Origin of the sequence: Levilactobacillus andaensis (genome assembly GCF_016861695.1) — a bacterium.
Taxonomy (GTDB): domain Bacteria; phylum Bacillota; class Bacilli; order Lactobacillales; family Lactobacillaceae; genus Levilactobacillus; species Levilactobacillus andaensis.
On record NZ_BOLP01000009.1, the window covers coordinates 1 to 57,671 of the forward strand.

The window sequence follows — 57,671 nt, forward strand, 5'->3', positions numbered from 1 at the left end:
AAACCGAAACCGAAACCGAAACCGAAACCGAAACCGAAACCGAAACCGAAACCGAAACCGAAACCGAAACCGAAACCGAAACCAGAACCGAAACCAGAACCAACACCAACACCAACACCAACACCACATCCATTACCGAAACCAGATACAAAACCAAACTTGAATGGAACACATAATTTGGAGAACAGACCAAATAAAGCGCCAGCTCCTCATGCAGAAAGTAACCAGACTGCAACGGTGCCGGTTATAGCTCCAGCACAAAATAAGCCAACAGCGCTCCAATTGTCACAACCAGATACAGATGATGAAGATAACTCAGCACTGACTAGCGAAGCATCACTAAAACAGAAAGGAAAGCGTCACGGGAAGCAGAGACGACATCTAGCTGATACTAAGCCAACGAAGAATTCCCAAGCACAGTCCAACACTGATAAGACGTTACCGCAGACTAATGAATATCACTCGTCAGCACAAGTTGTGGGTTTAGGCTTACTACTTAGTTTGGTTACTGGCTGGCTCTATCGACGATTTATCCGTTAAACGTTTCCCCAACTGTGATAGACTGGTAAATAGACAATTTATTTACTAGTAGGGGGACTTACGGATGAAACAGAAACAACCAACACAACACGACCTAACCCGACTAAACGCCATTGCTTTTGGCAGTTTAGTCGGGTTATTAGCTGGAGCAGTCGTGAGTGTGTTTCGCTTGGCCATTGAGCGCCTCCTAATCTTGGTTCAGGGGTGTTACGGGTGGCTCGGCCAACACCCACTGTGGCTCATTCCTTGGGCAATTTTGATGCTGGTTCTGGCGGTTATCATTGGCCGATTTACCAAGCAGACACCAATGATCAAAGGGTCTGGGATTCCCCAGATCGAAGGGCAACTAGCCGGTGAGCTGGACTATGCCTGGTGGCCAGCCCTGTGGAAAAAGTTTGTCAGTGGGATTCTAGGCATTGGTTCTGGGCTTTTTCTAGGACGTGAAGGGCCTTCCATTCAACTCGGAGGGACCGTCGCCCAAGGGGTTGCAGAACGGCTGAATTTCACGGGCTCTCGTCGACGATTGATGATTGCCGGCGGGGCCGCCGCTGGATTGTCGGCGGCCTTCAATGCGCCGATTGCTTCGACACTGTTTATTTTGGAAGAAGTCTACCACAGTTTCTCCACGTTAGTATGGTTGACGGCGCTAACCAGTGCGGTCGTCGCTAATTTCGTGTCGAATGAAGTTTTCGGTCTTACGCCAGTCTTACACATCAATTTCCAACAAGCCTTGCCGTTGAAATATTACGGTTTGCTGCTTATTCTGGGAATTGGCTTGGGGCTATTGGGCTTTGGCTATCAGTGGGCAACGTTACATAGCGGCGATTGGTATGCTAAACTAAAGGTGTTGCCGCAATGGTTAAATGGCGTTGTGCCATTTCTACTGGTCATTCCAATCGGCCTATTATGGCCAGAAACATTGGGTGGCGGGAATCAGATGATCGTTGGGTTCGCTCAACACACACCATTGCTGATTCCGCTGATTGGTTACTTTATTCTCCGCTTCTGTTTTTCGACAGTTAGCTATGGGTCAGGGTTACCTGGTGGGATCTTCCTACCGATTCTGACGCTGGGAGCTTTGCTGGGTGCAATTGGTGCTCGGAGCTTCGTTGAACTAGGGTGGCTGCCAAAGATGTTTGTGGCCAACTTCATGATCTACGCGATGGCGGGCTATTTTGCCGGGATTTCCAAGGCGCCATTTACAGCGATTCTATTAATCACGGAAATGGTCGGGACGTTGCAGCACTTGATGCCACTGGCAGTTGTGTCGATCGTGGCGTACATCACCGTTGATATTCTGGGTGGCGCGCCGATTTATGAAGCTATGTTGGAGCGGATGGTCAAACCAGCCGTTTCCAGTTCACAGGGACCAACGGATCGACTGGAATATCCGGTTGAGGAAAGTTCTGAAATTGCCGGTGAACAGGTTCGGGATTTATCCTGGCCAGTGGGCTCACTGCTCGTCAGTGTCCGCCGGGGTGAACGTGAGGTTATTCCCCACGGGGACACCATTCTCAGAACGGGTGATACGTTAATAATTTTCACGTATCAGCAGAATCGCGCTTACGTGCGTCAGCAGTTAGACCGGATTCGGCGAAACGATGTGCATCAGAATATCCCGAATTAAGCAAGCTCGGGACTGGTAAAAACGGGCTGACTATGATAAATTAGGAAGAGTATAGTTAGACCTATTAGACCTATTTGAATAGGTAGGAGGCAAATTTGTGTATAATTTTTTAATGACGTGTATTTTAATTGTCGCCGTGCTCATCATTATCGCGGTAATGATGCAGCCCGCTAAGACCAACGACGCGTTGTCCGCTTTATCTGGTGGTGCGGACGACCTGTTTGCGAAGGCAAAGCCCCGCGGTTTTGAAGCATTCATGCAAAAGGTCACGGTTGTCTTGGGTGCACTTTTCTTTGGACTGGCAATGGCTTTAGTATATCTATCTTCACACTAGAGAAGTGGCCTCCTGTTCGTTTGTTACAGGGGGCTTTTTTACAGACTATCTAAAAATTGCGGAAAGTGGTGGTTTGATATGATTCGAAAACCAACCCCGCTCTTTTTCGAGCAGGGGCCCCGAGCAGTTATTCTGCTCCATGCCTATTCGGGTAGTTCTAACGATATGCGCTTATTGGCGCGACGGTTAGAGAGCGAGCATTACACCGTGCTGGCACCGATTTTTACTGGCCACGCAACGGGAGACCCTGCAGATATTCTGAAAGAAGGATCACCACAACGCTGGTGGCAAGATACGCAAGATGCCATCGCGTTCTTACAGCAACGTGGCTATCAACAGATTGCCATCTTTGGCCTGTCTTTGGGTGGCTTATTTGCCACTCGGGCCTTGCAAACGGATGCTGATCTGTTAGGTGGGGGGACGATTGCGTCTCCGGTGATCTTTAAGGGACAGACTAATGTTCCCAGTGCCTTCATTGAGATGGCACGCGCAACTTATCAGGCCCAACACCTGGCTGGTGAAGAGCTCGCGCAACGCTTGGTTTGGTTGCAGGCACATCTTGATGCCCAGTTAACCGCTATTCAAGCCTTTGCGGATACCACAGCGACTCACTTAGACAGAATCAAGCAGCCCGTCTTTATCGCACAAGGGGATGCCGATCAAATGATCGACCCGCGGTCCGGTAAGTGGTTGGCGGATGCTTATCCAACTAATCAAATTGATTTCCATGAGTATGCGGGAGCGGGCCACGTTCTAACCGTGAATGCGGCTCACCATGCTCTGGAAACAGATATTTTAACTTTTTTACACACAATCTTTTAAAAATAACGAGGAATCGATAGTGCAAGATAATACATTAAGAACCGATTTAACAGCGTTCTTCCGAGCACACTCGGACCAGAACTACACAGTAGAAGATATTTCAGATGCGCTGCATTACCACGGCTCAGCTGCTTTTAAACTGATCGTACAAGAGCTAGCACAACTGGAACGGGATGGTCTGGTACAAGTTACCGACCACGGTCATTTTCAATTGGATCCTAGCCAACGGACGTTGACCGGGATTTTCCATGGTAACGACAAGGGCTTCGGCTTCGTTGCTTACGATGAAAACAAGATTGAACCAGACGCTTATATTGCGCCTGATAATACATTGCGGGCTTTAAACGGCGATACGGTTAAGATCGAAATCGTTCGTGCCGGTGACCCTCGCAGTGGTAAGGGTCCCGAAGGTAAAGTCACGGAAATCGTGGAACACCATTACGAACAAGTCGTTGGTGAATTCTTCCAGACCGATGATGACGCGGGCTACTTAGGCCAAGTTCGTTTGACCGACAAGAAGATCATGAAGTACAAGTTCTACGTGACTAACGTTGGCTTGAACCCGACACCGGGTGAAGTGGTGACCGCAGAAATTACGGAATACCCAAGTCCTGAACATCCAGATGCGATGGTTGGGATTGCTAAACAAGTCATTGGTAGCGTGGACGATCCTGGTATCGACATCTTACAGATTGTCTACCAACACAACATTCCGTCAGAATTCCCTGAAGAAGTCATGCAGGCTGCTGACGAAATTCCAGATCACGTCTTGCCAGAAGAAATGGCCGGCCGTGAAGACATCACTAAGCAAGATTTGGTCACCATTGATGGCGAGTCTTCAAAAGACTTGGATGATGCCGTTACCGTTTGGAAATTGCCTAATGGGAACTACCATTTAGGGGTCCACATTGCGGACGTGTCACATTACGTTCAAGAAGATTCTATTTTGGACAAGGAAGCTTACAAGCGGGGGACCAGTGTCTACCTGACAGACCGGGTTATTCCAATGTTGCCACGGCGTTTATCCAACGGAATCTGTTCGTTAAATGAAGGCGAACTCCGGTTGTGCATGAGCTGTGACATGGAAATCAATCCAGAAGGTCACGTTGTGAAGCACCGGATTCACCCATCCGTTATGCGTTCTAAGGCGCGGATGACCTACACGGCCGTTAACCAAATCCTGGAATCCCATGACCAATTGACGATGGACCGTTACAAGGACCTCGTCCCAATGTTTGAACAAATGGGCGAATTACACAAGATCTTACTGAAGCAACGGAAGCATCGTGGGGCCATTGACTTTGATGACCGCGAAGCTGAAATCATTGTGGATGACAAGGGTCACGCCATTGACGTTAAGCTGCGGACTCGTGGCTTGGCTGAACGGATGATCGAATCCTTCATGTTAGCTGCCAACGAAACGGTTGCGGAACATTACTTCCGTGCCAAAGTGCCGTTCCTTTACCGGGTCCACGAAACGCCAGATGGTGACCGTGTCCGGAGCTTCTTCGAATTCTTAACGGCCTTCGGGATCAACGTTAAGGGTGACCCGAACCACTTGCGTCCTAAGATGCTACAAGGTGTCTTAAAGCAAGTTGCTGGGAAGCCAGAAGAAGCCATGGTTTCTGTGATGATGTTACGGAGCTTGAAACAAGCCCGTTACGCCGATCAATCCTTAGGTCACTTTGGGTTGGGTGCGGAATTCTACACCCACTTTACGTCGCCAATCCGTCGTTACCCAGATACCATGGTTCACCGGATGATTCACTACTACGAAGACCATGGCATCAACGACGCCAGCAAGGAAAAGTTTGCTCCTATCTTGGAAGAGATCGGTGTGCACACGTCCGAAGCTGAACGACGGGCCATTGACGCAGAACGTGATACCAACGACATGAAGATGGCTGAATACATGGCTGACCACGTCGGCGAAGAATTTGATGCCGTCGTTAGTTCCGTCATGAAGTTTGGGATGTTCGTCGAATTACCAAACACCATCGAAGGCTTGATTCACATCAGCCGGATGCAAGATGACTACTACGAATACGTTGAAAAGTACCTGGCCTTAGTCGGTCGCAACACGCGGCGGACTTACCGGATCGGTCAACCAATTCGGGTTAAGGTCATTCACGTTGATAAGGAACAGAGCGAAATTGACTTTGAATTGTTAAATCCAGAGGCAGCGCCAACGAGTGACTTATTACCACACCGTGAGCACCGTTCTCGCGGTGGCAATTTCCACGGCCGGAGCAACAACAGCAATGGTCGCGGCAACGGCAACAATCAACACAGCGGCGGTAACCGTAATGGAAACCACCGTAACGGGAATCAACGACCATCGAACCAACAAGGCGGTAATGGCAGCAATCACCAACGGAATAACTCCAATGGTAATGGTGGTCAACACCGTAACAACTCACAAGGTGGTCGTCACTAAGCGAGGTGACAGAACTTGGCCAAGAAAAAGTCCAAGAAAACACCAGATAATGTTTTAGCTCAAAATCGAAAGGCTCGTCATGAGTATACGGTGACGGATACGATTGAGGCGGGACTCGTTTTGACGGGGACCGAGATCAAGTCGATGCGGGAACGGCGAATCAATTTGCAAGATGGTTTTGCGCAGATTCGGAACAACGAGGCTTGGTTAATGAACGTGCACATCAGTGAGTACGTTCAAGGGAACCGCTTCAATCACGACCCACTACGTAATCGGAAGCTCCTGTTACACAAGAAGGAGATTCGGCGCTTAGGCCTTGCTACGAAGGACAAAGGGGTCACCCTAGTCCCACTGAAGGTTTACCTGAAGCATGGCTTTGCCAAGGTACTGATTGGCGTTGCGCAAGGGAAACGTGAGTTTGACAAGCGAGAAACCATTAAACGGCGGGAACAAGACCGTCAGATTGCTCGGGTCATGAAACGTTACTGATAATGAGTAAGCGGAACCGGCTGTTTTTCGGCACGGCTTCGGCAATATAGAGTTGAACACATGAAAGGCCTGGGGATTGTCCCAGGCCTTTCGTCTAGAATGGATTATTCGGGAGGTTAACAGGTTATGGGCACAACTCCAGTTAAGATTCACGTCGCCGATTTACACAAGGCCTTCGCTGGTAACGAAGTCTTGAAAGGCATCACGTTAGACGTTTATGCGCAAGAAGTCCTGTGCATGATTGGGCCCTCAGGTTCCGGCAAGAGTACCTTTCTACGCTGCCTGAACGGTTTGGAAGACATCACGAGTGGGACGGTAGAAGTTGACGGCCAGCGGATTGGTGATCCGCACGTCAATCTAAATCAGATTCGGGAAAATATTGGGATGGTCTTTCAGCACTTTAACTTATTTCCCCATCTATCGGTTTTGAAAAACATCACGTTGGGACCAACTCAATTAAAAGGAGTGAGTGCTACCGTGGCTAACGACCAGGCGAAGAAACTTCTCGCACAGGTTGGTTTGGAGGATAAGGCGACGGCCATGCCGAATTCACTATCCGGTGGGCAGCAACAGCGCGTGGCGATTGCGCGCGCCTTAGCGATGGACCCGGAAATCATGTTGTTCGACGAGCCCACTTCCGCGCTCGACCCCGAGATGGTGGGGGATGTGCTTCACGTCATGCAGCAGTTGGCAGAAAATGGCATGACCATGGTGGTCGTCACCCATGAGATGGGGTTTGCTAAAAATGTTGCCGATCAGGTCGTCTTCATGGACGATGGCATTATTCAGGAGTCTGGCACGCCGACCGATGTCTTTGAGCATCCGCAGAATGCCCGGACCCGCGAGTTTTTGGATAAGGTCCTGAACATTTAAGTGATTTGTTGACGTTTCGACCAAATATGTTCGGAGCGCAAAAAAGGGTCTGAAACTTTTGTCTCAGACCCTCTTTTGGCGTGGTTCGTCGATATTAGAAAGATTAGATTCAGGCACAGGGTGAAAGTTAGTTGTCTGGTTAAACTTTTAATTCAAAAATATTGCAAGAGTTATTCATTTAATTTGTTAACGAAACGTGGTATTATTTGATAAAGAGTTGATACATAAGACTCAACCCAGCCACAGAATAGAGAAAAACGACCCGAGACAATGTCCCGGGTCGTTTTGTATTAAATTCATTTATTTTTAGTGGTGAAGGGAACGGCGCCAGACGGCAGTGTGCCGGGATTAAGTGCCCGACTCCGTAGCGGATTAAAAGCGTGTTCCTGGTGCTTGGCCCACCGATCAAGAATGGCTGCCAAACAGATGATCAGTGCCTCGTGATCAGGCTGATCAATGGTGAGTTCCACCGTGGCCCCGCCAGATGCACGGACTTGGTCAATTGTGGCAATGGTGTCCTTCCCATGCGTAATGCGAAAGTGACCGCTGTTAAGATTGCCCAAGATGACCCAGTTGAGACCACGAACAAACAACACCTCGCGAATCACCCCGAAAGTCTTGTTGACGCGACCCACTGTTTGCCGATGGTATAGCAGACGAAACTTGGGCAATAGTCCCAACGTTTCTTGTTTGACTTCGGCTTCTAGTTCCCCCGCAATTGTGTAGACGGACAGCACGTCCGCGCGCATTCCCCATTTACCAACTAGAAGGTAGCACGACTGGTTATCCGCATCCCGGATAACCGTAGTTGCCCGCGCGGAAAGGGCAGCCTGATTCAGGTACAATTTACGCATGGGGCACCTCCTTAATTTGGTCAGTAAAACCAGTTGACCCCATTTTAACATGTTTTACGAGGAGACGTTCGATAATATCATTTCGGCTGGCGTTATGATAGAATAAAAGGCGAGGTGTTGGGAATGAAACCGTTTATTCATAATGACTGGTGGCCGGTACTTGAGCCCGAATTTGAGCAAAGCTACTACCAAGAGCTTCGTCAATTCTTAGTGGAAGAGTATCAGCACTACCGAATTGATCCGGACATGTACCATATTTTTACCGCGTTCGATTGGACGCCGTTTAGTCAGGTCAAAGTGGTGATTTTGGGCCAAGACCCGTACCACAATCCGGGACAAGCACATGGGTGCAGCTTTTCTGTTATGCCAGGAACGCCGATTCCACCGTCGTTGCAGAATATTTATAAGGAACTCGAGAGTGATCTCGGAATCAAGCCAGTTAACCATGGCTATTTGGAAAAGTGGGCGAAGCAGGGCGTGCTCCTGTTGAACTCTGTGTTGACCGTTCGTGACGGCAAGGCCTTTTCACATCAAGGTCACGGCTGGGAACGGTTAACGGATGCTGCCATTGCAAAATTATCCGAACGGCCCGAACCCGTTGTCTTCATTTTATGGGGCAGTGCGGCGCGGTCCAAGATCAAGTTGATCGATACGCAGACCAACATCGTTTTACAGTCGCCCCATCCGAGCCCACTGTCCGCTTATCGCGGCTTCTTTGGCTCCAAACCATTTTCAAAGACCAACATCGCACTCACATCATTAGGGGAAACCCCCATCGATTGGCAACTGCCAGAACACGTTACCGTTGATGATGGGCCAACCACCGCATCCAACCAGGCATAGAAGAGAATTGATTCGTGGGATATTTTATGGAGGTCATCATCTATGGAACTTTTCGATAGTCTTAAGCAAAAAATTACTGGTAAAAACAAAACCATCGTTTTCCCTGAAGGGGAGGACCCACGGGTTCTGGGCGCCGCAAGTCGGTTAGCCGCTGATGGTTTGATCAAGGTTATTGTTTTGGGTAAGCAAAGTGATGTTGAAACGACGGCAACGAACCACGCCATTGATTTGACACCAATCACACTGATCGACCCAGCCAACATTCCTGCTGACCAGCACAAAGAAATGCTGGATGCCTTAGTGGCCCGGCGTAAAGGGAAGAACACCCCTGAACAAGCCGAAAAAATGCTGGAAGATCCTAACTATATTGGGACGATGATGGTCTACATGGGCCAAGCTGACGGGATGGTTTCTGGTGCGGTTCACGCGACCGGGGACACGGTTCGTCCTGCCTTACAAATTATTAAGACAAAAGAAGGCGTTCGCCGAATCAGTGGGGCGTTCATCATGCAAAAGGGTGACGAACGTTACGTCTTCGCTGATTGCGCCATCAACATTGAACTCGATGCTGCTGGAATGGCCGAAGTTGCCATTGAAAGTGCCCAAACGGCGAAAGTCTTTGACATCGATCCTAAGGTCGCCCTGTTAAGCTTCTCCACTAAGGGCTCTGCCAAGGGCGACATGGTCACCAAGGTTCAAGAAGCCACGAAGATTGCCCATGAAACGGCCCCTGATTTGGCTGTGGATGGTGAATTACAATTCGATGCTGCCTTTGTTGCTAGTGTTGCTGCCCAAAAGGCACCGGATTCCAAGGTCGCTGGTCACGCCAACGTCTTTGTCTTCCCTGAACTCCAATCTGGGAACATTGGCTACAAGATTGCTCAACGCTTCGGTGGCTTTGAAGCCATCGGCCCAATCTTGCAAGGCCTGAACAAGCCAGTTTCTGACTTATCTCGTGGCTGCAACGAAGAGGACGTTTACAAGGTCGCTATCATTACGGCTGCTCAATCTGTTAAATAAAATGAGTTACTAAATTTAATCACATCAAATGAGTACCCGGATTGCTATTTATCAGCAGTCCGGGTATTATTTGTGAGGTTGAAATTAAGGCCCGTCGTGTTAGTATTTGAATTGGAGAGTTACCAATGACGGGAATACAGACTCGGTCGCAACGGATTAGTGAGCACTGTTGCGTAAATTATTTTGTTCGTTAAAGGGGTTAGTCGAATGTTTGAAGTCACAGTCACGACGCCAGAGGCCACCATGGCTTTGGGTCAGGAGTTAGCACCATGGTTACAGCCGCGCGATGTTATTTTACTGGACGGTGATCTTGGCGCTGGCAAAACAACTTTTACCAAAGGATTAGCAGCTGGATTAGGCATCAAGCGCAACGTGAAGAGTCCAACGTTCACCATCATCCGTGAATATCAGGGTGGCCGGATTCCGTTATACCACATGGACGTTTACCGGTTGGAAGAAGGCGGCGGGGATGAATTGGGCCTCGACGAATATTTCAACGGTGACGGGGTCAACGTCATCGAGTGGTCGACCTTCATCGCTGACGAATTGCCAGCGGACTACTTGCGGGTGGTCTTCAAACGCGACGATGACGCCGGCGAGAATCAACGAACGTTGCGGTTTGAGCCCGTGGGAGAACGGTTTAGTCAACTGGTTCAACACCTGGAGGACGCACAAGCATGAGTGAAGAAGTCAGCATTCGGCTACCAGGAGCGGCCGATGCCAAGAAATTATTGGCGCTACTAGCGCAATTACAACAAGAGAGTGATACGTTTAGTTTGGTCGATGCCGACGATCCAATCAGTGCTGCCCAAGAGGCCGACCAGCTCGACCAGATTCGGCAGAGTCCGCGGCATTTATTGTTGGTGGCCAGTCTGGATAGGCAACTGCTAGGGGTCTGCTCAATTTCGCCAACACCCCAAGGTAACGTGGGTGAACTCGGCATTGCCGTGGAAAAGAAGTACTGGCGCATGGGCATCGGTACCGCTTTGGTCGACGAAGCCCTGTACTGGGCAGAAACGGCGAGTGAGCTGGAAGCCGTGGGATTGATTGTTCAAACGCGTAACGTGGCGGCGATGAAACTCTACCAGAAGATGGGTTTCGAGCGGACTAGTACGCCGCCAGAAATGGTGACTGACGATGATGGTGAGCAGGTCACGGCCGTGGAGATGGTTTATCCGTTGGCGAAAAAATGATGGCGTCTGAACGGTGTGTCGGTAACTAGATAAATTGAAGTGGGGGTGTAACTGTACAATTGGTTACACTCCCTTTTGTATCGTTAGAATGAGTTGACTCTGCTAGAGAAAACAAGACACCTGGTATTAGGGAGCGTATTGAATGAGTCGGTCATATGATATAATTTGTGAGCAGAGTAGCGACCGGCACAGAACTCAATATATTATCCGTTTTGGCAATTGAAACGCGATATGTAGAAAAATTAGAGAATCTTTAAGGGGGAAAGATGAAATGGGGAAAAGGGTGCTGAGATATTTGGTGTTCTTGCTCTATGGGATAGTTGTAATGGCAATTCTACTTGCTTGGAATACTAAGAACGGTTGGAGGGTTCCTATAACCCCATATACAGTGTGGATATTCTTTAGCTGGTTAGTATGTTATCCATGGTTAAGGGGTAAATTAGGATACTTGTTTGTTAAGAATGATAGGGGAAAGGCATCAAATGGGATGACGGCATCTCCATGGCAATACTCAATCGGGAGCACTCGAAGTATTGGTGAAATTTTTAGTCTTGCTTACGTTTTGTGTGAGCATCTGTTGATAAGCCTTTTACTAATCCTGTTCGGCCCGCTTGTCACGTGCGCATTATTTTTAATCACGTTGTTCAAAAAAAGAAGGTCATAACTAGTCGACTGGGCGTTGTCCGATACCAGTCACCACCAACGATTTTTCCACAAGCTTTCCTTTTTAATGATGAAAGCGTTATCCTTAGACTATGATGTCATCAAGAATCAGCGACGATGAGGAGGAATTTGGATATGTATCAGGCGAACGAACACCGCTATGATCAAATGGTTTATAACCGAGTTGGGGATAGTGGGTTAAAGCTTTCGGCCATCAGTCTTGGACTTTGGAATAATTTTGGGAGTGTGGACGCGTACGACAATCAAAAGGCCATCATTCATCAGGCTTTTGATCTGGGGATTACGTCTTATGATCTGGCCAATAACTATGGACCAGAACCTGGGAGTGCCGAGGAAAACTTCGGTCGCATCATGGCAACTGACATGCACGCCTATCGTGATGAAATGGTGATCACCAGCAAGGCCGGCTATGTCATGTGGCCCGGACCTTATGGCGACTGGGGCTCGCGGAAAAGTATCATTGCCAGTGCCGACCAGAGTTTGAAACGAACAGGGTTAGACTACTTTGACATCTTCTACAGTCATCGGGCTGACCCAGCGACTAATCCCGAGGAAACGGCCCTGGCGTTGGACCAACTGGTTCGTTCAGGAAAAGCCCTCTACGTAGGGATTTCCAACTACGACGGGGCCCAGACGCAGGCTATTGCCAACATTTTCAAGGAATTACATACCCCATTTATCATTCACCAACCGCGCTACAACCTGCTGAATCGGGAAATCGAAAACGACGTGCTGCCAGTCTTACTGCGGGAGCACAAGTCGGCGATTAGTTTCAGCTCGTTGTGCCAAGGCCTGCTGACAACGAAATACTTGAACGGCATTCCTCAAGACTCACGGGCAAACAAGACGACGATTCCGTTCTTACATCCGGCCCAGGTGGAGCAGACCTTGCAAACGATTCGATCGTTAAATGAAGTCGCCAAGCAACGTAACCAGAGCCTAGCCCAAATGGCGTTGGCCTGGAATCTCAGACAACCGGCAATCGCCAGTGTCCTGATTGGTGCTAGCCGCCCAGAACAAGTTGTCGACAACGTTGCGGCGCTGAAAAACCTGGACTTCACAACGGACGAACTGAACCAGATCGACCAAATTTTGGCACAACAGGCACCAATTGATTGGGATAAGAAGTAGAGTTCATTTGCGTTGAACAGCTTGGACTAAATAAAAAGATTGGTACTATCTGAATTGTCAGACGGTACCAATCTTTTTCGCTTAACGCATTGTTAAATTTAAATACAATCCTAGCCGAAGGAAGCCAGGGACGTAGCCAGCTGTGTCGACGGTGTTAGCCGGGGTTCTTTCCCGGGTTACAGCGTGGGACGACCTTGAAGACACGCGAGTTTTGCGGGGCTTCAAGTCGAGGTGGAAGCCAAAGGCTGGAACCGACCCCATAGCAGGCGCAGTCCCTGGAAGCCGCAGGCGGTCAATTTACAACTAACTCGTCAGCAATACTAAGCATTCACCGTCACAAACGATTTCAGCGGTTGCGTCCCGAAATGGTTGGCCTCGTACAGCAGAATGTTGGCGCAAGCGAGGCTGTCGTCGAGCGCATTGTGATGATGGTGCAGGTCGATGTTGAGTTCATCACAAACAGTATTCAACTTGTGATTGGGAAACTCAGGGAAGAACTTGCGGCTAGTTTTCACGGTGTCTAGCGTGAGGTAGCGCGCAGTCGGTAGGTTGTAGTGTTCCAACGTGCTCCGCAAGACCCCATTGTCAAATGGCGCATTGTGGGCAATCACGAGCCGGTCGCGTTGGAAGAACGGCGCAATGTGTTGCCAAACTTCGGGGAAAGCCGGCGCGTTAGCCACATCAGCTTCGTGGATACCGTGGATCTGGACGTTTCGCCAGAAAAAATCGGTATCTGGCTTGATCAGGGTGTAAAATTCATCGACGACTTGACTATTGCGGACGATGGTCAGGGCCAGGGAACAAGCACTGTATCGCTTGCCACTAGCCGTTTCAAAGTCCATGGCAACAAAATTCACAAAGACATCTTCCTCTCTTAATCGGTTAAACGGTGAGTCCGTCGACGTCCAGTTCTACTGGACAGTGGTCGGACCCCATGATTTGGTCTAAAATTTCTGCTTTCTTGAGTTGTGGGTCCAAACGTTGACTGGTGATAAAGTAGTCGATTCGCCACCCGGCGTTATTGTCGCGGGCATGGAAACGATAGCTCCACCAGGAATACCGGTCGGTGGCGTCGGGGTTGAAATAGCGGAAGGTATCCGTGTAACCGGCCGCCAACAACGCCGTCATTTTTTCCCGTTCGTCGTCCGTAAAACCAGCGTTCTTGTGATTGGTTTTCGGATTGCGCAGGTCGATCTCCGTGTGGGCCACGTTCAGGTCACCACAGAAGATAACGGGTTTCTTGGCATCAAGCTTCTTCACGAACGCCAGGAAGGCTTGTTCCCAACCCATCCGAAAGTCGAGACGTTTCAGTCCACTACCGGAGTTTGGTGTATAACAGGTCAGTACGTAGAAGTCGGGATATTCCAACGTAATCGTCCGGCCCTCGTGGTCAAAATCAGGCGCGTCGATGCCGTAAAGGACGTTCAACGGCTTGTGCTTGGTAAAGAGCGCCGTCCCAGAATAGCCCTTGCGTTCGGCGTAGTTCCAATACTGATAGTAACCCGGCAGGTCGAGATCAATCTGGCCTTCCTGCAACTTGGTTTCCTGAATCCCAAAGAAATCGGCATCCAAGTCCTGAAAAGTTTCGACGAAATTCTTCTTCACAATTGCCCGTAGGCCGTTTACATTCCACGAAATAAATTTCATTTTCGGCACCTCCACTAACTCATTTTAGTATACCAGAAAAAGCGATTGGTAACGTCTCGGAGTGCCTACGGGGCCTCGCTGTCAGAATCAAGAGATTTTACTGAAAATGAAGCGTTCGCCGTCGGTCTGACTAGTTTTCATGGTAAAATAGGTCTATTGACGATTAATTCCGTTGGACCAGTCACTGGCAAAACGGAACGTAAATCTTTGCGAAACGAGAGGATAATCACGATGATGGAAGATATAGCAACGGTATTTCCTGCGGTAAAAATTTTGCGTAATGAGCCCTTGGCCCACTACACGTACACGAAGACCGGGGGACCTGCCGACTATTTAGCCTTTCCAACGAACGTTCAGGAGACCAAGTCCTTGTTGGCTTACGCGAAACAAGAGGATCTGCCCGTGACGGTGGTGGGGAACGCCAGCAACTTAATCGTTCGTGACGGCGGTATCCGTGGCTTGGTGATGATTCTGACCGAAATGAACCAGATTACCAGTACGGGTGAAACGGTCACCGCGGAGGCCGGGGCGTTGTTGATCAAGACGACGCAAGTGGCCCAAAGCCATTCACTGAGTGGCTTGGAATTTGCTGCTGGGATTCCCGGTAGCGTGGGTGGTGCACTCTTCATGAATGCCGGGGCATATGGCGGCGAAATCAGTGAGGTCGCGTTGTCGGCGGAAGTTTTGACGCCAGCAGGTGAAATTCGGACGTTGACGAAGAAAGAGCTCGACTTCGGTTACCGCCACAGCTCCATTCAGGATTATCACGACATTGTTTTGTCGGCAACCTTTGCCTTAACGACTGGGGATGGCGAGGCCATTCAAGCTAAAATGGATGACCTGAACGCCCGGCGAGCTGCTAAACAGCCGCTGGAGTTGCCTTCTTGTGGGAGTGTCTTTAAGCGTCCCGCAGGTCATTATACCGGCCAACTGATTCAAGAGGCTGGTTTGCAAGGCCTCAAGTGGGGGGGCGCGCAAGTCTCCACGAAACATGCCGGGTTCATCGTGAATATCGACCATGCGACAGCCACGGATTATTTGGAATTGATTCACCATATTCAGGAAGTTATTTTAAAAGAAGATAACGTTCAGTTAGAGACGGAAGTCCGCATCATTGGCGAGAAGCCAACGACTGAAAAATAGAAAAAGGGGGAACCATATGTGCCTATAGTTGAAGCAGTGATCCTGTTGATCGTGTTAGTTCTGTTCTCTAATATTATCAGTCACTACCTCACGTTTATTCCAGTCAGCTTGATTCAAATTGCCTTGGGTCTTATTATCGCCTTAGTCTGGCACTTTGAAGTGCCACTAGAGACTGATTGGTTCTTGCTCTTGTTCATTGCGCCATTGCTATATAATGATGGCCGGCGTTTTCCCCGGCGGGAGCTCTGGCGATTGCGGGGGCCGATTTTTGCCAACGCCATCTGGCTAGTTTTCCTAACCACGATTTTAGGGGGCTTCTTGATCTACGAGTTGATCCCGAAGATGCCATTAACCGTGGCGTTTGCGTTGGCGGCCATTTTATCACCGACCGACCCGGTGGCGGTGCAATCAATTTCGAAGCAAGCCAAGTTACCGGAAAGCTTGTTACATTTGGTCAGTGGCGAAAGTTTGATCAACGATGCCAGTGGACTGATTGCCTTTAAATACGCCATCGCAGCCACGGTCACGGGCGCCTTCTCAATGGGAACGGCGGTCGGCGACTTCTTCTACATCAGTATCGTCGGGTTTTTATCCGGGCTGATCATTATGACGGCCATTCAATTATTGATGGACATTTTGCGCCGGCAGGGTATCGATGACGTGATCTTCAACACGGTCTTACAGATTGCCACGCCATTTGTGGTCTACCTGGTGACCGAAGAGATCACTCATGCGTCTGGCGTTATCGCTGTAGTGACGGCTGGGGTGCTCTATCATGCCCGGGAAAACCGGATCGTAGAGGATTCACCGGAATTAAAATTAGTCACAGAAAAAGTTTGGGACATTATTATCTATTCACTGAACGGAATTGTGTTCGTGATTCTTGGAATCGAGCTTCCCGTGGCGACGTCACAGGTCATCAAGGGTGGCCAGTTTAATACTTGGGAAGCGCTGTTCTTTGCCCTGATTACTTGGGTGATCATCGTGGTGATTCGGACGGTTTGGACCTACGGGTACGTGCTGTACGAACGCTTAAATAACCGCTCACGGAAGGAACAACCGGGCATTCGGATGTCGATTCTGTCCGGGCTGTCTGGTGTCCGGGGGGCCGTGACCATGGCCGGGGTGCTCTCCGTGCCAATGACCGTAGCGTCCGGCGCCGGCTTCCCAACGCGTGCGCTGATGCTCTTCGTTGCCTCCGGGGTCATCATCATCAGTTTGGTGGCCGCCACGATTACCTTGCCGTTGATCTCAACGTCCGGGCAACCGCTACAGACGCGGGCCAGTGCGAGCGATGAGGGGGCCAATGATATTGATTTAGATGCCGATGGGGAGGAGATTCCAGCCGAACCGGTGCGTCAGATCAGTGAGGACGAGGCCCGTGCCTACATCATGCGCCTAGCCATCTCTAAAATTGAGGAGCAACGACGGCCGAACAATCAACGGGCGGCGTATGATTTAATTTTAGACTACCAATTTATCATTCGACGCTTGGAAATGAACTATCGGGCTGACACGGCCATGCAGAAGGTTTTGGACGATGAAATTCGTTTGCGCCAGGTCACACTAGCCGGTGAACGGGAGTCGTTGAAAGAGCTACGCCAAGCAGAAAAGATTACGCAGACCAGCTATGTCGGGGCCCTGCGGCGAATTGAAAACATGGAGAGTCGGCTGACGCAGGTCGCTGGTCATACCATGCCCAGTGTATTGAAGTATTGGCGTGTCTTCTTCAAGCACATGTTCCGGAATGCCGCTTACTGGTTGCATTCGGAAAATACGGAGCGGTTGCACGCCGAAAACAATTTGGTCGAACGGGAAACGGCGAAGGCGGCCATCAAGTCGCTGTCGCAGTACCTCGCCAGTTCCGACGTGGACGAGACGCAGTTTGATAACCAAGCGGTTTACCATTTGCTGGTTCAGTACCGGAACCGTATCGAACGGGCCAAGGCCGAAACGGCACCGACCCACGAGGAAGAGTATCAACACCAGATCAACAAGTTGCGGGTGCGGGCACTCGGGGCCGAACGGACGGGAATTCAAACCCTGCTCGAGGCGGGCAACATTACCTGGAACATGGCGTCCCATCTCCGCCAATACGTCAACTACTCCGAAAACGTTCTTGTCATGTCCTTGAACAACGAGGAAGGCTAAGACTGTGTAGTTTGGACGCGCTCCGGCTGCCAGGGATTCCGCCTGCTGTGGGGACGCTTCAGCCGAAGGGCGGGCTTCTCGCTCGATTTGAAGCCACGTCAAAATCACGTGTCTTCAAATCGCCCATGGCCTAGGCTGGCAAAGGACGCCAGCCAACGCCATTATCACGGCTGGCTACATCCCTGGCCTCCTCCGGCTCTGACTGATGTTTCCACATTAGCAGTTGTTAAGTTTTCATTAGCAGTTGTTAAGTTTTCATTAGCAGTTGTTAAGTTTTCCAGTGTGTTTCGGAAGTGGCTGACAATTTCGTTGGTGTTGGCTGGAATTATCGTAGTGGATGAGTTAGGTAAACTATAAATTAAAAAGGCTCCACAGAGTGCTTAAACTGCAGTCTGTGGAGCCTTTTTGAATTGATTCGTTTTAAAAGGAATGAGATAGTCGCGTAACGGATGGAGAAGTTGGTGATGCGTAATTGATTGTGCTGATTAGAAGCTAACGTGAAGATGATGACAGATATATGGTCAACTTGTGTTACTGGTTAGCTGTTAGGAGGCTCTTCATATTGCTGTAAACAAAAAGAGCCCAAACGTTTCACAACCAAGAAGGGTGAAGTGTTCTAGCTCATTCAGGATTTAACGGTTAATTTTAGGTGGTGGAAAATACTAGCCGTAGGAGGCCAGGGATGTAGCCGGCCGTGACGACGATGTTAGTCAGGGTTCTTTCCTGGCTTACATCGTGGGCGACTTTGGAGACGCGGTGATTCTGCGCGGCTTCAAATCGAGTCGGAGGACCGCCCCTCAGTCCGGAGCGTCCCCACAGCAGGCGGAATCCCTGGCAGCCGGAGTGCGACCAAGTCTAGCCAATGTAACAAATTTAATTTTCAATCATCAACCGTCTGCCGGCTGTTGGTCATGATGAGGTAGAGGACCCAGTAGCAGAAAAGCTGGATAAACGTCATCAACCCCACGAAAATCCACATGTTCGGCGTCCACATGTCCATCAGCGGCCGAATAAATTGCTCGGGGTTCAGGAACAAGTAGACGGTGTGAATCCGCAAGAAGCGGCCGATGTAGAGGCCCACCGACGTTAAGAAGGTCAGTACGACAACAACCAGTAACCGGACCACGGCATTGCCTTTACCCAATCTGAGGCTGATACACTCACTGACATAGTTAAGGCTCCAGAAGCCTAAGAACGAACAGCTAATGGCACTAACGATCATGTAGGTAAAGTAGATCCACAGGTGTGGCGTGACCCGCAACAGACCGCTGACAGCATAGGGCTGCAGGAGCGACAGGTGGAACAGATCTGTCAGTAGGTAAGGCGCATTGGGATAGAACAACAACCAGACCAGCACAATCGGCCAAAAGAGCCACGCCCGCGGTCGCTGCCGACCAATGTGGAAGCTCAGTTCAATGGGGATGTACCCCAAGAAGGTGTTGAGGACTAAGAACGAGAACGGATCCTTTGCGCGAAAAAAGAGAAAAATGAGCCACGCGACAAAGAAAATCCGAATCTCCCATCGGGCACGCCGATTCATAAGCCATCACCAATCCTTTCGCCAAGTTTCTACTTCCATTCTACAGCGAAATTGCTGTCAGTAAACGGAATATGACTTCTATGGTAACAGATTATTTTCCTGAAAATAACTCGCCGATTATACTTTAAGGAATCCGTAAGTTTTAGACGCAGTTTCCAGCGACTTTCCACGACTTGTTGGGATTCAAGGCGAAATGTTGAGGCCGCCGTGCTATAATAAAATTTGAATTCGATTTGGAGGGAAAGTCATGAACCTAGATTGGGGAAAACTCCTTACGTTAGGGAATTTAGTCAACCTACTCGACATCTTGGTCGTTTGGTTCGTTATTTACGAGCTGATTGTGATGCTACGCGGAACCAAGGCAATTCAGCTCTTCCGTGGCGTGGTCCTGATCTTGATCGTCAAGTTCATTAGTACTTACGTGGGGTTGAATACGGTATCGTGGTTGGTCGACTTGGTCATCAACTGGGGTGTTATCGCGATCATCATTGTCTTTCAACCGGAAATTCGGCGGGGACTGGAGCACTTAGGTCGCGGGTCGATTTTTGTGCGGGTTCGTCACGAGAACGAAGCAGCCACCAAGATGATCGAAGGTTTGGATAAAGCCATTCAGTACATGTCTAAACGGCGAATTGGGGCGTTAATGACCATTCAACGGGACACGGGACTGGAAGACTATATCGAGACCGGTATTAAGCTAGACGCCGAGTTGACCGGTGAATTGTTGATCAACATTTTTATCCCGAACACGCCGCTGCATGATGGGGCGGTCATCATTCGGGACAATCGCATTGCCGTTGCGGCGGCGTACCTTCCCTTGTCTGAGAGTAATCTGATTCCAAAGGAACTGGGAACGCGGCACAGAGCGGCGGTCGGTATTTCTGAGGTGACGGATGCGTTGACCATCGTCATTTCAGAGGAAACCGGTGAAGTGTCGATCACGAAGAACAATGAGTTGATTCGGGGATTGACGCAGGCCGATTACCTGAAGTTTTTGCGTAATGAATTGGTTAATGAGGAATCCACTAATGATGGGAACTTCTTAGTTAAGGCGCTCGATTGGTTCGATGAGCGCTTCCGAGGGGGGCGGCGCTAATGAAAAATGAGCGTTACACCACGTGGCTGTACCGAATCTTAGCCTTGATCCTGGCGGTACTGTTGTTTTTCTACGTCAACAGCACCAAGTCCAGTTCAAGCAATTCGCAGTCGACCAATTCGACCAACAACACGTCGTTGACGGCGACCAAGACGATGACGGTCTCGGTACCTTTGCAGTTGAACGTGAACAGTAATAAGTACTTTGTGACCGGATACCCGCAGAAGGTCAAAGTGACCTTGCGAGGACCCTTGGCGTTAGTCACAACGACTGCCAACACCCAGAATTTCAAGGTCTACGCGGCGTTGAGTAATCTAGGCGTGGGGAAACATAAGGTGACCCTACATCAGGAGGGCTTGAACCACGAGATCGAGTCGACCATTTCGCCGGCAAAAATCTCCGTGGACATTGAGCCACGGCGGACCGTTTCTTTCCCAGTGAAGGTGCAGTACGCGAGTCGCAATATTGCGGCCGGCTATACCGCGGGTAAGGCTACGACCGACACCACGACCGTTAAGGCCACGGGTGCGGCCAATGAAATTGCGCGCGTGAAGCAGGTCGTTGCCCAATTGACGGTGCCACAGAACACCAAGAAGACCATCAACAGTCAAGCCGTCATTGAGGCACTTGATAGTAGTGGCAAGACGGTCAATGTCATCTTGACGCCATCCACCACGACGGTCAATTTGCCGGTAACGTCCGATGGTCAGAGTAAAAAAGTCAGCTTGAACTTAAATGCGCAAAATGGCTCGTCCGGAACGACGTACAAACTAACTAGTAACGTGAATAAGGTCACGGCCTATGGGAGCACAGCGGAGCTTAAGGCGCTGAATCAAGCGACCGTAGATGTCGACGTCAGTGATGTCAAGAAGACGGCGACGAAGACGGTGACCCTCGATGCTAGCGATAACAACGTCACAGCCTTTGATCCGACGACGGTTAAGGTCACGGTCAAGGCTGTCTCGAAATAACGAAAAACAAAGTTGAGAAATGAGGAATTTTACGATGAAGTATTTTGGAACCGATGGTGTGCGTGGGGTTGCTAACCAAGATTTAACGCCCGAATTAGCTTTTAAAGTTGGCCGTTTTGGCGGGTACGTTTTGACCCAACACGCGGACAGTCAAAATGTCCACCCCCAGGTCTTAGTTGCCCGGGACACCCGGATCTCTGGTCAGTTGTTGGAAAATGCGTTGGTTGCCGGGTTACTGTCCGTCGGGATCGAAGTCTTGCGGTTAGGCGTCATCTCTACGCCAGCCGTTGCTTACTTGGTGCGGACGCAGGGTGCCGCTGCCGGGGTCATGATCACGGCTTCTCACAACCCCGTTGAATATAACGGAATCAAGTACTTTGGGAGCGACGGCTACAAGCTGTCCGATGACATGGAAGAAGAGATCGAAGCCCTCTTGGACGGCGAAAAGGATGAATTACCACGGCCAACCACGGATGGTTTAGGCACGGTCGAAGACTACTCAGAAGGTAGCCAAAAGTACATTCAATTCCTGGAACAAACCATTGCGGATGACTTGGAAGGCTTACACATTGCCGTCGACTCCGCTAACGGGGCTACGAGTAGCTTGGTTTCACGCTTGTACGCTGACCTGAACCTGGACTTCGATACGATTGCCACGACGCCTAACGGCTTGAACATCAACGCCGAAGTCGGCTCAACGCATCCAGAACAACTCCAAAAATTTGTTTTGGAAAAGGGCGCGCAAATTGGGTTGGCCTTTGACGGTGATGGTGACCGGTGTATCGCGGTTGACGAGGCCGGGAACATTGTTGATGGCGACAAGATCATGTACATCTGTGGGAAGTACATGGCTGAACACGGTCGCCTGAAGAAGGATACGATCGTCACGACGGTCATGAGTAACCTGGGGATGTACAAGGCCATGGCTGCTCACGAACTGAAGTCAGTGAAGACCAAGGTCGGGGATCGTTACGTGGTCGAAGAAATGCTCAAGTCCGGTTACAATCTGGGTGGCGAACAGTCCGGTCACATCGTCTTCCTGGACTTCAATACGACCGGTGACGGCCTGTTGACCAGCCTACAGTTGCTGCACATCATGAAGGTCACCGGCAAAAAATTGTCCGAATTGGCCGCTGACGTGACGACTTATCCGCAAAAGTTGGTCAACATCAAGGTTGCCGATAAGCAAGCCGCTTTGGAAAATCCTCAAGTGCAAGCAATGATCGCCACCGTTGAAAAAGAAATGAACGGCGATGGGCGGGTCTTAGTGCGGCCTTCCGGGACCGAACCACTCCTGCGGGTCATGGCGGAAGCTCCAACCGAAGAAATCGTTGCGGGCTACGTTGACCGAATCGCAGACGTTGTGCGGGCCGAAGTTGGCGTGGAATAAATTTCAAACTGTAATTCTGAAGAATCTGGATTGAAAGACCCAGATTCTTTTTTTTACAGAAAAGATTTTGGAATGAAATAATTACTGAATGCTTTCTTTTCATGGCATGATGATGTGGCCGCCTAACCTTTGCCAGTCAAGGAATTAGCCGCACATCATCATGCTGAAAAATGGTTATGAAAATAATCATAGACCATTATGGATTTTTATAATTGACAACCCTGCTCAAACGCTGTAAAGTATAGTCATTCAGAAATGTTTTTCAGTTGGTTTCAGTCTATACCAATTCTGAAGAAAACTGATACATTTTCAATCATAAAACTATCCGACCCTTTCGGTAATCCGAAACTGGTGTCGAGCAAAGGAAGAAAAATTATGTGTGGAATTGTTGGAGTTACGGGTAATGACAATGCCGTTAAGATTTTAGTTGACGGTCTTCAAAAGTTGGAATACCGCGGCTACGATTCAGCCGGAATTTACGTTAACGACCAGAAGGGGCAAGACTACTTAGTAAAGACTAAGGGTCGGATCGCTGAGTTACGGTCAAAGATCACACCAGAAGTTCACGGGTCAACCGGGATCGGTCATACGCGTTGGGCTACTCATGGTGTGGTTAGCGTGGACAACGCGCACCCACATTTCTCTAACGACGACCGGTTCTACCTGGTCCACAACGGGGTCATCGACAACTTCCAAGAACTGAAGGCCAAGTACTTAAGTGATGTGCCTTTCAGAAGCCAAACCGATACTGAAGTCGTCGTTCAATTGATCGACAAGTTTGCTATCGAAGACAACTTGGACGCTAAGCAAGCCTTCCTGAAGACATTGAGTCTCTTAAAGGGGTCTTCTTACGCCTTTCTGATGATGGACCGCGAACAACCAGATACGTTATTCGTTGCGAAGAGCAAGAGCCCACTGTTGATCGGTGTTGGTGACGGCTTTAACGTGGTCTGCTCCGATGCTTTGGCAATGCTGCGCGAAACACATGACTTCCTGGAACTGATGGATGGCGAAGTGGTGACCATCACGCCAGACAAGGTGGCCATCCAAGACGCCGATGGTAATGCCGTAGAACGGAAGCCATTCCACGTTGACATGAACGCTGACGAAACCGATAAAGGGACTTACCCATTCTACATGTTGAAAGAGGTTGACGAACAACCTAACGTGATGCGCAAGTTGGCCCAAACCTACTTGTCAGAACACGGCGAACCTCAATTTGACAGCAAGCTGATCGATGCCATGCGTGCGGCTGACCGGCTGTACATTGTGGGTGCTGGTACTAGTTACCACGCTGGCTTGGTTGGGAAGCGGCTCTTTGAAAAATTAGCTCACATCCCAACGGAAGTTCACGTGTCTTCCGAATTTGCCTACGAACAACCAATGCTGTCCGAGAAGCCATTCTTTATCTTCTTGACGCAGTCTGGTGAAACGGCCGACAGTCGTGAAGTGCTGGTTAACGTCAACGATGCTGGCTACCCAAGCCTGACCATCACCAACGTGCAGAACTCCACGTTGTCTCGTGAAGCAGACTTCACGTTGCTGTTGCATGCCGGTCCTGAAATCGCCGTGGCTTCAACCAAGGCTTACACCGCGCAAATTGCGTTGGAAGCTATCTTGGCCAAGGCCTTGGGTGAAAAGACGGGCCAAATCGTTGCCCAAGACTTCAATATCCGTCAACAACTTGGTTTGGTTGCTACGGGGATGCAAGCCATCGTTGACGAAAAGGACAAGTTGGAAAAGATTTCCAATGACTACCTGATGGATACGAGCCGGGCCTTCTACATTGGCCGGGGTCTCGACCACGCCGTTTCTTTGGAAGCTGCCTTGAAGTTAAAGGAAATCTCTTACATCCAATGTGAAGGATTCGCTTCTGGTGAGTTGAAGCACGGGACGATTGCCTTGATCGAAAAGGGGACGCCGGTTATCGGTTTCATCACCCAGGCCAAGACTGCTGGATTGACGCGGAGCAACTTACAAGAAACGATTGCCCGTGGCGCTAAGACCATGACCATCGTACGTGAGGGCTTAGCCATGGACGGCGACGACTTGATCTTACCTGACGTTGACGAAATGTTGATGCCATTGTTGAGCGTTGTGCCAGCCCAGTTATTGGCTTACTACACCAGCTTGAACAAGGGCTTGGATGTTGACAAGCCACGGAATTTGGCTAAGAGTGTTACCGTTGAATAATTAAAGCTTGTTTCTGGAGAGCGACTACTTGCTGTGGTCGCTCTTTTTGTATTCAAACGCGGGTGAGGGTAGGGACTAGTCGCACTATGGCAGAATTGAGTATGTTATAGCGGCCAGAGAAGGGCCCATTCAGGTGTCCTTTACTTGCGAAAATCAGGTTTTCGTTGTATAGTACACTCAAATGTAAAATGAAAACGTAGGTGAAAACAATGAAGTACACGAAGCGGGTCGATTCCCATAAAAATCAGAAACAAAAGGACGCGACGTTTGAAAAGTTCCGGAAACAGCAAAATGAGTTAAGCGCCAATCGACGGGGTATTCGGCGGAAGTAGGACGACATCGGCAGACGGTGACGTCCTTTTTTGTACGGTCAGTGGGGGTTAGACAATTGTCGGGCGAATTGTTTTTTCGAGATGTAAATGACAAGGTGGCGGGTCAGATTTAAGTGACATGAAAAAAGTTTTGGAACGGTGTCTTTCATAAATAAATAAAAATTGAAATAACAACTAGTTGTTTCAATAATTAGGCGGCTTAATTATATTTTTCAGGATTAAACGTCATATTCCAAGCTGATTTAGATGACTTGAGCAAAATGCTTGCAAAACTGGTCTAGAGCATTTATAATTGGACTATACCATTAAGAGAGGGAGACTGAATGATATGAAACAATTGACGAATATGAATGTACAGGTTGTTAGTGACAAGCAAGCAGGGGGCCAAGCCGGCTTCAAGGTATTTGAGCAGGCATTAGCCCACGGTGCCAAGGTTCTGGGATTAGCGACGGGGAGCACACCGGTAACCATTTATGAACAATTGGTGGCCAGCGACCTGGACTTCAGTCAATTAACCTCAGTTAACCTAGACGAATACGTGGGGTTGAACGCCGACCATCCACAGAGCTACCATTACTTTATGCAACAACACTTGTTCAACGCTAAGCCATTTGCCAACTCCTATGTACCAGATGGGACGAACGTCGATGCCGCAGCGGAAACGAAGCGTTACGACGCCATTATTAAAGACAATCCAATTGATTTACAGTTATTAGGCCTGGGTCAAAACGGCCACATCGGGTTCAACGAACCGGGGACCGATCCTAAATCAACGACACACAAGGTGGCTTTGACTGACTCGACCATCGCCGCCAACGCCCGTTTCTTCGACAATGCCGATGAAGTCCCACGTTTCGCTTATTCCATGGGTGTGGGGTCTATTCTGCAGGCAAAACAAATTTTGATCGTTGCTTACGGTGAAGCCAAGGCTGCGGCCGTTGCTGCCATGATCCAAGGCCCAGTCACGCCAGATGTGCCAGCCAGCTATTTGCAGACTCATCCGAACGTGACGGTCATTCTTGACGAGGCCGCTGCTAGCCAATTAGACTAGCTTGAAAAATTAAACAAGTTTCTGCATAAAATTTTCTTTCTCCGAGTTGCCGTGGTATGGTATTCTTGTCCTGAAAGCGATTTTAAGGGGGAACTTGTAAGATGAAACGAACGAAATGGTGGCTTGCGGCTGTGCTCATGTTGGGGGCAGTCACAGGTGGCATCAGTATCACGGACAGCCATGCGGCAACGACGAATCCCCAGGCCTTTATTTCGCAATTAAAGAGTCCGGTACAGACGGTCGCCAACCAGTATAAGCTGTACCCGTCAGTCATGATGGCTCAGGCGGCGTTAGAGAGTGGTTGGGGGACCAGTGCACTAACGACCCAGGCGAACAATTACTTTGGGATCAAAGGCAGTTACAACGGCCAATCTGTGACCATGCAGACGGCGGAGTATGATGCGAACGGGCAGTTGTATTACACCAATGCCAGTTTCCGGAAATACCCGAACGCCAAGGCTTCAATGACGGATAATGCCACGCTCCTGCGCAATGGGACGAGTTATAACCCAGCTATTTATAGTGGGACCTGGCGAGAAAATGCGGCGACGTATGCGGATGCGGCCAATGCCCTAACCAATACGTACGCGACATCGCCAGTCTATGGCAGTAGTCTGATTTCGTTGATCCAACAATACAATTTAAATAGTTTAGATGGCAACTCAAGCAGTTCAAGTAGTTCAAGCTCCAGTTCAAGTGCCAGCAGCAGTTCGTCTAGCAGTTCAAGCACGACGAAGCCCGTGGTTTACGACACCGCGAAGTATTATGGCGGTGACGGTGGGCAAACGGGACGGCTCGGCAGTAAGTATGCGAGCTATCGCCTGTACAACCACATTAAGGGGACCCGGGCTAGCGTGAAGAAGACGGCTTGGACGAAGGTCAGTGCGACAATTGACAAGCCAGTCTACTTGGATATGCGGGGCGTCAAGCAGTCCGCAACGACGGGGAAGAAGACCACGTGGTACCGCATTCGATTCAGTAAGAGTGCGACCGCGAAGAAGTACTGGGTCTACGGAAACGCCTTGACCTTGCCCACGGTGAAATATAAAAAGGGTGCGGCAACGGTCAAAGTGGATAGCGAGTCCAGTGGGTACTATTACGATCACGTGTACAATTCACCATACTTGGCGAAAGCCGTGGGGCAACTCAATCAGTTGACCGCCAAGAGTTATGCAGCCGACAACCAAGCAACGCGGACGCAAGATGGTATTAAGAGTACCTGGTACCGCATCAAGGTTGGTACGAAAAAGTACTGGGTCGCGGCTGGCGAACCGGCTGTGAGTCCTCAGTACGATGCCGTCGCATATTCGGCGGCTACCGGTACGAAGAAGCTTAGCAGTAAATTTAGCAAATATACTTTATATAACCACGTCAAAAAGACCCATTTCGACCAGCAGACCTTTAATTGGCCTGCCGGAAGCAAACAGGGGACCAAGGTGACCGTAACCTTACGCGGCATCAAGACGGCGTATAAGACGACCTGGTATCGCATCCAGTTCAGTGGTAATAAAACCAATTACTGGGTCGATGCCCGGGCACTTAGTTAGGAAAGCTTATTTTTAACGGACGTTGCATTTCTCATTGGAGGAGTGCGACGTTCTTTTTTTCTGGGGATGATGGCGACTGAGAAATTTGTTGGGGTGTTGACCTATAATGATAGTTTTTGGAACTAGGTAGGTTGTTTTATCCACTAGTTTTCGGTTTACACAGTAGTCTGGTATAGTAGTGGCGTTCTGACAGAATTGATGTAAGATTGAGCGAACTTTTAGAGACTATCTAAGAGTCGGCCAGAGCTGATTTGGCAGCGTACAATCAGAGCCGGAGGAGGCCAGGGATGCAGCCAGCCGTGGTAATATTGGGAGATGGCCGTTGGCTAGCTCCCAATATGGGCGACTTTTAAGACGCACGTCCACGCGGCTTAAAAGCGAGCGAGAAGACTGGTGGTTTTCCAGTCTGAAGCGTCCCCACAGCAGGCGGAATCCCTGGCAGCCGTAGTGCGTCAATTTTACCCGAACCGGTCTTTCAGCACTGCGGTCTAAAGAAAAAACTAAGCTCGACTAGAAAATTCCCACTAGCCCGATTTTTTTGGTATAATACAACAGACTAAGCCCGGTTCGCTGACGGGCCGTATAGGTAACTTTAATAATTGAGTTAGGAAGTTTAATTCATGGATAATTCTTACAAAATCAAGGTTCAAAACGTCACGAAGGAATATGACCTGTACAAGAGCCAAGCTGAAAAGCTCCGGGCCTTCTTTTCGTTACGGAATTCTAAGGTGCCACATTTCTGGTCACTGATGGGAATCTCGTTGGAAGTTAAGCCTGGGGAAACGCTAGGTTTAATCGGGGTCAACGGTTCTGGTAAGTCAACGCTGTCTAACATCATTTCCGGAATCATTCCCCAAACAACTGGGGTGGTCGACGTTAAGGGGGATACCTCAATCATCGCCATTGGTGCTGGTTTGCGGGGAAATCTGACCGGACTGGAAAACATTCGGTTGAAGGCCTTGATGCAGGGACTAACCAATTCAGAGATCGATGGGTTAATGGACGACATCGTTTCCTTTGCGGACATTGGTGACTTCTTGTACCAACCCGTTAAGAGCTACTCGTCCGGGATGAAGTCACGGTTGGGTTTCTCCATCGCCGTGCACGTCAATCCAGATATCCTGATCATCGATGAAGCGTTGTCCGTTGGGGATGACACCTTCTACCAAAAGTGTGTGGACAAGATTTCTGAATTCAAGGATGAAGGCAAGACCATCGTCTTCGTCAGTCACTCCTTGAAGCAAGTCGAAATTCTGTGTGACCGGGTTGCCTGGATTCATTATGGCACTCTGAAGGAAATCGGCTTGACCAGTGACGTGGTTAAACACTATCGTGAATTCACGAAGTGGTTCAAGTTGCAGACTAAGAAGGAAAAGAAGCACTTCCAACGTCAAATGAAGACGAACCAGAAGTCATTTGATATCGATGCCTACCAGAAGCAGGTTATAGCTGAGCGTCAAGCAGCGGAACCTGACGATGGAAACGTTGCGGCTGAGGTCAAGAAGGATTTCTATGGCTCAGTTATCAGTGAAAAGATGAGTTGGAGTAACCGCATCCTGACGCTGGCCGTGGGGGTTGTGTTCGTTCTGTCGTGTTTGGTCAACGTTTCGGGACGCTCATTGAGCGAGGTGCTTCAACATCCAAGTAGCCTGATTCAACCGGAAACGGTCTTACATGACAACAATGCCACCACTAACGTAAAATAAATTAGAGAATAATGATAAAACGGATAGATTTTTATCATGTGACGTGGTATCTTTAAGTTACCATTTATTTACCCCTTTATTTGATTTCCCAATGAATTGAATAGAGGTTTTATCTCTCATTTGGTGAAGACTAAATGGCGGGGCCGGGAAGGGTGATTTCCCGGTCTCTTTTTGTTTGGAAAAACATGGTCTAAATGGAACCGGGAGGGGATCTTTCATGCGCAGAATAAAAAGTAAAATTCTTTTTTAGTCCATCGTTTCCCCCGTCTGGTGGTGACTGAACCTAGGTAGGAGTAAGGGGTAAGTGGTTAGCAACCAAACTGATAATCCTAAGTAACAGTCAAAAATAGTAACTATTTTCAGAAACCTATTGACAGCGCTTACAAAAATGGGTATATTATTACCTGTAAGGTATTAATAATTACCTTCTAATCAATTCTCTTTCTCTCTTATGCCGACCACTGCCATTCCCTGGTAGTGGTTTTGTTTTGCCCAAAATCACGGTATACTAGACCTATTGGGTTGCGGGCCGAGTCATTAGCCAAATGGCTACGGTGCAGCTAAACAGTGTGCGGAGGTAAGTTGAAATGAAAAGTCACGAAACGTTTACATTGATTGAAGAAATTACGCGCTTAGACGGTAGCAAGTATATGGAAATCAGTAACATGGTCCAAAACGGGCGGGCAGAGTTGGCGGTTGAACGGAAACTGATCAAGCAAGTCCGAATCCTGCAGCTAAACATTGCCCATACGCCGCACGTTCAGGCCTACGAGGACTACGTGAACGAGAATTATGAGATGCCTGCCGAAGACTTCACAGAATTTCAAGAGTGGGCGAAACCCGAAGAGCAGCAGAAGGAAGTTAATGCCATTCTTCATGAAAATCATATTGGGTAGGCATTACTCAGGGGCCGCTTAGTTTCTCAGAATGACGATGAATAAATATAGATAGCATCAGGCAGAAAAAAAGTTAAGTTATCACGTGATTCCTATCAATCGGGCGATAAGCGACTATTTGCTTAAAAATTTAGTTTGGTTATTTACTGGGAAAACGGTTAAAAATCCGTTTCCCCTTTTTAATAGTTTGGGCGCTAAATTGTGGTGCTCAGTGATTAATCGTGCTAATATGAAAGCGGATTCACAAATAAGTTTACTATCTATCACTTTGGAGGGATTTATCGTGAAAAAATCACTGACTGTGATGAGTGCTTTATTGATGCTATCTGGTGTGGGGGCAGGAATTCCGCTGAGTCAAGTGGCAATGCCAGCGCAGAGTGTTCAGGCGGCGGCCTTGAACCCAGCAAAATTAGCCAACGGAACGTACAGCGTTAGCTTCAATATTTTCAAGACGGGAACCACGACGGCTTCCGAGGCCGCTGGGTACTTTAACCCAGAAGCTAAGGTTACCGTGAAGGATCAAAAGGTAACCGTGACGTTAACGGCGACCGCGGCAGCAGCGAACTACATAGATGGGCTCACTTTGGGCAAGCAAGAAGCCAAGGTCACCAAGGCAGCGACTGGCAACACGTACACGTTTAGCGACGTTGATCTCACCGCTGACCAAGCACTGGGCTTTAAGTTAACGGTCCCAATGAACGGGAAAGACGTGACCATGCAGGAATCCGCGACGTTAGCTTTCAAGACGAGTACCTTGAAAGCCACGACTAAGCCGACAACAACGACCAAGAAGACGACTAAAGCCAAGGCAAAGACCAAGGTTAAGCTGACCGCGAAGACCGTTAAGAACAAGGCCAAGAAGGTTAGCGGGACCACGACTAAGGGTGCCAAGGTCACGGTCAAGCGTGGCAAGACCACGTTAGGCAAGGTGACGACCAAGAAGAAGGCATACACGGTCAAGCTTAAGAAGGCCGTTAAGAAGAGCTGGAAGTTAAAAGTTACGGCCACTAAATCCGGATACAAGACCGTTACCAAGACGGTGACTGTAAAGTAGGTGTAAAAATCACTGCCGGAAAAGGTAGTGATTTTTTACTAAACGTAGACTCACTGAAATAAGCGCCTGATAATGGTCTTAAAGGCCGTGCAGCCAATTTATGCGGGCAATTGCCAATGGCCTTGTGAGTCAATACTGATATACTTTAAGTGAATCATTAATTTTATGGGTGATGTCAACCCAACAGTCGACGAGAATGGCGGCTGCTTACATAATGCAAAATGTGATCTGATGGTGGTAAACGGTAATCGGTAATCGGGTCTAACTATAGTGAACGGGGGAGCAATGATGAAACAGATGAAATGGTTTTTGCGACTACTAGGAATCGTGATTGCTGGAATTCTGGCAATCAACTGGGGTCAGGGCGTTACCGCCCACGCAGCAGTTAGTGGCAACGGAATTTATCAGGTCCCAGTGAAAATGATCAAGGAAAACTCCAATGCGACGTCGGACGCCAATCAGTTCTTTGGCAATCAAGCAATCGTGCGGGTCAGCGGCACGCAATCGACCGTGCTGCTCACGTCCAACGGCGAACAGTACATTAAGTCGATGAAGGTCAGTGGTCAGACCGTTACACTGGTCAAAAAAGTCGATTCACAGGCGATCTATCAGTTTAATTTGACCAAACAGACCAGCCCTTTGACCGCGGCTTTTCAACTGACAACGCCTGTAGGTGCCATGAACGAGAAGGCCCGTCTGACGTTGACCTGGTCAGCTGCTAAGAAGTTGAGTAGTAGCACCGCGACAGGTGATCTCTTGACCCAGGCAACGACACTAGCACAAGCGGCAGCCACCACTAGTAGTCAATCATCAACGGCCAGTAGCGCATCAACCTCGTCCAGTACAAACGTGGCCCCCAAAGAAAGTTCCAGCACAGCAACCAGCTCAGCTGAGACGACCGGCGTTACAGTGCAGACCAAGTATTGGAAATACCAAGTCTTGAAGAGTGATCAGATGAGTCTGTCGGATGCAAACAAGTACTACACAGGTATCGCCCGCGTGACGCCAGCTGACGGTGGGGGGTATCGGGTGACACTTATGGTCAGTTACGCGAAGTCGTTGAAATTAGGCTCGGAAACCGTGGTCCCCAAGTCAATCGATGGGCAAACGATCGCTGACAATCAGGTGACCTATAGTGAAATGGGCAAGAACTATACCATGGTCTATGGATTCAACATTGCCCGAACTAGCGACCTGACGCGAAGTCTGATTCCAGGGAAAATTCACGTGACGGTGCCGGTCATGAGCATTAGTGAGACGTTCCCGATTCGTTTCCAATTTGCGGCTAGTGGTGCCCCGACTCAGGCACAAGCCACGGCCGTTCCAACGTTACCTAAGAAATCAACATCTCAGCAGACGGCTGATACGGCGGCAACTCCGACAACACCTGCCACGTCGACGACGACCAGGAAACAATTGCCGGAGACCGGCGAGCAACCGTCTTCAGCGGCGGCCTACGGTGTGGTGGGCTTACTAGCCGGAATTTTGTTGCTTTGGGGAGGTAAGCGCCATGTCTAAACTGATCAAGTGGTGGTTAGGCGCGGCATTACTCGTGTTCGGAGGACTTTTACCCGTCACGGCTCACGCCCAGGACATCTCGTATTCGGCATTAAAATACGGAACGACCCAGACGTCGATGGCGAGTGGGTATTTCGTCCGGCCAGCGCAAGTTACCGTGAAAAATCACGCGTACGTGGTCACAATGGACATTAAGACGGCTAAGAAGCTGACGAGCTGGCCGGTCAAGGTGCTGTCGATCAATGGCGGTGCGCCGGAAAATGTCCGCAAGACCAAGGATAGCGCTGGCAACTCCCATTTGTACTATTCGTTCACCACGACCGATTTGAAACACGATATCAACGCCAAACTGTACATTTATGTGCCCAAGGTCTACAAGGCAACGCACAACATCTCGTTTAAATTTAAAACGCAGGGGTTGCCCGCGCTAACGAGCACGAAGACGACCAAGGCGGTCACTAGTCATCAGTCCAGTACAGTCAAACAGGCAGCAAGTTCGCGTGTTGCCAAACAGACGCCCACAGCCAAAAAGCAGGCAAGTGAGTCGCGGCAATCAACGGCTAAGCAGGCGACGTCTAAGGCGCAATCCAAGGCCAAGAATGACCGGGTAAGTAGTAAGAGCAGTAGCAGTTCATCACAGCCGATGGCATCATCGTCGAGCCAATCGGCAAGTACGCAAGCAACCAGTGCCGCCGACCAAGTCCCCAAGCAAAAGACCCATTGGGGCGGTCTGATTGGCGGTGCCATTGCCATCGTAGTGCTTGTTGGTGGCGGTAGTTGGTGGTACTTCGGTCGACACTAGGGGGGTGGCAGCATGAAAAATCCAAGAAAAGTGGGGCTCATTTCCCTAGCAACACTGATCGTGATTGGTCTGATCGGTGGCGGCATCGCCTGGCAGCGGCAACAAACGCAGCGAAATCAGCCGCGCATCGTTGCGACGACCTATGCCATCGTTCAGATCGCCGACAAGCTTAAGTTACCCTTAGTCGGTGTGCCAACGACCAGCAACCCGATGCCGCAGCGGTATCGCAAGTTGCCGAAGGTGGGCAGCCCGATGAATCCTAGCGTGGAAAAGATTGCGGCGTTGAAGCCGACTGCCGTGTACTCGGTCACGACATTAGATGATCAATTTGGCAAGGCGTTTAGGGCGCAACACGTGACGCCACACTTCCTCGACCTGACTAGTGTGACCCACCTTGAGCGGACGTTGACCCAGCTGGGCCAGCGCTATGATCGCCAGGCCGCAGCGAAGAAACAGGTCCGCTTGATCGACCAAGCCAAGCAACGGGCCAAGCAGCGGGCCCAGAATCGCCAAAAACCACGGGTCTTGGTCCTGATGGGCCAGTTATATGATTGCGACTAACCACGCTTACGTGGGCGATCTGGTCCGTTTGGCGGGCGGTCAGAATGTCTTTGCGAGTCAATCGCAGGAGTACATGGAACCTAACGACGAGGCCATTCAAAAAGCCGATCCGCAGGTGATCTTGCGATTGGAGCACGCCATGCCAACGATGGTGACGAAACAATTCAATCAGGAATTCAAACAAAATGCGATGTGGTCCCGGACGTCGGCGGTCAAGCATCACCGCGTTTACGACCTGCAAGAACCGACCTTTGATGCGACCGCCAATATGCGGGTCGTGGCGGCGTTGAATCAGGTCAGTCGGTGGCTGTATCCAAAGGGGGCGGCCGCATGAAACAGCGCGCCAATTGGTGGTACGGCGGGATCCTAGGTCTTTTACTGGTGACCATCGCGCTTGCCCTCATGGCCGGGACGGTATGGCTGGGTCCGCGGCAGCTGAGCGTAGCGCTTAGCGACCACGGCAGCCAGGCCTTCGTCACGGTCTTTTCGTTACGGGTACCCCGAATCTTGAGTAGTCTGGTGTGCGGCGGCAGTTTGGCCGTAGCCGGAGCCCTGTTTCAGGCCGTCTTTCGCAATCCGATTGCCGATCCCAGCATCTTAGGAATCAGTTCGGCGGCCGATTTCTTCAAATTGGGTGGGGCGATGCTCCTACCATGGTTGCCCGGTCGTGAGTGGCTGATGGCACTATTAGGCGGCTTGGTCGCACTGGTCATTTTAACCAGTGGTCGGGCGCTGGCGGATCCGTACCGGTTGATCATCGTCGGGGTTGCACTGGATGCGACCTTCGTGGGCTTACAACAGCTGCTCAGTAGTGGCGCGACCCAGGTCAGTCACAGCACCTTTAACGGCCTCACGTGGGCGGATGCCACGACGCTCCTGGTTCTAGGTGTCATTGGTCTGTTCGTAGCGCTATTATTGGCGCCCTGGGCGAATTATTTGAAATTAACGGATGCGGCCCTGAAAAATGTGGGGGTGCCCGTCAAGGTGATTCGCTGGAGCCTCCTGTTACTGGGGATGACGCTGGCGACCAGTGTCACGGCGGTCGTGGGCGCGATTCCGTTTGTCGGTATCGTGGTCCCCAATGTCGCCCGGCGGCTAGTGGGTCACGACTATCAAACGTTGATTCCCTTTAGCATGCTGGCTGGTGCGTGGCTCATGCTGGCGGCGGATACGTTGGGGCGGACGGTCATTGTCCCCAGCGAGATCTCGGCGGCGACCATGATGACCATTATCGGCGGACCATTTGTCATTATTCTCTTACAACGGGGGCGGGGACTTCATGGAATGTCAATACGTTAGCTACCAATATCCGCACCAAAGTACAGGTATCGCGGACGTCACCGGAACGTTCCCAGCCGGTCAAGTGACGACCATCATCGGCCCAAATGGCGCGGGCAAGTCGACGCTGTTAAAATTGTTGGCGCGCCAACTCCCGGTCGCCAGTGGGCAGATTACATTGGCGGGCCAATCGTTGAACGAGTACACAGCTAAAACGTTAGCACAACAGGTTGCCATGGTAACCCAACGTCACCAACTGTATGACGACATGACGGTCAGCGAGGTCGTGAGGACGGGCCGGTTGCCCTATCATGGCCTGCTACAAACGGTGCCGGCAGCCGAAGTGACCCCTTATCTGGCGACGACTGGCTTGACGTCGTTAGCGGATGAACACGTTCAAAACCTATCGGGTGGTCAGCAGCAACGCGTCTGGCTGGCCGCGGCGTTGGCTCAAGAACCAGCGGTCTTATTACTAGATGAGCCCACGACATATCTGGACGTGCATTATCAGCAAGCACTGATGCAGCAACTTCGCCAGCTCGCGGCCACGGGCATGACGGTGATTCAGGTCCTCCACGATATCAATCAGGCGTTCCGGTTCAGCGACTGGCTTTGGCTCATTAAGCAGGGCCAACTCGTGACGCAAGGACGGCCAGAAGCGCTGCGACAGGCGGACCTATTAGCCGCAACGTTCCAGACACCGATTGAAATCGTTGATGTGCCACGGCTGGGGCCATACATTGTGCAAGTGCCAGAGGCTTCAGAAAATTAGATTGGTTTTAACTGGCCGCACTGCGGCTGCCAGGGATTCCGCCTGCTGTGGGGACGCTTCAGCCTGGAAGGGCACCAGTCTTCTCGCTCGCTTTGAAGCCACGAAGAACACGTGTCTCCAAAGTCGCCCATATTGTTAGCTAGCCAAAGGGCCAGCTAACAATATTACCACGGCCGGCTACATCCCTGGCCTCCTCCGGCTCAGGTTGGTACTATCATGACAACTGCTGAAAGTTTTGTGGACGCAATATCTTTGGTCCAATGGATAGCGATTTTACGCTCAATCTTCCTAGCTGACTGAAGGCCACTGTGTAAGCCGAGAGGTCGCCAGATATGGGCTCAGGCGCAACCCATATCTGGCGGTCGGCAAGGCGAAGGATGGACAGAGTTGCCTAATTTTTACGGTAATATCGGTGTTATACCGGGCTTAAACAGCATTTTGATACTTTCAACCTTCAGACTGTGATAATAAAAAGGAGTTGATCCAGCCATCATTCGGCTGAGTCAACTCCTTTTGTCTGAACTGAGAGCTTCAATTTATTTGCTGCGCTAAGGATAGTGTAATGGCTAACCGTGACCAACGATATCGTCAGTAATCAGCAGCCATCCACAGAAGAGACCAACCACCACACGACATAATGCTTGTCGCAACAGTGATCAATCTCAGCCGAAGGAAGCCAGGGACGAAGCCAGCTGTGTCGACGGTGTTAGCCGGGGTTCTTTCCCGGGTTACAGCGTGGGACGACCTTGGAGCCACGCGATTTGTGCGGGGCTTCAAGTCGAGGTGGAAGCCAAAGGCTGGAACCGACCCCATAGCAGGCGCAGTCCCTGAAAGCCGCAGGCGGCCACCTTTGAGCACGTCCTGGTTTTAATCTTGGTCCTAAGGCACTAACACAGCCTATTCCGGATGGCTCTTGATTTCGTTGATGCGGTCGAAGAGGATGCCATCGCGTAAGCCGGCGTTGGAGAAGGTGATCTGCTGCGAATCCAGTAACCGCATTAGCAGGGCGACCGGAATCAGTCCGCCAATGATAATGTCAGCGCGATCCTTGGACAGGCCGGGCACCTTCTTCCGCCCAGCCAAATCGAGGCCCAGCAACTGCGTCAGGGTGGCGTAAACGTCGGTGGCCGTCAGCTTGTAGCCGTGAACGTCTTCAAAGTTGAGAAAGTTCTTCTTGCGGCGGTTGATCTTCGCGAGCGTCCGGTTGGCGCCGCCCAGCCCGATGACGGGTAAGTTGGCAGCTTCTCTGAGCCACCAGACGTCATTTAGGACGTTGTTGACGAAGGTCATGGCGGCGAACAGGGAGTCGGCTTGGATACGGTCGCTTTCCAGGTAGGTCTGTGACAGGGTCACGGAGCCCAACGGAATGGAGACGACCTGTTTCATTTGCCGATTTTGGACCAGAATCAGTTCGGATGAGGCACCACCCGTATCGACCAATAGACCATTGACGATGGGCAGGGTATTGACCACACCCAGGTAGTCGTAACGGGCTTCATTAGCCCCGGAGATGACGGTAAACGTCAGGCCGAGTTGTTCCTTGACCTGTTTCAAAAATTGTTTCTGGTTGCTAGCTTGGCGGACCGCGGCCGTGGCAACGGCTTTGATCTGCTTGTGTTCAAGCTGGTCGTAGATGGTTTTAAAGTCGGTCAACGCGGCCAACGTCCGTTCAATGGCGACGGGTTGGAGGAGTTGTTCATCCCCCATATTTTCCGACAGCCGGACGTAACGTTTGACTTGATTAACGGTTTTGTAGTTGCCAGCATCGTCGATCTCGCTGATGGTCATTCGGACCGAGTTTGATCCCAGATCAATGACGACTAAGTTTTCCATATTATTCAGGACTCCGATCAATGGGGGATTTTGGTTGATTCTTGGGACTCAACATCGGCTTAAAATGCCGGGGGGCATTGGTGGCCTTCTCGTGATGCGTGGTGGCCGCCTTGATACGGACCGCCGCTTGCGTCATGAATTGTTCCTGGGCATCCAGTTGTTCCAGGCCACGCCGGTCGACGCGCGTGTAAGTCCGGTCGGCTAGCAGCACCCGCGTCTTGACGTTATCATGCCAGAGCGTGGAGAAAATGTCAAAGACCTCTTGGCGTAAGTCGGGCTGCAAAATTGGGAAGAGCAGTTCGACCCGCCGATTGAGGTTCCGGGTCATGAGGTCGGCACTGGAGAGGTAAACTTGGGGATCACCGGCGTTCGCAAAGCCGTAGATCCGGCTATGTTCCAGGTAACGGCCAACAATGGAGTGGACCTCGATATTGTCACTGAGCTCGGGAATACCGACGTTCAAGCAGCAGATTCCCCGGACGATTAATTTCACGTGGACGCCCGCGTGAGAAGCCTCATAGAGCTTGGCAATCATGGCGGAGTCGGACAGCGAATTCATCTTCATTTCGATCCAGGCCGGCTGATTGGCCTTGGCGTTGACGATTTCCTGGTCGATCTTGGCCGTGATGAAGTCGCGAATGCCATCTGGTGACATGTGTAGCTGATGGAAGTACGGTGGTTCCGAGTAGCCTGACAGCATATTGAAAATGTTGGAGGCGTCGATCCCCATGTCGGTGTTGGTGGTCATCAAGCCGAGGTCGGTGTAGAAGTGGGCGGTCACATCGTTGTAGTTCCCAGTCCCCATGTGCATGTAGCGCCGAATGCCGTCCGGTTCCCGCCGAACGATCAGGGTCAGCTTACAGTGCGTCTTCAACCCGATCAAACCGTAGATGACGTGACAGCCCATCTTTTCCAGTTGTTGGGCCCAGTGGACGTTGTTTTCTTCGTCGAACCGCGCCTTAACTTCGACTAACACGGTCACCTGTTTGCCATTTTGCGCGGCGTTCCCCAGGTACTTAATGATCGGGGAGTTCGCGGAGACCCGGTACAAGGTCATCTTAATGGCCAAAACGCCGTCGTCACAGGCGGCCTGGCGAATCAGTTCGGTCACGGCCGCAAAGGTGTCATAGGGGTGGTGGACCAAGACGTCGTGTTGCCGAATGGTCTTAAAAACGTCATCGTCCGGTTGCAGGCCAGGCGTCCGCGCGGCGGTGAACTTCGGGTAGCTCTCATCGTCATGACCGTCGATCTGCTTGGTCAATTTGCTGAGGAAGGTCAGGTCGATGGGACCACCGATTTCGTAAACAGCGTATTCGGGAACCTTGATGGATGAGGTCAACCGTTGCCGTAGCGACTGGCTGATGCCGGCTTCGACCTCTAGCCGCACGGCGCCACCGTGTTCACGTTTCTTCAGCTGTTGTTCGACTTCCTTTAACAGGTCGGACGTATCCTCTTCGGCAACGTCTAAGTCCATGTCCCGGATGACCCGGTAATTGGCCGCTTCCTTGACCTGATAGCCGATGAAGAGGTTGCCAATAAAGGTCTTGATGATGTCTTCAAGCATGATGAAGTCGTTGTCGGCACCCGGCAGATTCACGGTCCGCGGGAAGATCTCGGGGACTTGAACCGTGGCGAAACGCTTGTCCTTCTTGTCGCCGTTCTTGTAGAGGCGCAACGCGATGTTCAACGTGTTGTTGCCGATGAATGGGAACGGCCGCGAACTATCGACGGCCATGGGCGTGAGGGCCGGAGAGATTTCGTCGTTGAAGTATTTTTCAATAAATTTGTGCTGTTGCGGCGTTAATTCTCGAGGTGTCAGCACGTGGACGTTCAAATTGGCCAGTAGGGGCAGCAGCATCCGGTTGAGCGTCGAGTATTGCTTGACCACCTGGTCGTGAGCCTTGGCGTTGACGGCCAGTAGTTGGGCCTCGGCAGTCATTCCGGAAGCGTCCGGTTTGGGATAGTTAACGGCGGCTAGTTTGGAGAGTGAGGCCACGCGGACCATGAAGAATTCGTCGACGTTACTCTGGGTGATGCCTAGAAAACGGACCCGTTCGAGTAAGGGAATCGCTTTATCCCGGGCCTCTTCTAAGACCCGGTCGTTGAAGTCGAGCCAGCTGAGTTCCCGGTTGGTATAGTATTTAGGTTTCGTATAATCCAACGTCATTTGTGTAACCTCCTTTGTTTCAATACGGGTTGGAGCCCGAAGACGTCAGTAAAGAATTGCGCCTTGTAGTTGAAGGCCCAGCGGATCAAGGACAGTTCGTCGTCGCTGAAGACGGTGATGATGACCTTGTTGGTGCGGACGGAAACGGAGATTTTCTGGATGGTTTGTTGATGCGCATCATCCAGGGCATCTGCTATCCGTAAGATAGCGGATAACTTGGCGACCGTCAGCCGCTTTTCGGGATCCAATAGGCGGAAATGTGCCAGATCCTCGGCGGGTGTGCGCGTACTGTGATACCGGGAAACGGCGGCGATAATCTGTGTTTCCTCGGCGGACAACCCCAACATTTCGGATTGCTTTAACACGTAATCCGAGTGCAAATAGTGCTCGTGGGTGTCGATGAAGCCACCGATGTCATGGACGATGGCGGCGACCTGCAGTAACAGTCGGTCACGAGTCGTCAAATGATGTAACGTCCGTAATTGATCGAATAAGTGCAACGAAAATTTACGAACCAGTTCCATGTGATGGGGTTCGACCCGGTAGCGGTGAGCGAGGTCATCGGCGGCCGCTAAGATCTGGTTCTCGAAGTGGTACTTGTGGTAGCCGGCTTCGATGGCCTGGTTGGTGGTCAAGCCGTCGAGCACGTTTAAGTTGACCAGGTGGAGCTTGTCGGCGTGAACGACCGTCAGCAGTTTTTGAATCAACAGGACTTCGGGTAAGACGAGCTCGACGTTTTCCTCGGTCAAATGTAGGCGTTCCATTAAGTACTGATTAGAGGCACCAGCCACTTCGTTTGTAAACTTAGTAAATTGTTTACGCGATAAGGTGTGACTGATCTGGTCGTTCGGAATAAAATAGTTATTTATGGGGGCGGCACCAATCAAGATGACTTGGTTGGACGAGGTCCGGAGGTTATGCGGTAAGAACCGGTAGAAGTCGTCGACCTTGCTGTTGATGTAATCATCTAAGACATCGACCGGATTAGGGGCCGTTGCTCGCAGGTTCTGGAGAACTTCTTTGATTCGAATTGGTCCGAGCTTCATGTTGTGTGAAGCGACCAGACTACCACTGCCAAAGAAGGACAGGGTCGTGCTGCCGGAGTTCAACCCAATAATTGCGGCGTGATCCTGAACCAGCTCGGCATAGTTGTCGAGGTGCAGGGCAATCGCCTCGTTACGCACGAAGGACTCCTCCCCCAAGGAGAGCCACTCGATGTGTAATCCGGTGCGAACAAAGAGTTGATCACGGATAAATTCGGCATTGGGTGCCGTTGAGAGGGCTTGTGACCCCCAGATACGGTAGTTGGTCACGCCGTCGTCCTTGAGAACTTGTAGAAACCCGCGCAACGCTTCCACGGCATCGGCAACGGTTTCAAAATCGATCTCTTCATGGTTGTAAATATTTTCCCCAATGGCAACGGTCGATTTTACCCGTTCAACTTGGGTTCCCGTTTTCAGATTAACAATCGATAATTCCATGCTAGAAACGTTTACTAGGATGGCGCCAAAATAATCATCAGCCATAAACTCATCTACTTTCCCTAAAAATTTTTAGTCGGTAAAGACTTGGTTGTCCATGATCACCCGTTCCAAGTGCTTTTCGGTCCGCTGACTTTCTGGCGGAAGGGCCATGTAGTCTCCATACATACGCGTCAAAATGATAGCATACGTTGCGGGGACCTGAACCGTTAAATGCTCAAAGGGCACGGGGGTTAGGTCGCTTAACTCCGCAACGGGAAAGACTTCCTTCATGTAGCCGTATTGTGACGCGAGATTTTTGACCTGCAGGAGGGAAGCGTCGTCTTGGTATTGGGTCATGACGGCATCCCGTTCGGCCTTTAAGGCGTTGGTCTCAGCGAGTTGTTCCGGTGACAACGGGCTCTGCAGCTTCCGTAAGGGATTGTCGACCAGATGGTAGCGCAGTTGGAAGAGAATCCGGGTATTTAGCAGCTGGAATTTCGCCATTTGCTCACGTTGGAGACTGGTATCTAATGGAATCCGGTCTAATGGAAAAATGTCGATAAAGATGCCTTTACGGGCGTTGTTGATGTTATTTTTTTCTTCAATATAAGTGTTGCGGTCGAGTAGCTTGGCATAGCTCAGGCCGTAATTTTCGTCGGTAGTGGGCGTTTGTAAGAAGTAGTGGGTGTCGGCTAGTAACGCGGGTGCTTGGGCCAGCAGGCGGTCGTAGTCGGTTCGTAGCAGGCCCACGTCGACATCGTCGTCCCAGGGGATAAATCCCTGATGACGAATGGCCCCCAGTAGCGAGCCCCCCATGAGAAAGTAGGGGAGATCGAGTTGCTGGCAGAGCTGAATGAACTGGGCAAGGTTACCCAATTCGACTTGATGAATCCGATCGATTAAACGCGGCATAGGCGAGTCCTTTCCTGAAACACTAATTGAGTGGGTAGCGGCTAACGTGAATGACTTGGTGATGGGTGTCCTTAAAGGTGACCGTCACGGGTTGGGTCGTCTTGGGTTCAAATGTTGCCAGCCCGGTGACGGATTTACCAGCCTTGACGGGCATGACGGTGCGGTTCAATTTGTTATTGTCCGTGGTCTGGCTGGTGGTGAAGGCGAGATTCCCGGTCCCCAGCTTCTTCCCGTTCTGGGTGGCACTTACGGCGCCTTGCCAGATGTCGGCGGGGATGATCTCCTTAGTCTGATGGTTGGTCACAGTATAATAGAGAACAAACAAGTTCCGATTGGCCGTGGCACTGGCGGTGACCTTTTCCCCGGTCAGCTTGAAGGTCACGTGGTCAATGGTAAATTGTTGATGATCAAAGGTTGCAGTCTTAGCCTGAGAAGAACTACTAGCGCTAACCTTCTTAGATGAGGTTGCCTGGCTGGAACTGGAACGCGAGCTCTTGGCCGTGGCTGACGATTGTTGCGAGTGACTGTTGGTCTCCGGTTCCTGTTGGCTGGGCGAACCGCACCCCGCTAGTAACAGAAGCAGGCTCCCCAGAGCGGCGAGATTTTTAACGTGTGACATGTATACTTTCCCCCTTGAAATAAATGCAATTAAATTGTGTTACTGTTTAAGCGCTGTCATCTTTAGGATTGACAGTGTGAGCTGGTCCGCACCGCGGCTGGAGACATTTTTGGCTGTCTCCAGCTCTGATTGTGTGTTGCCAGGATAATCACCGCAGATAATTAAGAATTTTCAATATTTAGTCAACATCCATAGTGAGGACAGCAGATGAATGGCAGTTGGCCCAGTAATCGGTTATTATTACGAATGGACGACTAAATCCGAGTTGTGGTTATCTTCACTATACCGTTTGCCTAGCAGCCAGCAGAAGTTCGGTCAAATGACCACGCTTACCAATTAGATGACTGACCAACGTAAAAGTAAGAGCTAATGTTGACATAGGACTACAATGTAAGCCGAGAGGTCGCCAGATATAGGCTCAGGCGCGTCGTTCTGCTTAGGTGGCGGTGAATTTCCGCCGGCTTAGCAGAAAACCAACCTTGGAGACTCGTGATTTTCGAGGCTTCAAGTTGTGTTCGCACCGTTCCAGCCTCTATCTGGCGGTCGGTAAGGCGAAGGTACCGCCAAGTTGCCACTTACCATGCCAGCCAACTCCTTCTATTCTAGCATAGGATGGTCCAGACCACTGGGGAAACGGCACGAAAAAGGCTGGTATTTAGTAAGCGTAAATGCTAAGATAAAAATCGTATTTTGAGAAATGTAGGTGGGGTAGTATGGCTGAACGAGAAGAATCATTACTAGACGCTTTTATTGACGTCTACATGAGTTCACTGAAGTATCTAGACGAGTTTGTTTCCGAGCCCGCTAAGGAGTTTCATCTTTCGTTCGAGCAGTATTTGATTTTGCGTGACATTACGCAGAATAAGGACGTCACGCTAATGGACATTGCTAGTAAGCGGCAAGTCACGCGTAGCGCCATTTCGCGGCAAATCAAGGTGTTGTTGAAGCAGGGATATCTGCGCCAGCAACCCGATGAGAATGATCGGCGGCGCCTTTACCTGTTGGCAACACCAGCGGGGGCGAAGGCGGAACGCGTCATTCGGCAGCGAATCAATAGTCGCTTTCAGGGGTGGGTCGACGTTTATGGCGACGACCAGGCCCATGAGATCTTGAACTTCATTCGGGAGTTCAGTCAGATTACCCGCATGAAGAAATAGCTTACGGCTACAGAGAGCCCAGCGGACTAGCGTTGGGGAAAAAGGAGATTGAAGTCAATGAGCAAAAAGCGCATGAGTGACGAAGAGGCCAAGCGCTGGCGCAAGATTGTCTTCATGGACGATGGTCACGATGACAAGCGGTTGCCCCGAAAATCGCGGTCGTTCGTGTACGGGGAACCGACACAGCGGTCGTTATGGGAACGAGTAAAGGACCGGTTGAACCGGCGTTAAAAGGAAGAGGGGTCTGGGACAAAATCCCAGACCCTTTTTGCGTCTCCAAGCTTATATGGCGGCAACCGTGCGCCCAAAGGCAACTGGTTCTGCTTAACCCTGATAATCGCCTTTACTTCCCTTTTTTTGCTGGCACCTAGCCCGCATCGACAGGGGTAACGGGCGTAAACTCCTGAACGAGTTTTACCTGCACGTTATCACTACCGCTTAATAATTTGGCCACGGGACAGCGGCGTTCGGCGAGATCGACCATTGCAGCGGCCGTTTCAGCATCGACGCCGGGAAGTTTGACCTCGGCGGTGAGGTAGAACTGAAGGCCCCGGCGGTCGCGCGCCATCTCCACAATGGTGTGGACCTGTGAGGTGTGCGGCAAGTCACGTTTCTTCTCGATGGCTGCAAGCGTAGCGTTAAGGCAAGTGCTCAGTGCCAGGCCGATAAATTGTTCGGGGTTGGCTCCGGGAGCGTCCTCTAAGGGGTCACTGGTCAGAACGTCTAGCCCACCAGGAACGTAGGAGTGACTCTCCAGACCATCGTCATTGTTGGCGACGGTGCGGTAGAGGGGCGGAAATTTTTCACGATCAATTGCCATTAGCGTCAACTTCTTTCTTGTTGTTTGCCTTTAGATTACGCTGGTTGGCTGAAAAAAACAATGAATTCACCGGATAAATGTAAGGGCTTTCCGATAGGGTGAACCAATGACCGTTTATTCATTAAACAGTTGTGACAAACTAAGGTTTAGCATTGTGACAAACGGTTGCACTTATTAGGTATACCAATTGCGATTTATCCGATTAGTATAGTAATAAATGGGCGCAATTAATCCGGACGAATCTCTCTGACTGCGCCGGTAATGGGGTTAAAGGGTTTATGTAAATATTTTGTAATAAATGGCTTATAGGGGTAGACCGCTTGACAGAATATGCTTATAATGTAGGGGACAAGCAATAGAACACTGGCGATTCGTATTTGGGGGGAGCCATATGTTAACAGAAAAGCTGTCAGAAGAAAAAAAGAAGTTTCAAATGATTACTTGGCGCGCGAAGCAACACGGTGCCCAAGTGGTCGAGCGGGATCTGATGCGGCAGTTCACCGCGACCATTGCTGAGCAGGAGGCCATTATGGCTGCTGCAAGACGACGTGAGGTTGCGCCAGTTGGTTAAGCTACTGGCGTTACTGAAGGCCGTTTGACTGAGTTTGTACCGTCCCATGTTAAGCTTGTGAGGTTACAAAGGGGGCGACAATCGTGAAGCATCCAGCAGTGTATTATATCTATTATCTTGGTGGCGTGGCGTTTTTAGGTGTGATGGTTGATGTGATCTATCACATGGTCAGCCTCTGGTTAGTGGCAAGTAGTTTCTAGTAAACAGCAAAGGCGTTCCTCAGTGATTGGGGAACGCCTTTTTGTGAAAAAAATAGATATAAAAAAAGCTAGTTACGTAAGGACGCAACCAGCAGAATAGAAGTATGTGTACGGCTTCAACGGTGTTAATAATGGCTAAATGTCAATTAACTCCTCCAACGATTGAAGACCCGTGGCAGGCTCTCACCTGAATATGTAAGTTCATTATAACGTGACGAGCCGGGTCTGTAAACCACAAAATTAAAGATTCGCTTAAACTAGCTGAGTTAGTAAAACGAGAAACGTCACTAACGCCGGCATTCCTTGGAGCCAAAAAATCTGCTTTTTTACCGTTAAACTTCCGAAAATTGCGACAATAATCACAAATAATAGAAGTAATGCCGTCATAACTAGCTGATTATGCCCGGTAAGAAATAGAGGGGTTAGGCCAAGCGTGAGGCCGAGCATGCCGTTGTAGATGCCCATGTTGGCGAGTGCGGCTTTGGCTTGCGGTTGCTTGACGAAACTCAGCGGCATACCAAATAGTTCTGCTTGTTTGGTCGATTTGCCCCAGATTTCGATTCCCATGATGCCCAAATGCTCGATTGCGACGAAATAGATTAAGATGGTTAAAATTATGGTCATGATAATTGCCTTCCCTTTATAAAATCTAGTATAGTAGAGTAAAGAATCGTTGGATAAGCGGTTGAGACTAGAAATGTTTCTTACTTTAAGCTAATTTTTAGTTTGGCGTGTAGAATAATTAAGTGAGGATATTTACGTCAGGGGAGCTTGGGTCATTCGCGGGGAGAATGGCGTCATAACAGACCTTATGAAATTTTGAATGGAGGAATTACCCATGAGACTCCTAGACTTAAGTGGACAACAATTCGGCAGACTGACGGTTATTCGACGAGATGGTACCGCGAAGAACGGTAACGCGACGTGGCTGTGTAAATGTAGCTGTGGTAATTTAGTGACAGTAGACAGTTATCGGCTACGTCACGGGATTACGGTGAGTTGCGGCTGTTATCGACGCGACATCAGTAAGGCTCGATTAACCAAGGATCCACGGACCCGTAAGCAAATCGGTAATGCGACGAACTTGCCATTAGTGAATGGCTCTAACGTTGCTGCCCTTACAAAGATTAGTTCCCGTAACATTTCAGGCGTTATCGGCGTTAGTTTTGACAAACGTTCCGGTAAGTGGGCAGCACGTCTATTCTACCATGGACGCTACGTCCTAAACCAGACGTTTACAGAATTTTACGATGCGGTTGCTGCGCGTAAGGAAGCGGAACAACAGTTAGCAAAGCAAAATGATTTAAACTTAAAGGCCTCGGCTGAAGGCTAAATTCAGCGGATTCACCAGCAAGTATAGAAGCCAAAGCGAGTCGGTCCTGTTGGGGGCCGACTTTTTTGGTGGTTATATTTTTCACCCATCGTTCCATAGTCCGAATCAATTGTGTTTTATCCCCGCTGTGCTATAGTCGAGCTGAAATTTAACCGGCACGTCGCTAGCGAGAATGTTTTGGAGAAGGGAATGGGGACTCGTGTTCAATCAAACGCGGCACCAAAAGGTTGTTTTAGTCGGGGATGGCGCTGTTGGCTCATCGTATGCGCTGCTGATGTTGCAGCAGCCGGTGATGGATGAACTGGTCATCGTGGATATTGCGGAGAAACACTGTGTCGGGGATAGTTTGGATCTAGAGGACACGCAACTGTGGTCAACGCCCAAGACGGTCCGGCCCGGGACGTACGCGGACGCCAGTGACGCTGACCTCGTCGTCATCACGGCGGGGGTTCCCCGACAGCCGGGGGAGTCGCGCTTAGACCTGGTGACTAAGAATTTAAAAATTTTGCGGTCAATCGTCACACCGATCGTGGCGAGTGGTTTTGCTGGCATCTTTCTGGTCGCCGCCAATCCAGTCGACATTTTGACGGCCGCCACGCAGCGATTGTCGGGCTTTCCACCAGCCAGAGTGATTGGGTCGGGCACGTCGCTCGATACGGCCCGCTTCAAGGTGGGCTTGGCTAAACGCCTTCAAGTGGCGCAACAGCAGTTGGAGGTCAACGTGGTCGGTGAACATGGGGATACCGAATTTGCCGCACTCCATGCCGCAACGTTGGGCGGCCAGCCGTTATTGGATGTCATTCAACAACGGGGCATCACGAACCAGGAATTGATTGACATCGAAGCCGCGGCCCGGACCAAGGGTGGCAAGATCATCGGCCTGAAGGGAGCCACGTTCTACGGTGTGGCTACGTGTTTGGCCCGCATCAGTCGAGCGGTCTTGGCAAATGAAAATGCCGTCTTACCGGTCGGCGCCTACCTCGATGGCCAGTATCATCAGCACGGCCTGTATTTGGGGACACCAGCCATCATCAATGCGAACGGCATCAACCATATTTTAGAGCTGCCATTGAGTCCTGAGGAGCAGGAGAAAATGGCCCACTCTGCGGGTGCCGTTCAGTCGGTATTGACGGCGGCATTTGCGAGCTAAATCAAAACGTATAGGCAGGGTTGTGACGGTGGTTGCAGGTCTGCCTTTTTTACTGTCGCAGGTGGTGTTCGAAAAGAGTGCTGTACGCGAATTCTTAGCAAACTTTTGACTGGTTAATTAACTCAGCGGGGTAACCTAATTTTTGGCAACCGGTTCCGCCAGCCCCCTTGGCGAAGAACGCTGTAGGATTAGCGACAGGAGAGGTCGAACGCCCAATCAGGTCTTCGACCGAACGCGATTTGCAGTGGATTTGGGCATAGGAGCGTAAGGGGGAAGTCTCATGGAATCATTAGCGAATATCAAGTATCGCAAATTCTTTTGGCCGCTACTGGTGGGTCTGATCATTTGGCTAGCGATACCGCTTAAACCAGTTGGCGTGTCGGTGGCTGCTTGGCATATTTTAGCCATCTTTGTGGCGACAATTATTGGCTGTATCACGCAGCCATTGCCGATTGCCGGGGTGGCATTGGTCGGGTTTACAACAACCGTTCTGTTGGGCGTTGTGCCGATGGATGTTGCGGTTACCGGCTTTGGCAACAAGACGGTCTGGCTGATCGTCATGGCGTACTGTCTGTCGCGGGGGTTCATCAAGACCGGTTTTGGCCGGCGGGTGGCCCTGATCTTTGTTCGACTATTTGGCAAGAAAACGCTGGGATTGGCCTATTCTTTGATGGGCGTTGATTTACTGACGGCCGCGGCCACACCCAGCAACACGGCGCGGGCTGGCGGCATCGTTTATCCTATCATCGACTCACTGGCCTCAACGTTTGGGTCGAACCCGAAGGATGGCACGGAGCGTAAGATTGGGTCCTTCCTGACGTTCACCGAATTTCAGGCCAACGTGATTACTTCGGGGATGTTCATGACGGCCATGGCACCGAACCTGCTGGCGGTATCGCTGGCAAAGGCGGACCACGTGACGTTGACCTGGATGGGCTGGTTCCTGGCAGGCATTGTCCCCGGGGCCATTAGTTTAGTGGTCGTGCCATTTTTGATTTACAAGATGTACCCACCAGAGATCAAGGATACGCCGAATGCCAAGCCGTGGGCCGAAGCGGAACTAGCGAAAATGGGGCCGATGAGTCGCGCCGAGAAAATCATGTGTGCGGTCTTTGCACTGGCGTTAGTTCTCTGGATTGCGTCCAGCTTTATTGGCATGGACGCCGCGCTGGTCGCTTTCTTGGCCGTGGCGATTTTGGTCATCTGTGGCGTGCTGACGGTCGATGATATTTTGAATGAAAAGGGTGCCTGGAGCACGTTGATCTGGTTCTCCATTTTAATTTTCATGGCGACCGAATTGAATAAGCTGGGCTTCATTCCCTGGTTATCCAAGACGCTCGGCGGCAGTCTTCACGGCATCAATTGGGTTTTCGTGTTAGCGATTCTGTTGCTCTTTTACTTCTACTCACATTATCTGTTTGCGAGCGGCACCGCCCACGTGAGCGCGATGTACGCGGCGTTATTGGGCGTGGCGATTTCGGCGGGCGTGCCACCGACTTTAGCGGCGATGTTGCTAGCGACCTGTGGGGCTCTCTTTAGTTCCACCACGCACTATGCAAGCGGCCCGGCGACGATTTTGTTCGGAACCGGCTACGTCAAACAAAACGACTGGTGGCGAATGAACGCGATTCTCGGCGTCTTCTACATCGTGGTCTGGTTCGGCATTGGGTCGTTGTGGTTAAAGGTCATTGGTATGTGGTAAGCTTTGAATTGGGAGTTATGGCGAAGGTCATGGCTCCTTTTTTGTTGTCATGAGCAGATTAGTGTAGGTATGCCAAATTCCAGGTACATCAAGCTAGATACAAACTCTGTGTGATTAGACAATAAAAAATTTAGTGTGGCATTAGATTAATTGGTTGTAAGTGTAATCTCATTCGGGAATCTCATTTGGTACAATTATCTGTCATTCAACGGTACTGCAATGAAAAAATCAGTTTGAGCCGGAGGAGGACAGGGATACAGCCAGCCGTGGTAATATTGGTCGCTGCCTAGCGACCAATATGGGCGACTTTGGAGACACGTGATTTTCGTGGCTTCAAAGCGAGCGAGAAGCCCGAACCTCAGGCTGAAGCGTCCCCACAGCAGGCGGAATCCCTGGCAGCCGGAGCGCGGCAATTTAACCTCAGTCTGATTGTGATTAGTTGACGACACACCATTGCAATGGTTATGCTGAATCTAAGATTGAATTTGAGAGGAAGACTGTCATGAAATACCGTCAGGAAGCAGATACGATAGGCACGGTCAATGTGCCAGAAGATGCCCTTTGGGGACCACAAACGGAACGGAGCCGCCACAACTTCACAACGGGACCGCTGATGCCAATGCCAGTGATTCGGGCGTTGCTCCAGTTGAAACGTGCGGCCGCAGTCGCCAATCGTGATTTGGGTGAGCTGCAGGAAGCCAAGGCCCAACTGATTATTCGAGCGGCTGACGATTTACTAGCGTTGCCAGACGACCAGTTGCGACCGGATTTCCCGTTGCACGTGTATCAGACGGGGTCGGGGACTCAGACGAATATGAACGTCAACGAGGTCATCGCCCATCAGACGGTGAAATCTGACCCAACCAGCGGCGTTCAGCCGAATGATGACGTCAACCACGGGCAAAGCTCCAACGATACATTTCCCACGGCGATGGCAGTCACATCACGAATGGCGGTCATTGATCTGGAAACCAGTGTGCAGCAACTGATCGACGAGTTGAAGGTGAAGCAAGCGGCTTACTGGCGGGTGGTCAAAATCGGTCGGACCCATTTGCAGGACGCCACGCCCTTAACGTTTGGCCAAGAGGTCAGCGGCTGGGTCAGCATGTTGGAGCATGACCTGAACTACCTACAATCGTTGGCTGACACGCTGTTGGAACTACCAATCGGTGGCACGGCCGTTGGAACGGGATTGAACGCGGCGCCGGGCTTCGACGTGGCGGTAGCGGAACAGCTGAGTCAGGCGTACGGACAGCACTTCACGGCGCGGACGAATAAGTTCTTTGGCTTGGCGGCACATTCCGGGCTAAACGTGGTCCACGGGGCCATCAAGACGCTGGCAAGTGACCTGTTTAAGATTGCCAACGATATTCGTTTCTTAGCGAGCGGTCCGCGGGCGGGGTATAACGAATTGAATATCCCGGCGAACGAACCGGGGTCATCGATCATGCCGGGCAAGGTCAATCCAACCCAGGCGGAGGCCTTAACCATGGCGGCGACCCGGGTCATGGGCAACGACGTGACGATTACGGTGGCGGCCTCGCAGGGGAATTTCGAAATGAACGTGTACAAGCCAGTCTTACTGGAAACTTTCCTGGAATCCACGGACTTACTGCAGGGGACAATCGATGGGTTCACCACAAAATTAGTGCATGGGATAACGGTCAACACTGAGCACATGCAGGCGCTCGTCGATAATTCGTTGATGACGGTCACAGCCTTATCGCCACACATCGGTTACCATGCCAGCGCCGAAATTGCTCAGGCGGCGGAAAAGCGGGGGACGACATTGCGGGCGGCCGCGTTGAAGTCGGGTAAGGTCACGGCCGAACAATTTGACGCGTGGGTCGATCCGTTGGCGATGACGAACTTGAATCGGGAAGAGAAATAAAGTAGGGTATTAATAGAATTAGTGTCAGTTGTATGTATGAATTTGGAAAGCGGGTTATGGTGAATGACTATGAGGATAGAAAAAAATTAAAATGAAGAAAATGACCATTGCGGAAGTAGCAAGTGCGGCTGGCGTGTCGAAGGCAACAATATCACGGTTTTTAAACGGCAACTATGGTAAAATGTCGGCCGATACTCAGGAAAGAATTCGTCAAACAATTCAAAGATTGAATTACCGGCCCAATAAACAAGCTCAAATGCTAAAAACTAATCGTAGCGGATTGATTGGATTTATTGTCGCTGACATGGGAAACTTATACTCATCAAAATTATTGAGTGGGGCTAGTGCAGTTGCTCGTGAAAACGACTATCAACTTGTAATTATGGAGTCAAATAACTCGTTGGTCTCAGAAGAAGATGCCTTAAAAAAATTTGTTGATCAGTCTGTCGAAGGGATATTGATTCAGCCAATCAGTGAAGATAGTTCACGTTACGAATCGGTTGGGAAGAGATGTCCAATGGTACTTGTTGACCGGCAAACAACACCTAAAACCTGGCCTGCGGTGATTGTCGATAACGCTCTTTCGACTAAGTATCTGGCTGAGTATATTGTTAAAAAGGGATACTCAAAGATTGCTATTTTTAGTGAATCACTGACTACTGATGTTCGTAGAAAACGGTATGCAGGGATGAGAGAAGTTGCTAAAGAGCATTCGTTGGAATCGGAGCTAGTAGAAGTTGGAAACTTGCAGTTAACTAATACCTATAGTGATATGAAAAAAAGAGTTAGTGAACTGGTCAGTGAGGATGAAAAAATTGCCATCTTTGCTAGTAATAGTCAAACCTTGTTAATGGTTTTAAGGATATTGGATGATTTAAGGATTAAAATTCCTGATGAGGTCGGTGTTTCAGGATATGATGATTGGAACTGGGCTTTTTTAGCACAACCCGCAATTACAAGTATTGAGCAGAATGCGAGTGACGTTGGTGCTGAGGCAATGCGAATGCTTCTAGCGGATATTGACCCACTAAGGGAGTCAGTTAAAGAGACCAAAGTTATTCCATCAAAGATTAATATCCGTGAATCAATTTAATAATGAAATTTTGAGGTCCTGAGAATGCTTTGATTAAGTGTTTTCAGGACTTTTTTAAATATGGAAGCTTGTGAATCTGAAAACAAGGTGTTGACTTTCGTAAATAAAGCGATTACAATATTTTTCGTAGAGTTAGGAAACCGGTTTCCTAACTACGAAATACAGACAATGTCAATCAGGAGGAATGAACAATGAGTGAAATCGTGATTAACACTTTGGTTTATCAACAACAGCTGGATAGTGGGGTTAAACAAGCCGATCTATTGGAAAAAGTAGCTGCTCAAGGTGTTTCAGCCGCTGAAGTTCGTCGAGAATATATTAAGGATTTTGACCAAGAATTAGCCGATATTAATGCAGTAGCAACAAAAGACAGCTTAAAGCTATTCTACAGTGTTCCCGAAAATGTCTTTGTCGATGGTGTTGTAAACCCTAAGTTAGACCAATATATGCAGGAAGCAAAGAAAATGGGGATTTTTGCCATTAAGTTTAACATTGGTGATTATGCTCACTTTGAAGGGAATTTGAAGAATGCATTACATAAAGTTATGAATTATGGTATTCAGGTTAACGTTGAAAACGACCAAACTCAAACCAGCGGCACAATGAATGCTTTAGAAACTTTCTTGATTAACGCTGCAAAAGCCGACTTAGATATTAAATATGTTTATGACTTAGGTAATTGGCGTTTCGTTAAGCAAGATGAATTTGAAGCTATCAAGATGCTTAAAGAATATGTTCGGTATATTCATGTCAAGGATGTTACTTACGTTAACAGCAAGCCACAGGTTGTACCATTGGATGATGGTGAGGTTGACTGGCGCAAAGCACTTGATGAATTACCAAGTGGGCTACCAATCGCTGTTGAGTACCCAGTAAAAAATGATGCTGAATTGAGCAAAGGAATCAAATTAGTAAAGAGTTATCTGCTTAAGGCTGGTGAGTAAGTATGACGAATGTCATCATTGGAAGTCTATTATTAATTTCTTTTGTACTTTTTATTTTTTACATTATTAAGGGTGGTAACTTGACCGTTGGCTTCTTAGGGATGGCTATTTTGTGGGCTGTCATTGGGATGGTTCCATTTAATACCGCAATCAATAAGATCTTTGCACAGCCCGCATTAAATTATGGACCAACAATTATCTATATTGTCTTTGGTTCATGGTTTGGTCGGGTATTGGTTGATAGTGGAATTGCCGGTAGTATCAGTGGTCAGACAGAAAAGGTTGGTAAAAAGAATCCAGTACTAGCAGCTATTCTTGTCTGCTTAGTTACGATGTTTATCTTCGTTAGTGCTTACGGTGTTGGTTCTGTAATTGCCATTGGTGTTATCTTATTACCAATTCTATTTTCATTAGGTGTACCTAAAGATATTGCTGTTGCCGCATTTACCCTGTCAATTGGGGCACCAATGTATGTGAACGTGGTTCTTTTCAACCAAGTTAGAGCTTTCTTCCCAGATGTTACCTATGGATCAAAGTACTTGACCTTCGGTTGGGCAGGAATGATTGTTCAACTATTGGCGGTTGTAATCTTCTTACTGTTGAACTCAAAACGGATTAAGAATGGTGAACGTGAAGTCTTGAAGACTGACTCAGAAGATGAGGCTAAGACGCTCAAAATCACTTCTGGTTGGCAATATCTGACTTACATTATTCCAATCGTTCCGGTTCTATTGAATATGTTTTTGAAGTGGGATGCCATTCCATCACTAGTTATTTCTACGGTATTAGCCATGCTAATGACTGGTAAGATGAATGGTTCCAAAAAAGCAATTAAGTTTATGAATGATACCATGCAACAAGCTATTTCTGACATTGCTGGTCTGATTTTCTTCTTGCTGGCATTATCAATGTTTACAGCTGCCGCAGCTGCGAACACAAGTCGATTTGAGTCCATTTTCCGGGCAATTTTGCCTCAAAATACGCTTTGGTTGGCTTTAGGTTTAGGTATTTTAGCACCATTAGCATTGTTCCGTGGACCATTACATGTTTGGGGGGCTGGGGCAGCAACTGCAGCTGTTTTGACTGCTACTCATTTGTTCTCTCAATGGTATTTGTTACCAGTACTGTACATTCCAACATTGTTAGCGGTTTCCATGGACGTTACGCAGTCCTGGAATATTTGGGCCTTGACCTACACTAAGCTGGATAGTCGAAAGTTTTTAAAAGCTGGTCTACCAGTGGTATGGATTGTCTCTATTATTAATGAAATCATTGCATGGACGATGTTTGGCTAATATAAATAAATTAAGAATACATGGAGGAATTTAAATTATGAGTGAATTTTTAACAATTGGTGAACCGATTTCCCTATTTGCCTCAGAAGATGACGACAAAGAATTAAAAGATGCTTTGAATTTTCATAAGTATCTTGCAGGTGCTGAAGTTAACGTAGCTGTTGGGGTCTCTCGTTTGGGACATAGTGCACAATATATTACGAGTTTAGGTGAAGATCCTTTTGGTGACTTCATCAAAGATCAGTTACATGAAAACAAAATTGGAACCGACTACATTACTAGCAATCCTGATTACTGGACCGCATTTCAATTAAAGCAAAAGGTGACTCATGGTGACCCCGGTATCTTCTACTTCCGGAAGGGCTCAGCTGCTGCTCATTTTGATCAATCGATTTTAGATAAGATCGATTTTTCTGACGTCAAGTTAGTTCATTTGTCAGGTATCTTTCCAGCAATTTCTGACCAAGCTTCAAAGGCATTCCAACATTTTATTGATTTGATTAATGAACATAATATCACGACGACCTTCGATCCCAATTTGCGGCCACAACTGTGGGCTACGCAAGAAAAGATGGTCAAAGACCTTAACAACTTTGCTAAACAAGCCGACATCATTTTACCAGGAGTTGCTGAAGGAAAAATTTTGGTAGGATCAGAAGATCCAGAAACTATCGCTGACTTCTACTTAAATCAAAGTGAGAAGACTCATACAGTAATTGTTAAAGTTGGTGCTGATGGGGCTTACATCAAGAGTAAAGATGGTACAAACACAACGATTAGTGGTTATCGTGCGGATAAAGTTGTTGATACTGTTGGTGCTGGTGATGGATTTGCGGTTGGAATTGCAACTGCTTTATTGGAAGGCAAGACAATTTCAGAAGCTGTTAAGCGAGGTAACGCTATTGGTTCCTTAGCCGTCCAAGCACCCGGTGACAACGATGGCTATCCTGACCGTGCTAAGCTTGAAAGCTACATGAAGTAAATTTTAGAGAATCCATAAGAGTGGGAGATTAATGATGAAAATTCAGGCTGCAATTGATCGTGTTGACTTAGATAAGGCTGTGAGCTTAACAAAGCAGATTAGTCAGTACGTTGATATCATTGAGTGGGGAACATCGCTAGTGAAAGATTTCGGTATCCAACGCTTAGCTGAGAGAACTAATGTATTTGGTAACGCTCAAGTACTTTATGATATTAAAACTATCGATGAAGGGGAATATGAATTTAAAGTTGGATTTGAAAGTAAAGCTGATATCTTAACAGTTATGGGTGCTTCTTCAGTAGCTACTCTTGAAAAGTGTTACCAGGTGGCTCAGGACCAAGATAAGACTATGATGATTGATTTAATGGGATTGGACGAATCTCAAATTGAGAAAGTTTTAGGCTTTGATCAAGCTATTTACTGTATTCATCACTCTAAGGATAGTGGAAAAATTACGAATGCGAGTGACACAGTGGCTAGTTTTAGAACAAGCTTCCCATCCGTAAAGCACATTGCAATCGCTGGTGGTATTGATTATGCCAATACGGTGGCTCTGGCACAACAAGGTATTGTTGATATTGCTATTGTTGGTTCGGGAATTGTTAAAGCTATAGATCCGGTAGCTGAAGCGAAGCGTTTTGGAAAGGTTGTTAGCGATGAAAAATGATGAACAATTAATTGAAACGGTTTTAGGTGAAATCTCACAAGTTATGCATGATGTTAAGCCGGCTGATTTAGATGCTGTAATTTCTAGAATTACCAAGGATAAGCGAATCTTCATTCACGGGGCTGGGCGTTCTGGGCTTCAAGCTAAAGGTTTCGCCATGCGATTAATGCATATTGGTTACACTGTATATGTTTTAGGCGAAACAATTACGCCATCGCTCGCTGCTGGCGATATTCTCGTATCCGTTTCTGGTTCTGGCAAAACCAGTGGCGTTGTTTCGACGGCTGAAAAAGCTAAAAAGCTTGGCGTTGAAGTAATTGGTGTCACAAGCGATGCAACATCACCTTTGGCTAAGGAAGCAGATGACGTATTGATTG

The 57,671-nt window shown here is 49.4% G+C and carries 51 protein-coding genes and 1 pseudogene (1 of these 52 running past the window's edge); 41 read left to right on the top strand and 11 right to left on the bottom strand.

Annotated elements, in window-relative coordinates; all coding sequences use genetic code 11:
• Positions 1–604 precede the first annotated feature (604 nt).
• The 6 genes from JUF10_RS07790 (at position 605) to JUF10_RS07815 (ending at position 7,122) form a co-directional block, all read left to right on the top strand.
• The gene (locus tag JUF10_RS07790; RefSeq protein ID WP_203641646.1) at positions 605–2,167 is read left to right on the top strand and encodes a ClC family H(+)/Cl(-) exchange transporter; all 1,563 of its coding nucleotides are present in this window, start codon (positions 605–607) and stop codon (positions 2,165–2,167) included.
• A gap of 97 nt (positions 2,168–2,264) precedes the next feature.
• Positions 2,265–2,501: a preprotein translocase subunit SecG gene (gene secG, locus JUF10_RS07795; protein ID WP_125575696.1), complete on the top strand. Its 237-nt coding sequence runs from the start codon at positions 2,265–2,267 to the stop codon at positions 2,499–2,501.
• A gap of 78 nt (positions 2,502–2,579) precedes the next feature.
• Positions 2,580–3,323, top strand: a complete 744-nt coding sequence (locus tag JUF10_RS07800) for an alpha/beta hydrolase (RefSeq protein ID WP_203641647.1) — start codon at positions 2,580–2,582, stop codon at positions 3,321–3,323.
• Between the two features lie 19 nt (positions 3,324–3,342).
• On the top strand, positions 3,343–5,760 hold the full coding sequence (gene rnr / locus JUF10_RS07805; RefSeq protein WP_203641648.1) for a ribonuclease R: 2,418 nt from the start codon (positions 3,343–3,345) through the stop codon (positions 5,758–5,760).
• A 15-nt stretch (positions 5,761–5,775) separates the two neighbouring features.
• Positions 5,776–6,249, top strand: coding sequence for an SsrA-binding protein SmpB (gene smpB / locus JUF10_RS07810; protein WP_203641649.1), 474 nt, complete (start codon positions 5,776–5,778; stop codon positions 6,247–6,249).
• 126 nt (positions 6,250–6,375) lie between these two features.
• Complete coding sequence (locus JUF10_RS07815; RefSeq protein WP_203641650.1) at positions 6,376–7,122, top strand: amino acid ABC transporter ATP-binding protein; 747 nt, start codon at positions 6,376–6,378, stop codon at positions 7,120–7,122.
• 296 nt (positions 7,123–7,418) lie between these two features.
• On the opposite strand, the gene JUF10_RS07820 is transcribed toward JUF10_RS07815, so the two are convergent.
• On the bottom strand, positions 7,419–7,976 hold the full coding sequence (locus JUF10_RS07820) for an LURP-one-related/scramblase family protein (protein ID WP_203641651.1): 558 nt from the start codon (positions 7,974–7,976) through the stop codon (positions 7,419–7,421).
• Positions 7,977–8,099: 123 nt separating this feature from the next.
• Between JUF10_RS07820 and JUF10_RS07825 the strand changes: the two genes are divergently transcribed.
• The 5 genes from JUF10_RS07825 to JUF10_RS07845 all read left to right on the top strand — a co-directional run bounded on the left by JUF10_RS07825 (position 8,100) and on the right by JUF10_RS07845 (position 12,847).
• The gene (locus JUF10_RS07825) at positions 8,100–8,819 is read left to right on the top strand and encodes a uracil-DNA glycosylase (RefSeq protein ID WP_048732330.1); all 720 of its coding nucleotides are present in this window, start codon (positions 8,100–8,102) and stop codon (positions 8,817–8,819) included.
• 42 nt (positions 8,820–8,861) lie between these two features.
• Positions 8,862–9,839 carry a phosphate acetyltransferase gene (pta, locus tag JUF10_RS07830; RefSeq protein ID WP_203641652.1) on the top strand — a complete coding sequence of 326 codons (978 nt, stop codon included), beginning with the start codon at positions 8,862–8,864 and terminating at the stop codon, positions 9,837–9,839.
• A gap of 207 nt (positions 9,840–10,046) precedes the next feature.
• The gene (tsaE, locus tag JUF10_RS07835) at positions 10,047–10,520 is read left to right on the top strand and encodes a tRNA (adenosine(37)-N6)-threonylcarbamoyltransferase complex ATPase subunit type 1 TsaE (RefSeq protein WP_203641653.1); all 474 of its coding nucleotides are present in this window, start codon (positions 10,047–10,049) and stop codon (positions 10,518–10,520) included.
• Positions 10,517–11,032: a GNAT family N-acetyltransferase gene (locus JUF10_RS07840; RefSeq protein ID WP_203641654.1), complete on the top strand. Its 516-nt coding sequence runs from the start codon at positions 10,517–10,519 to the stop codon at positions 11,030–11,032. The genes tsaE and JUF10_RS07840 overlap by 4 nt, the downstream gene beginning before the upstream one ends.
• A 798-nt stretch (positions 11,033–11,830) precedes the next feature.
• Entirely contained in the window at positions 11,831–12,847 is a 1,017-nt protein-coding gene (locus JUF10_RS07845) for an aldo/keto reductase (RefSeq protein WP_203641655.1), read from the top strand.
• A gap of 320 nt (positions 12,848–13,167) precedes the next feature.
• Here JUF10_RS07845 and JUF10_RS07850 read toward each other — a convergent pair whose 3' ends face one another.
• Both JUF10_RS07850 and JUF10_RS07855 read right to left on the bottom strand, forming a co-directional pair.
• Positions 13,168–13,704: a 3'-5' exonuclease gene (locus tag JUF10_RS07850; RefSeq protein WP_048732322.1), complete on the bottom strand. Its 537-nt coding sequence runs from the start codon at positions 13,702–13,704 to the stop codon at positions 13,168–13,170.
• Between the two features lie 25 nt (positions 13,705–13,729).
• Positions 13,730–14,494: an exodeoxyribonuclease III gene (locus tag JUF10_RS07855; protein ID WP_203641656.1), complete on the bottom strand. Its 765-nt coding sequence runs from the start codon at positions 14,492–14,494 to the stop codon at positions 13,730–13,732.
• Positions 14,495–14,725: 231 nt separating this feature from the next.
• On the opposite strand from JUF10_RS07855, the gene murB reads away from it, so the two are divergent.
• Positions 14,726–15,637: a UDP-N-acetylmuramate dehydrogenase gene (gene murB / locus JUF10_RS07860; protein WP_203641657.1), complete on the top strand. Its 912-nt coding sequence runs from the start codon at positions 14,726–14,728 to the stop codon at positions 15,635–15,637.
• 18 nt (positions 15,638–15,655) lie between these two features.
• The gene (locus JUF10_RS07865; protein ID WP_203641658.1) at positions 15,656–17,788 is read left to right on the top strand and encodes a cation:proton antiporter; all 2,133 of its coding nucleotides are present in this window, start codon (positions 15,656–15,658) and stop codon (positions 17,786–17,788) included.
• Positions 17,789–18,668: 880 nt separating this feature from the next.
• Here the strand turns inward: JUF10_RS07865 and JUF10_RS07870 are convergent.
• On the bottom strand, positions 18,669–19,328 hold the full coding sequence (locus tag JUF10_RS07870) for a DUF1361 domain-containing protein (RefSeq protein ID WP_203641659.1): 660 nt from the start codon (positions 19,326–19,328) through the stop codon (positions 18,669–18,671).
• A gap of 247 nt (positions 19,329–19,575) precedes the next feature.
• On the opposite strand from JUF10_RS07870, the gene cdaA reads away from it, so the two are divergent.
• The 15 genes and pseudogenes from cdaA to JUF10_RS07940 all read left to right on the top strand — a co-directional run bounded on the left by cdaA (position 19,576) and on the right by JUF10_RS07940 (position 36,495).
• Complete coding sequence (cdaA, locus tag JUF10_RS07875; protein WP_203641660.1) at positions 19,576–20,424, top strand: diadenylate cyclase CdaA; 849 nt, start codon at positions 19,576–19,578, stop codon at positions 20,422–20,424.
• A complete protein-coding gene (locus JUF10_RS07880) occupies positions 20,424–21,395 on the top strand; it encodes a CdaR family protein (protein ID WP_203641661.1) in 972 nt (323 codons plus the stop codon). Before cdaA ends, JUF10_RS07880 begins: the two co-directional genes overlap by 1 nt.
• A gap of 34 nt (positions 21,396–21,429) precedes the next feature.
• Positions 21,430–22,785, top strand: coding sequence for a phosphoglucosamine mutase (gene glmM, locus JUF10_RS07885; protein ID WP_203641662.1), 1,356 nt, complete (start codon positions 21,430–21,432; stop codon positions 22,783–22,785).
• 375 nt (positions 22,786–23,160) lie between these two features.
• Positions 23,161–24,978, top strand: a complete 1,818-nt coding sequence (glmS, locus tag JUF10_RS07890; RefSeq protein WP_203641663.1) for a glutamine--fructose-6-phosphate transaminase (isomerizing) — start codon at positions 23,161–23,163, stop codon at positions 24,976–24,978.
• A gap of 209 nt (positions 24,979–25,187) precedes the next feature.
• A complete protein-coding gene (locus tag JUF10_RS14195) occupies positions 25,188–25,310 on the top strand; it encodes a hypothetical protein (protein WP_268911964.1) in 123 nt (40 codons plus the stop codon).
• A gap of 346 nt (positions 25,311–25,656) precedes the next feature.
• On the top strand, positions 25,657–26,361 hold the full coding sequence (locus tag JUF10_RS07895) for a glucosamine-6-phosphate deaminase (protein ID WP_203641712.1): 705 nt from the start codon (positions 25,657–25,659) through the stop codon (positions 26,359–26,361).
• A gap of 101 nt (positions 26,362–26,462) precedes the next feature.
• Positions 26,463–27,908, top strand: coding sequence for a glucosaminidase domain-containing protein (locus JUF10_RS07900; RefSeq protein ID WP_203641664.1), 1,446 nt, complete (start codon positions 26,463–26,465; stop codon positions 27,906–27,908).
• 620 nt (positions 27,909–28,528) lie between these two features.
• On the top strand, positions 28,529–29,614 hold the full coding sequence (locus JUF10_RS07905) for an ABC transporter ATP-binding protein (protein ID WP_203641665.1): 1,086 nt from the start codon (positions 28,529–28,531) through the stop codon (positions 29,612–29,614).
• Between the two features lie 587 nt (positions 29,615–30,201).
• Positions 30,202–30,510, top strand: a complete 309-nt coding sequence (locus JUF10_RS07910; protein ID WP_048732305.1) for a hypothetical protein — start codon at positions 30,202–30,204, stop codon at positions 30,508–30,510.
• A 283-nt stretch (positions 30,511–30,793) separates the two neighbouring features.
• Positions 30,794–31,564 (top strand): NEAT domain-containing protein, encoded by a 771-nt coding sequence (locus tag JUF10_RS07915; protein ID WP_203641666.1) that lies wholly within the window; start codon positions 30,794–30,796, stop codon positions 31,562–31,564.
• A 288-nt stretch (positions 31,565–31,852) separates the two neighbouring features.
• The gene (locus tag JUF10_RS07920; protein WP_203641667.1) at positions 31,853–33,082 is read left to right on the top strand and encodes an NEAT domain-containing protein; all 1,230 of its coding nucleotides are present in this window, start codon (positions 31,853–31,855) and stop codon (positions 33,080–33,082) included.
• Positions 33,075–33,884 (top strand): NEAT domain-containing protein, encoded by an 810-nt coding sequence (locus tag JUF10_RS07925; RefSeq protein WP_203641668.1) that lies wholly within the window; start codon positions 33,075–33,077, stop codon positions 33,882–33,884. Before JUF10_RS07920 ends, JUF10_RS07925 begins: the two co-directional genes overlap by 8 nt.
• 12 nt (positions 33,885–33,896) lie before the next feature.
• Positions 33,897–34,779, top strand: a pseudogene (gene isdE, locus JUF10_RS07930) (heme ABC transporter substrate-binding protein IsdE).
• Positions 34,776–35,744 carry an iron ABC transporter permease gene (locus tag JUF10_RS07935; protein ID WP_203641669.1) on the top strand — a complete coding sequence of 323 codons (969 nt, stop codon included), beginning with the start codon at positions 34,776–34,778 and terminating at the stop codon, positions 35,742–35,744. Before isdE ends, JUF10_RS07935 begins: the two are co-directional and overlap by 4 nt.
• Entirely contained in the window at positions 35,725–36,495 is a 771-nt protein-coding gene (locus JUF10_RS07940) for an ABC transporter ATP-binding protein (protein WP_203641670.1), read from the top strand. Before JUF10_RS07935 ends, JUF10_RS07940 begins: the two co-directional genes overlap by 20 nt.
• An 897-nt stretch (positions 36,496–37,392) precedes the next feature.
• On the opposite strand, the gene ppx is transcribed toward JUF10_RS07940, so the two are convergent.
• Genes ppx through JUF10_RS07965 form a run of 5 tightly spaced genes read right to left on the bottom strand, consistent with a single transcriptional unit; the run spans position 37,393 to position 43,489 of the window.
• The gene (gene ppx / locus JUF10_RS07945; RefSeq protein ID WP_203641671.1) at positions 37,393–38,328 is read right to left on the bottom strand and encodes an exopolyphosphatase; all 936 of its coding nucleotides are present in this window, start codon (positions 38,326–38,328) and stop codon (positions 37,393–37,395) included.
• Position 38,329: 1 nt separating this feature from the next.
• Positions 38,330–40,489, bottom strand: a complete 2,160-nt coding sequence (locus JUF10_RS07950) for an RNA degradosome polyphosphate kinase (RefSeq protein WP_236008192.1) — start codon at positions 40,487–40,489, stop codon at positions 38,330–38,332.
• Between the two features lie 2 nt (positions 40,490–40,491).
• The gene (locus JUF10_RS07955; protein WP_203641673.1) at positions 40,492–42,021 is read right to left on the bottom strand and encodes a Ppx/GppA phosphatase family protein; all 1,530 of its coding nucleotides are present in this window, start codon (positions 42,019–42,021) and stop codon (positions 40,492–40,494) included.
• 27 nt (positions 42,022–42,048) lie between these two features.
• Positions 42,049–42,870, bottom strand: a complete 822-nt coding sequence (locus JUF10_RS07960) for a LicD family protein (protein WP_203641674.1) — start codon at positions 42,868–42,870, stop codon at positions 42,049–42,051.
• A 22-nt stretch (positions 42,871–42,892) separates the two neighbouring features.
• The gene (locus JUF10_RS07965; RefSeq protein WP_203641675.1) at positions 42,893–43,489 is read right to left on the bottom strand and encodes a DUF5067 domain-containing protein; all 597 of its coding nucleotides are present in this window, start codon (positions 43,487–43,489) and stop codon (positions 42,893–42,895) included.
• 713 nt (positions 43,490–44,202) lie between these two features.
• Here JUF10_RS07965 and JUF10_RS07970 point away from each other — a divergent pair.
• Together JUF10_RS07970 and JUF10_RS07975 are read left to right on the top strand one after the other, a co-directional pair.
• Entirely contained in the window at positions 44,203–44,646 is a 444-nt protein-coding gene (locus JUF10_RS07970) for a MarR family winged helix-turn-helix transcriptional regulator (protein ID WP_203641676.1), read from the top strand.
• Positions 44,647–44,703: 57 nt separating this feature from the next.
• Entirely contained in the window at positions 44,704–44,877 is a 174-nt protein-coding gene (locus JUF10_RS07975; RefSeq protein ID WP_203641677.1) for a hypothetical protein, read from the top strand.
• A gap of 136 nt (positions 44,878–45,013) precedes the next feature.
• Here the strand turns inward: JUF10_RS07975 and JUF10_RS07980 are convergent, their stop codons facing one another.
• Positions 45,014–45,466, bottom strand: a complete 453-nt coding sequence (locus JUF10_RS07980; protein ID WP_203641678.1) for an OsmC family protein — start codon at positions 45,464–45,466, stop codon at positions 45,014–45,016.
• A gap of 391 nt (positions 45,467–45,857) precedes the next feature.
• On the opposite strand from JUF10_RS07980, the gene JUF10_RS07985 reads away from it, so the two are divergent.
• A complete protein-coding gene (locus tag JUF10_RS07985; RefSeq protein ID WP_125688890.1) occupies positions 45,858–46,037 on the top strand; it encodes a hypothetical protein in 180 nt (59 codons plus the stop codon).
• A 452-nt stretch (positions 46,038–46,489) separates the two neighbouring features.
• Here the strand turns inward: JUF10_RS07985 and JUF10_RS07990 are convergent, their stop codons facing one another.
• Entirely contained in the window at positions 46,490–46,861 is a 372-nt protein-coding gene (locus tag JUF10_RS07990; RefSeq protein WP_203641679.1) for a DUF1304 domain-containing protein, read from the bottom strand.
• Positions 46,862–47,075: 214 nt separating this feature from the next.
• Here JUF10_RS07990 and JUF10_RS07995 point away from each other — a divergent pair, with 214 nt between their 5' ends.
• The 10 genes from JUF10_RS07995 to hxlB all read left to right on the top strand — a co-directional run.
• Positions 47,076–47,570, top strand: coding sequence for an alcohol dehydrogenase (locus JUF10_RS07995; protein WP_203641680.1), 495 nt, complete (start codon positions 47,076–47,078; stop codon positions 47,568–47,570).
• 172 nt (positions 47,571–47,742) lie between these two features.
• Positions 47,743–48,720: an L-lactate dehydrogenase gene (locus JUF10_RS08000; protein ID WP_203641681.1), complete on the top strand. Its 978-nt coding sequence runs from the start codon at positions 47,743–47,745 to the stop codon at positions 48,718–48,720.
• Positions 48,721–49,000: 280 nt separating this feature from the next.
• On the top strand, positions 49,001–50,422 hold the full coding sequence (locus tag JUF10_RS08005; protein ID WP_203641682.1) for an anion permease: 1,422 nt from the start codon (positions 49,001–49,003) through the stop codon (positions 50,420–50,422).
• A gap of 502 nt (positions 50,423–50,924) precedes the next feature.
• On the top strand, positions 50,925–52,313 hold the full coding sequence (locus JUF10_RS08010; RefSeq protein WP_203641683.1) for a class II fumarate hydratase: 1,389 nt from the start codon (positions 50,925–50,927) through the stop codon (positions 52,311–52,313).
• Positions 52,314–52,404: 91 nt separating this feature from the next.
• Positions 52,405–53,406 carry a LacI family DNA-binding transcriptional regulator gene (locus JUF10_RS08015; protein ID WP_203641684.1) on the top strand — a complete coding sequence of 334 codons (1,002 nt, stop codon included), beginning with the start codon at positions 52,405–52,407 and terminating at the stop codon, positions 53,404–53,406.
• A 191-nt stretch (positions 53,407–53,597) separates the two neighbouring features.
• Positions 53,598–54,350 (top strand): sugar phosphate isomerase/epimerase family protein, encoded by a 753-nt coding sequence (locus JUF10_RS08020; protein WP_203641685.1) that lies wholly within the window; start codon positions 53,598–53,600, stop codon positions 54,348–54,350.
• 2 nt (positions 54,351–54,352) lie between these two features.
• Complete coding sequence (locus JUF10_RS08025; RefSeq protein ID WP_203641686.1) at positions 54,353–55,645, top strand: gluconate:proton symporter; 1,293 nt, start codon at positions 54,353–54,355, stop codon at positions 55,643–55,645.
• 37 nt (positions 55,646–55,682) lie between these two features.
• Positions 55,683–56,627: a sugar kinase gene (locus tag JUF10_RS08030; RefSeq protein WP_203641687.1), complete on the top strand. Its 945-nt coding sequence runs from the start codon at positions 55,683–55,685 to the stop codon at positions 56,625–56,627.
• Between the two features lie 31 nt (positions 56,628–56,658).
• The gene (locus JUF10_RS08035) at positions 56,659–57,294 is read left to right on the top strand and encodes an orotidine 5'-phosphate decarboxylase / HUMPS family protein (RefSeq protein WP_236008189.1); all 636 of its coding nucleotides are present in this window, start codon (positions 56,659–56,661) and stop codon (positions 57,292–57,294) included.
• Positions 57,284–57,671, top strand: partial view of a 6-phospho-3-hexuloisomerase gene (gene hxlB / locus JUF10_RS08040; protein ID WP_203641688.1) — the 5' portion only. 167 nt of this gene lie beyond the right edge of the window; 388 of the gene's 555 nt are visible here — the first part of the coding sequence; the start codon lies at positions 57,284–57,286; its stop codon lies off the right edge, out of view. The genes JUF10_RS08035 and hxlB overlap by 11 nt, the downstream gene beginning before the upstream one ends.

Coding starts and splice junctions, on each gene's coding strand:
- JUF10_RS07790 (WP_203641646.1), top strand. CDS start 605: ATGAAACAGAAACAACCAACACAACACGACCTAACCCGACTAAACGCC.
- JUF10_RS07800 (WP_203641647.1), top strand. CDS start 2,580: ATGATTCGAAAACCAACCCCGCTCTTTTTCGAGCAGGGGCCCCGAGCA.
- JUF10_RS07815 (WP_203641650.1), top strand. CDS start 6,376: ATGGGCACAACTCCAGTTAAGATTCACGTCGCCGATTTACACAAGGCC.
- JUF10_RS07820 (WP_203641651.1), bottom strand. CDS start 7,976: ATGCGTAAATTGTACCTGAATCAGGCTGCCCTTTCCGCGCGGGCAACT.
- JUF10_RS07825 (WP_048732330.1), top strand. CDS start 8,100: ATGAAACCGTTTATTCATAATGACTGGTGGCCGGTACTTGAGCCCGAA.
- pta (WP_203641652.1), top strand. CDS start 8,862: ATGGAACTTTTCGATAGTCTTAAGCAAAAAATTACTGGTAAAAACAAA.
- tsaE (WP_203641653.1), top strand. CDS start 10,047: ATGTTTGAAGTCACAGTCACGACGCCAGAGGCCACCATGGCTTTGGGT.
- JUF10_RS07840 (WP_203641654.1), top strand. CDS start 10,517: ATGAGTGAAGAAGTCAGCATTCGGCTACCAGGAGCGGCCGATGCCAAG.
- JUF10_RS07845 (WP_203641655.1), top strand. CDS start 11,831: ATGTATCAGGCGAACGAACACCGCTATGATCAAATGGTTTATAACCGA.
- JUF10_RS07855 (WP_203641656.1), bottom strand. CDS start 14,494: ATGAAATTTATTTCGTGGAATGTAAACGGCCTACGGGCAATTGTGAAG.
- murB (WP_203641657.1), top strand. CDS start 14,726: ATGATGGAAGATATAGCAACGGTATTTCCTGCGGTAAAAATTTTGCGT.
- JUF10_RS07870 (WP_203641659.1), bottom strand. CDS start 19,328: ATGAATCGGCGTGCCCGATGGGAGATTCGGATTTTCTTTGTCGCGTGG.
- cdaA (WP_203641660.1), top strand. CDS start 19,576: ATGAACCTAGATTGGGGAAAACTCCTTACGTTAGGGAATTTAGTCAAC.
- JUF10_RS07880 (WP_203641661.1), top strand. CDS start 20,424: ATGAAAAATGAGCGTTACACCACGTGGCTGTACCGAATCTTAGCCTTG.
- glmM (WP_203641662.1), top strand. CDS start 21,430: ATGAAGTATTTTGGAACCGATGGTGTGCGTGGGGTTGCTAACCAAGAT.
- glmS (WP_203641663.1), top strand. CDS start 23,161: ATGTGTGGAATTGTTGGAGTTACGGGTAATGACAATGCCGTTAAGATT.
- JUF10_RS14195 (WP_268911964.1), top strand. CDS start 25,188: ATGAAGTACACGAAGCGGGTCGATTCCCATAAAAATCAGAAACAAAAG.
- JUF10_RS07895 (WP_203641712.1), top strand. CDS start 25,657: ATGAATGTACAGGTTGTTAGTGACAAGCAAGCAGGGGGCCAAGCCGGC.
- JUF10_RS07900 (WP_203641664.1), top strand. CDS start 26,463: ATGAAACGAACGAAATGGTGGCTTGCGGCTGTGCTCATGTTGGGGGCA.
- JUF10_RS07905 (WP_203641665.1), top strand. CDS start 28,529: ATGGATAATTCTTACAAAATCAAGGTTCAAAACGTCACGAAGGAATAT.
- JUF10_RS07910 (WP_048732305.1), top strand. CDS start 30,202: ATGAAAAGTCACGAAACGTTTACATTGATTGAAGAAATTACGCGCTTA.
- JUF10_RS07920 (WP_203641667.1), top strand. CDS start 31,853: ATGAAACAGATGAAATGGTTTTTGCGACTACTAGGAATCGTGATTGCT.
- JUF10_RS07925 (WP_203641668.1), top strand. CDS start 33,075: ATGTCTAAACTGATCAAGTGGTGGTTAGGCGCGGCATTACTCGTGTTC.
- JUF10_RS07935 (WP_203641669.1), top strand. CDS start 34,776: ATGAAACAGCGCGCCAATTGGTGGTACGGCGGGATCCTAGGTCTTTTA.
- JUF10_RS07940 (WP_203641670.1), top strand. CDS start 35,725: ATGGAATGTCAATACGTTAGCTACCAATATCCGCACCAAAGTACAGGT.
- ppx (WP_203641671.1), bottom strand. CDS start 38,328: ATGGAAAACTTAGTCGTCATTGATCTGGGATCAAACTCGGTCCGAATG.
- JUF10_RS07955 (WP_203641673.1), bottom strand. CDS start 42,021: ATGGCTGATGATTATTTTGGCGCCATCCTAGTAAACGTTTCTAGCATG.
- JUF10_RS07960 (WP_203641674.1), bottom strand. CDS start 42,870: ATGCCGCGTTTAATCGATCGGATTCATCAAGTCGAATTGGGTAACCTT.
- JUF10_RS07965 (WP_203641675.1), bottom strand. CDS start 43,489: ATGTCACACGTTAAAAATCTCGCCGCTCTGGGGAGCCTGCTTCTGTTA.
- JUF10_RS07970 (WP_203641676.1), top strand. CDS start 44,203: ATGGCTGAACGAGAAGAATCATTACTAGACGCTTTTATTGACGTCTAC.
- JUF10_RS07975 (WP_203641677.1), top strand. CDS start 44,704: ATGAGCAAAAAGCGCATGAGTGACGAAGAGGCCAAGCGCTGGCGCAAG.
- JUF10_RS07980 (WP_203641678.1), bottom strand. CDS start 45,466: ATGGCAATTGATCGTGAAAAATTTCCGCCCCTCTACCGCACCGTCGCC.
- JUF10_RS07985 (WP_125688890.1), top strand. CDS start 45,858: ATGTTAACAGAAAAGCTGTCAGAAGAAAAAAAGAAGTTTCAAATGATT.
- JUF10_RS07990 (WP_203641679.1), bottom strand. CDS start 46,861: ATGACCATAATTTTAACCATCTTAATCTATTTCGTCGCAATCGAGCAT.
- JUF10_RS07995 (WP_203641680.1), top strand. CDS start 47,076: ATGAGACTCCTAGACTTAAGTGGACAACAATTCGGCAGACTGACGGTT.
- JUF10_RS08000 (WP_203641681.1), top strand. CDS start 47,743: ATGTTTTGGAGAAGGGAATGGGGACTCGTGTTCAATCAAACGCGGCAC.
- JUF10_RS08005 (WP_203641682.1), top strand. CDS start 49,001: ATGGAATCATTAGCGAATATCAAGTATCGCAAATTCTTTTGGCCGCTA.
- JUF10_RS08010 (WP_203641683.1), top strand. CDS start 50,925: ATGAAATACCGTCAGGAAGCAGATACGATAGGCACGGTCAATGTGCCA.
- JUF10_RS08015 (WP_203641684.1), top strand. CDS start 52,405: ATGAAGAAAATGACCATTGCGGAAGTAGCAAGTGCGGCTGGCGTGTCG.
- JUF10_RS08020 (WP_203641685.1), top strand. CDS start 53,598: ATGAGTGAAATCGTGATTAACACTTTGGTTTATCAACAACAGCTGGAT.
- JUF10_RS08025 (WP_203641686.1), top strand. CDS start 54,353: ATGACGAATGTCATCATTGGAAGTCTATTATTAATTTCTTTTGTACTT.
- JUF10_RS08030 (WP_203641687.1), top strand. CDS start 55,683: ATGAGTGAATTTTTAACAATTGGTGAACCGATTTCCCTATTTGCCTCA.
- JUF10_RS08035 (WP_236008189.1), top strand. CDS start 56,659: ATGATGAAAATTCAGGCTGCAATTGATCGTGTTGACTTAGATAAGGCT.